Source organism: Pseudomonas violetae, from assembly GCF_023072615.1.
Taxonomy (GTDB): domain Bacteria; phylum Pseudomonadota; class Gammaproteobacteria; order Pseudomonadales; family Pseudomonadaceae; genus Aquipseudomonas; species Aquipseudomonas violetae.
In genome coordinates, this window is the sequence record NZ_JAKNRW010000016.1 from 1 (window position 1) to 57238 (window position 57238).

The 57238-nt window shown below is 59.1% G+C and carries 52 protein-coding genes, 2 tRNA genes and 1 pseudogene (1 of these 55 cut by a window edge); 23 read left to right on the top strand and 32 right to left on the bottom strand.

Annotated features, from left to right (window positions below; all coding sequences use genetic code 11):
* Nucleotides 1-119 precede the first annotated feature (119 nt).
* Genes L9059_RS18110 through L9059_RS18125 form a run of 4 tightly spaced genes read left to right on the top strand, consistent with a single transcriptional unit; the run spans nt 120 to nt 5263 of the window.
* A complete protein-coding gene (locus tag L9059_RS18110; protein ID WP_247292331.1) occupies nt 120-671 on the top strand; it encodes a baseplate complex protein in 552 nt (183 codons plus the stop codon).
* Entirely contained in the window at nt 668-1363 is a 696-nt protein-coding gene (locus tag L9059_RS18115; protein ID WP_247292332.1) for a hypothetical protein, read from the top strand. The genes L9059_RS18110 and L9059_RS18115 overlap by 4 nt, the downstream gene beginning before the upstream one ends.
* Complete coding sequence (locus L9059_RS18120) at nt 1351-2301, top strand: hypothetical protein (RefSeq protein WP_247292333.1); 951 nt, start codon at nt 1351-1353, stop codon at nt 2299-2301. Before L9059_RS18115 ends, L9059_RS18120 begins: the two co-directional genes overlap by 13 nt.
* Nucleotide 2302: 1 nt before the next feature.
* Entirely contained in the window at nt 2303-5263 is a 2961-nt protein-coding gene (locus L9059_RS18125) for a hypothetical protein (protein WP_247292334.1), read from the top strand.
* Nucleotides 5264-5315: 52 nt separating this feature from the next.
* On the opposite strand, the gene L9059_RS18130 is transcribed toward L9059_RS18125, so the two are convergent.
* The 9 genes from L9059_RS18130 to L9059_RS18170 form a co-directional block, all read right to left on the bottom strand.
* A complete protein-coding gene (locus L9059_RS18130; RefSeq protein WP_247292335.1) occupies nt 5316-6044 on the bottom strand; it encodes a hypothetical protein in 729 nt (242 codons plus the stop codon).
* 500 nt (nt 6045-6544) lie between these two features.
* Nucleotides 6545-6904, bottom strand: a complete 360-nt coding sequence (locus L9059_RS18135; RefSeq protein ID WP_247292336.1) for a hypothetical protein — start codon at nt 6902-6904, stop codon at nt 6545-6547.
* Nucleotides 6905-7524: 620 nt separating this feature from the next.
* A tRNA-Thr gene (locus L9059_RS18140) sits at nt 7525-7600 on the bottom strand.
* Nucleotides 7601-7677: 77 nt separating this feature from the next.
* Nucleotides 7678-8502 carry an FkbM family methyltransferase gene (locus L9059_RS18145; protein WP_247292337.1) on the bottom strand — a complete coding sequence of 275 codons (825 nt, stop codon included), beginning with the start codon at nt 8500-8502 and terminating at the stop codon, nt 7678-7680.
* A 343-nt stretch (nt 8503-8845) separates the two neighbouring features.
* Nucleotides 8846-10075 (bottom strand): methyltransferase, encoded by a 1230-nt coding sequence (locus L9059_RS18150; RefSeq protein WP_247292338.1) that lies wholly within the window; start codon nt 10073-10075, stop codon nt 8846-8848.
* Nucleotides 10056-10745, bottom strand: coding sequence for an ABC transporter permease (locus L9059_RS18155; protein WP_247292339.1), 690 nt, complete (start codon nt 10743-10745; stop codon nt 10056-10058). Before L9059_RS18155 ends, L9059_RS18150 begins: the two co-directional genes overlap by 20 nt.
* Nucleotides 10742-11437, bottom strand: a complete 696-nt coding sequence (locus L9059_RS18160) for an ABC transporter permease (RefSeq protein ID WP_247292340.1) — start codon at nt 11435-11437, stop codon at nt 10742-10744. Before L9059_RS18160 ends, L9059_RS18155 begins: the two co-directional genes overlap by 4 nt.
* 77 nt (nt 11438-11514) lie before the next feature.
* A complete protein-coding gene (locus L9059_RS18165; RefSeq protein ID WP_247292341.1) occupies nt 11515-12261 on the bottom strand; it encodes an ABC transporter substrate-binding protein in 747 nt (248 codons plus the stop codon).
* A 13-nt stretch (nt 12262-12274) separates the two neighbouring features.
* Nucleotides 12275-13048: an ABC transporter ATP-binding protein gene (locus tag L9059_RS18170; RefSeq protein WP_247292342.1), complete on the bottom strand. Its 774-nt coding sequence runs from the start codon at nt 13046-13048 to the stop codon at nt 12275-12277.
* Nucleotides 13049-13608: 560 nt separating this feature from the next.
* On the opposite strand from L9059_RS18170, the gene gabP reads away from it, so the two are divergent.
* Nucleotides 13609-15000 carry a GABA permease gene (gene gabP, locus L9059_RS18175; protein WP_247292343.1) on the top strand — a complete coding sequence of 464 codons (1392 nt, stop codon included), beginning with the start codon at nt 13609-13611 and terminating at the stop codon, nt 14998-15000.
* Nucleotides 15001-15073: 73 nt separating this feature from the next.
* Here gabP and L9059_RS18180 read toward each other — a convergent pair whose 3' ends face one another.
* The 4 genes and pseudogenes from L9059_RS18180 to L9059_RS18195 all read right to left on the bottom strand — a co-directional run.
* Nucleotides 15074-15526, bottom strand: a complete 453-nt coding sequence (locus tag L9059_RS18180) for a hypothetical protein (protein WP_247292344.1) — start codon at nt 15524-15526, stop codon at nt 15074-15076.
* 6 nt (nt 15527-15532) lie between these two features.
* Nucleotides 15533-15949, bottom strand: a complete 417-nt coding sequence (locus tag L9059_RS18185; RefSeq protein WP_247292345.1) for a hypothetical protein — start codon at nt 15947-15949, stop codon at nt 15533-15535.
* Nucleotides 15950-15986: 37 nt separating this feature from the next.
* Nucleotides 15987-16949 carry an alpha/beta hydrolase family protein gene (locus L9059_RS18190; RefSeq protein WP_247292346.1) on the bottom strand — a complete coding sequence of 321 codons (963 nt, stop codon included), beginning with the start codon at nt 16947-16949 and terminating at the stop codon, nt 15987-15989.
* Nucleotides 16950-17008: 59 nt separating this feature from the next.
* Nucleotides 17009-17320: pseudogene (locus L9059_RS18195) on the bottom strand (DUF1016 N-terminal domain-containing protein); the annotation flags it as partial.
* Nucleotides 17321-17620: 300 nt separating this feature from the next.
* Between L9059_RS18195 and L9059_RS18200 the strand changes: the two are divergent.
* Nucleotides 17621-18064, top strand: a complete 444-nt coding sequence (locus tag L9059_RS18200; protein WP_247292347.1) for a carboxypeptidase regulatory-like domain-containing protein — start codon at nt 17621-17623, stop codon at nt 18062-18064.
* 124 nt (nt 18065-18188) lie between these two features.
* Here the strand turns inward: L9059_RS18200 and L9059_RS18205 are convergent, their stop codons facing one another.
* The 6 genes from L9059_RS18205 to L9059_RS18230 all read right to left on the bottom strand — a co-directional run bounded on the left by L9059_RS18205 (nt 18189) and on the right by L9059_RS18230 (nt 23073).
* On the bottom strand, nt 18189-18626 hold the full coding sequence (locus L9059_RS18205) for a hypothetical protein (protein WP_282615531.1): 438 nt from the start codon (nt 18624-18626) through the stop codon (nt 18189-18191).
* Nucleotides 18627-18858: 232 nt separating this feature from the next.
* Nucleotides 18859-18934, bottom strand: a tRNA-Phe gene (locus L9059_RS18210).
* Between the two features lie 103 nt (nt 18935-19037).
* A complete protein-coding gene (locus tag L9059_RS18215) occupies nt 19038-19310 on the bottom strand; it encodes an oxidative damage protection protein (protein ID WP_010464608.1) in 273 nt (90 codons plus the stop codon).
* Nucleotides 19307-20374 carry an A/G-specific adenine glycosylase gene (gene mutY / locus L9059_RS18220; protein WP_247292348.1) on the bottom strand — a complete coding sequence of 356 codons (1068 nt, stop codon included), beginning with the start codon at nt 20372-20374 and terminating at the stop codon, nt 19307-19309. Before mutY ends, L9059_RS18215 begins: the two co-directional genes overlap by 4 nt.
* Nucleotides 20371-22590, bottom strand: a complete 2220-nt coding sequence (locus L9059_RS18225; RefSeq protein ID WP_247292349.1) for an AsmA family protein — start codon at nt 22588-22590, stop codon at nt 20371-20373. Before L9059_RS18225 ends, mutY begins: the two co-directional genes overlap by 4 nt.
* A gap of 78 nt (nt 22591-22668) precedes the next feature.
* The gene (locus L9059_RS18230; protein ID WP_247292350.1) at nt 22669-23073 is read right to left on the bottom strand and encodes an acetyl-CoA sensor PanZ family protein; all 405 of its coding nucleotides are present in this window, start codon (nt 23071-23073) and stop codon (nt 22669-22671) included.
* A gap of 223 nt (nt 23074-23296) precedes the next feature.
* Here L9059_RS18230 and L9059_RS18235 point away from each other — a divergent pair, with 223 nt between their 5' ends.
* The 7 genes from L9059_RS18235 (at nt 23297) to L9059_RS18265 (ending at nt 29123) form a co-directional block, all read left to right on the top strand.
* Nucleotides 23297-24958 carry an OFA family MFS transporter gene (locus L9059_RS18235; protein WP_247292351.1) on the top strand — a complete coding sequence of 554 codons (1662 nt, stop codon included), beginning with the start codon at nt 23297-23299 and terminating at the stop codon, nt 24956-24958.
* Nucleotides 24959-25240: 282 nt separating this feature from the next.
* A complete protein-coding gene (gene hisB, locus L9059_RS18240; RefSeq protein ID WP_007897437.1) occupies nt 25241-25834 on the top strand; it encodes an imidazoleglycerol-phosphate dehydratase HisB in 594 nt (197 codons plus the stop codon).
* Entirely contained in the window at nt 25834-26472 is a 639-nt protein-coding gene (gene hisH, locus L9059_RS18245; RefSeq protein WP_247292352.1) for an imidazole glycerol phosphate synthase subunit HisH, read from the top strand. Before hisB ends, hisH begins: the two co-directional genes overlap by 1 nt.
* A complete protein-coding gene (locus L9059_RS18250; protein ID WP_046045558.1) occupies nt 26473-26730 on the top strand; it encodes a DUF2164 domain-containing protein in 258 nt (85 codons plus the stop codon). It begins immediately after the preceding gene.
* A 42-nt stretch (nt 26731-26772) separates the two neighbouring features.
* Nucleotides 26773-27510, top strand: a complete 738-nt coding sequence (hisA, locus tag L9059_RS18255; RefSeq protein ID WP_247292353.1) for a 1-(5-phosphoribosyl)-5-[(5-phosphoribosylamino)methylideneamino]imidazole-4-carboxamide isomerase — start codon at nt 26773-26775, stop codon at nt 27508-27510.
* A 9-nt stretch (nt 27511-27519) separates the two neighbouring features.
* Nucleotides 27520-28290 carry an imidazole glycerol phosphate synthase subunit HisF gene (hisF, locus tag L9059_RS18260; protein ID WP_007972752.1) on the top strand — a complete coding sequence of 257 codons (771 nt, stop codon included), beginning with the start codon at nt 27520-27522 and terminating at the stop codon, nt 28288-28290.
* 77 nt (nt 28291-28367) lie between these two features.
* Nucleotides 28368-29123, top strand: coding sequence for a substrate-binding periplasmic protein (locus L9059_RS18265; RefSeq protein ID WP_247292354.1), 756 nt, complete (start codon nt 28368-28370; stop codon nt 29121-29123).
* A gap of 16 nt (nt 29124-29139) precedes the next feature.
* On the opposite strand, the gene L9059_RS18270 is transcribed toward L9059_RS18265, so the two are convergent.
* The 5 genes from L9059_RS18270 to gpmI form a co-directional block, all read right to left on the bottom strand.
* Nucleotides 29140-30456, bottom strand: coding sequence for a Vps62-related protein (locus tag L9059_RS18270; protein ID WP_247292355.1), 1317 nt, complete (start codon nt 30454-30456; stop codon nt 29140-29142).
* Nucleotides 30457-30562: 106 nt separating this feature from the next.
* Nucleotides 30563-31339, bottom strand: a complete 777-nt coding sequence (locus L9059_RS18275; protein ID WP_247292356.1) for a divergent polysaccharide deacetylase family protein — start codon at nt 31337-31339, stop codon at nt 30563-30565.
* Nucleotide 31340: 1 nt separating this feature from the next.
* Nucleotides 31341-32660 (bottom strand): S41 family peptidase, encoded by a 1320-nt coding sequence (locus L9059_RS18280; RefSeq protein WP_247292357.1) that lies wholly within the window; start codon nt 32658-32660, stop codon nt 31341-31343.
* 31 nt (nt 32661-32691) lie between these two features.
* Nucleotides 32692-33987 (bottom strand): murein hydrolase activator EnvC family protein, encoded by a 1296-nt coding sequence (locus L9059_RS18285; RefSeq protein WP_247292358.1) that lies wholly within the window; start codon nt 33985-33987, stop codon nt 32692-32694.
* Nucleotides 33988-34240: 253 nt separating this feature from the next.
* Nucleotides 34241-35770, bottom strand: a complete 1530-nt coding sequence (gene gpmI / locus L9059_RS18290; RefSeq protein ID WP_247292359.1) for a 2,3-bisphosphoglycerate-independent phosphoglycerate mutase — start codon at nt 35768-35770, stop codon at nt 34241-34243.
* A gap of 153 nt (nt 35771-35923) precedes the next feature.
* Between gpmI and L9059_RS18295 the strand changes: the two genes are divergently transcribed.
* Genes L9059_RS18295 through secB form a run of 3 tightly spaced genes read left to right on the top strand, consistent with a single transcriptional unit; the run spans nt 35924 to nt 37124 of the window.
* Complete coding sequence (locus L9059_RS18295) at nt 35924-36337, top strand: rhodanese-like domain-containing protein (protein WP_247292360.1); 414 nt, start codon at nt 35924-35926, stop codon at nt 36335-36337.
* A gap of 1 nt (nt 36338) precedes the next feature.
* Nucleotides 36339-36593, top strand: coding sequence for a glutaredoxin 3 (gene grxC, locus L9059_RS18300; protein WP_045061998.1), 255 nt, complete (start codon nt 36339-36341; stop codon nt 36591-36593).
* 39 nt (nt 36594-36632) lie between these two features.
* On the top strand, nt 36633-37124 hold the full coding sequence (gene secB / locus L9059_RS18305) for a protein-export chaperone SecB (protein ID WP_027922165.1): 492 nt from the start codon (nt 36633-36635) through the stop codon (nt 37122-37124).
* Between the two features lie 108 nt (nt 37125-37232).
* Here the strand turns inward: secB and L9059_RS18310 are convergent, their stop codons facing one another.
* Entirely contained in the window at nt 37233-37688 is a 456-nt protein-coding gene (locus tag L9059_RS18310; protein ID WP_019691309.1) for a tRNA (cytidine(34)-2'-O)-methyltransferase, read from the bottom strand.
* Between L9059_RS18310 and L9059_RS18315 the strand changes: the two genes are divergently transcribed.
* Nucleotides 37687-38127: a hypothetical protein gene (locus tag L9059_RS18315; RefSeq protein ID WP_247292361.1), complete on the top strand. Its 441-nt coding sequence runs from the start codon at nt 37687-37689 to the stop codon at nt 38125-38127. The genes L9059_RS18310 and L9059_RS18315 overlap by 2 nt on opposite strands.
* 552 nt (nt 38128-38679) lie before the next feature.
* Here L9059_RS18315 and ntrC read toward each other — a convergent pair.
* The 6 genes from ntrC to glnA all read right to left on the bottom strand — a co-directional run bounded on the left by ntrC (nt 38680) and on the right by glnA (nt 44593).
* Nucleotides 38680-40116, bottom strand: coding sequence for a nitrogen regulation protein NR(I) (gene ntrC, locus L9059_RS18320; RefSeq protein ID WP_045061995.1), 1437 nt, complete (start codon nt 40114-40116; stop codon nt 38680-38682).
* Complete coding sequence (gene glnL, locus L9059_RS18325; RefSeq protein WP_247292362.1) at nt 40113-41198, bottom strand: nitrogen regulation protein NR(II); 1086 nt, start codon at nt 41196-41198, stop codon at nt 40113-40115. Before glnL ends, ntrC begins: the two co-directional genes overlap by 4 nt.
* 230 nt (nt 41199-41428) lie before the next feature.
* Nucleotides 41429-42049 (bottom strand): DUF4124 domain-containing protein, encoded by a 621-nt coding sequence (locus L9059_RS18330; protein ID WP_247292363.1) that lies wholly within the window; start codon nt 42047-42049, stop codon nt 41429-41431.
* On the bottom strand, nt 42046-42555 hold the full coding sequence (locus L9059_RS18335) for a DUF4124 domain-containing protein (RefSeq protein ID WP_247292364.1): 510 nt from the start codon (nt 42553-42555) through the stop codon (nt 42046-42048). Before L9059_RS18335 ends, L9059_RS18330 begins: the two co-directional genes overlap by 4 nt.
* Nucleotides 42556-42578: 23 nt before the next feature.
* Nucleotides 42579-43004: a cupin domain-containing protein gene (locus L9059_RS18340; RefSeq protein ID WP_247292365.1), complete on the bottom strand. Its 426-nt coding sequence runs from the start codon at nt 43002-43004 to the stop codon at nt 42579-42581.
* Nucleotides 43005-43186: 182 nt separating this feature from the next.
* Complete coding sequence (gene glnA / locus L9059_RS18345; protein ID WP_247292366.1) at nt 43187-44593, bottom strand: type I glutamate--ammonia ligase; 1407 nt, start codon at nt 44591-44593, stop codon at nt 43187-43189.
* Nucleotides 44594-44925: 332 nt separating this feature from the next.
* Between glnA and thiI the strand changes: the two genes are divergently transcribed.
* The 3 genes from thiI (at nt 44926) to ltrA (ending at nt 50144) form a co-directional block, all read left to right on the top strand.
* Nucleotides 44926-46380 carry a tRNA uracil 4-sulfurtransferase ThiI gene (gene thiI / locus L9059_RS18350; protein ID WP_247292367.1) on the top strand — a complete coding sequence of 485 codons (1455 nt, stop codon included), beginning with the start codon at nt 44926-44928 and terminating at the stop codon, nt 46378-46380.
* Nucleotides 46381-46519: 139 nt separating this feature from the next.
* Nucleotides 46520-48340 (top strand): translational GTPase TypA, encoded by a 1821-nt coding sequence (typA, locus tag L9059_RS18355; RefSeq protein ID WP_122841446.1) that lies wholly within the window; start codon nt 46520-46522, stop codon nt 48338-48340.
* A gap of 511 nt (nt 48341-48851) precedes the next feature.
* Nucleotides 48852-50144: a group II intron reverse transcriptase/maturase gene (ltrA, locus tag L9059_RS18360; RefSeq protein WP_247292368.1), complete on the top strand. Its 1293-nt coding sequence runs from the start codon at nt 48852-48854 to the stop codon at nt 50142-50144.
* Between the two features lie 241 nt (nt 50145-50385).
* Here the strand turns inward: ltrA and L9059_RS18365 are convergent, their stop codons facing one another.
* Entirely contained in the window at nt 50386-50826 is a 441-nt protein-coding gene (locus L9059_RS18365; protein WP_027922155.1) for a YkgJ family cysteine cluster protein, read from the bottom strand.
* A 259-nt stretch (nt 50827-51085) separates the two neighbouring features.
* On the opposite strand from L9059_RS18365, the gene L9059_RS18370 reads away from it, so the two are divergent.
* From L9059_RS18370 to L9059_RS18380, 3 genes are all read left to right on the top strand, one after another.
* Nucleotides 51086-53536 (top strand): glycogen/starch/alpha-glucan phosphorylase, encoded by a 2451-nt coding sequence (locus L9059_RS18370; protein ID WP_247292369.1) that lies wholly within the window; start codon nt 51086-51088, stop codon nt 53534-53536.
* 169 nt (nt 53537-53705) lie between these two features.
* Complete coding sequence (locus L9059_RS18375) at nt 53706-56918, top strand: DUF2339 domain-containing protein (RefSeq protein ID WP_247292370.1); 3213 nt, start codon at nt 53706-53708, stop codon at nt 56916-56918.
* Nucleotides 56915-57238 carry the start of a DUF3999 domain-containing protein gene (locus L9059_RS18380; protein ID WP_247292371.1) on the top strand. 1050 nt of this gene lie beyond the right edge of the window, so 324 of the gene's 1374 nt are visible here — the first part of the coding sequence; it begins with the start codon at nt 56915-56917; its stop codon lies off the right edge, out of view. Before L9059_RS18375 ends, L9059_RS18380 begins: the two co-directional genes overlap by 4 nt.

The following is a 57238-nucleotide window of genomic DNA, read 5'->3' on the forward strand; positions in this document are numbered from 1 at the left end:
GAGCTGCGCCGCGAACTGCTGGCCGGTAGTGCACCTGGTCATGAGTGGCCGCTGTCCGCCGGCGTATTACTGGTGGGCTCGCTCAAGGGCTTGAGTTTCGTCCGGGAGTTGGTCGGCCTATGACGCTACTCCTCGACGGTGAACAGATCCGCGGCATCGGCCTGAAGGTGACGGCCAGCCTGCGCATCGACAGCGGCGACCTGTCTGGCCAAACCAGCAACAGCGACACCGCGCACAACGGGTTCAAGCCGAAGACGCTGACCGTTGCGCTGACGATTCGCTACAAGGAAGCCGAGCAACTGCGCACGCTGATGAGCTTGGCCGAAGCCACGGAAGGTGGTGGCCAGCTCAAGACCTATCGAGTCGTTAACGACACTGCTGCGGCCTTCGGTGTGCGCCAGGTGCAGTTCACGGACGGGGTCAGTGCTCGCGAAGACGACACCCTGGCCGCCTGGCGGATCCAGTTCACCCTGGCAGAAAAGCTCTCGAACCCTGAGCGCGTGGAGAGCCGCCGCGCCGGCAACGCGGTGACCCAACAGTCTGCCCCGGGGCAAGCTGTGGGCGGATCCACCGGATCGGCCGGCACTGACGGCAGCGAGCCAACCCAAGGTCTGACCGGCTTCGAGGCCACCCTAAAGAAAGTCGATCAATGGCTGGGTGGCGGCGCATGAGCATGAAACTGCACAAGGTGCTGAGCATTGACGGCACGACTTACCCGATCGTCCAAGACGATGTGCGCCTGACACTGAGCAGCCCCGGCCGGGCGGCCTTCACCATCCAGGCACCGGCCGCCGTAAAGGGCTTGGTCACCCTGGACCTGGGCTACAACGACAACCCGCTGCAGCGCCATTTTCTCGGGTACGTGGAGCGCTGCACCCAAGCCAACCAGGTGGAGCAGGTGCTGGTCTGTCGCGAGATGGCCGGCATTCTGGCCCGCCCACTGCCGATGAATCTGCGTCATGCCGACCTGCGCACGGTCCTGGGCGAGATCAGCAACCAGACCGGCCTGAAGTTTCGCGTGCCGGACCAACCCTACACCCGGAACAAGGTCCCGTTTTTCTACAACCTGGCCGGCGGATATCAGGCGATGGACACGCTGGCCAAGGTGTTTGCCATCGATGACTACATCTGGCAGCAGCAGGGCGACGGCGAGGTGTTCGTGGGCAGTTGGGCACACAGCTTTTTCGGTGCTCGATCGGCGCTGCAGTTGCCGGTGGGGCTGTTCAATGACTACCAGGGCAACCAGAGCGCCATGATTGCGGCGATTCCCGGGCTACGTCCTGGTGCAACCATCAACCAGGGCGAGCGCATCACGCATGTGACGCTGTCCGGCAACCAAATGGGCATCCGATGGAAGACGTGATCGTTCGCGCCGTGGAGCGCGCATACCCTGAGCTGCCCGGTGGTTACCACCTGCCGCGCTTCGCCCGGGTTGTCGGAGTGGCCGATGCCCCGGCCGGCGCCGGGATCTGCGATGACTTTCGTCCACGCTTCGCCGTGGACCTGCAGGTGCTGGGCGTCGACGGTGAGCCTGATGCAGAGCTACCGACCTTAGCCGGCGTGCCGCTGCCCGTACCTCTGGGCGGAGATGAGATGGGCTTCTTCGGGTTTCCCGAGGAGGGCACCATGGTGGTGGTCGGGTTTGCCTATGGGCTGCCGCACAAGCCATTCATCCAAACGATCCTGCCACACGGATTGAGCCTGCCCAAGGTGCCAAAAGGTGACCAGGTCTGGCAGCACAGCGAAGCGTCTCAGCAGCGCGTGGAAGCCGATGGCAGCTGGTTACGCCAGACCGATGGACGGATCCGCGACGAATCGATCGAGCGCGAAGTCCAGAGCCTGAACAACACCGAACGACACCAGAGCAGCACCCTGCAGATCGATGACCACTCGACCGAGTCGGTGGGCGGCATCAAGACGATCGAGGCGCTGGGCGCGCTCAAGTTGCTGTCGGCCGGATCCGCCAGTTTGGCGGCGGTAGACGACCTGCACCAAGCCACCGGCCGCGACCTCAACCTGGTAGTGGGCCGCAAGTACAACGCGGCGATCGGCGGCGATCTGCTGGAGCGCATTAAGGGCGTCCGCAAAAGCGTGGCACCCATCAACTGGATCGGCTCCGAGAGCGTGAACGTGCTGCAGGTGCTGTGTGACGTGATCGACCTGGTGATCCAGATGAACACCGATATCGCTAGCCACCAGCACGCATCGAGCCCAGTCCCCACCAACGCGGCGAGCTTCGCCGGTCATGCCGGAACCGGCACACAACTTTCTGGGCAGCTCAAGCCCATCACCGGAGCCTAATTTGGAACTCAAGAATTTCTTTGCCCAGGACGACCAGGGCAACAAGCTGCCAGGTGCCACTTGCCATCTGTACCACCGTGGAGCCGAAAGCCTCGCCACAGGCCTGCAGAAAGCCAACGGTGTCGCGCTGTTGAACCCTTTTACTGCCGACCATAACGGCCTGGTTCAACTTGCCGCGCCCAACGGGCTTTATGATCTTCGGGTCACCAGTGGCGGTCGAGACTACCGGCTACCCGTGCAGTACATCGATGTTGCTGAGCACGTTGCTTTGGCACAGGCAGCGTCGACGATGGCCGCGATTGCCCGAGATGCAGCGCTGTTGGCTAAGGGCGTTTTTACCAGCATGGCGAAGGCGCTGCAGGCCACCGTTAACGATGAATATTTCAGTTTGGTTTCGTCCGACCCAAATGAAGCTGTGATTTTGTACAGAAACAATGCGGGCGTTCCGGTAGCGGAAAAACGTTACGCCAGCGCAGAAGCGGTTGAGCGAGCCACGAACATCGCCCGTCGAGCGAATTACTTGCTGTCAGGTCGTGCGACCAAGATTACTAAAGTGGGCAGTACCAAGGATTGGTCGGTGAGCTGGGGCCGGCTGTACATCTTCACTGGGACCGGCAAGGCCCAGGCCTACGTGCAAGCGGTCACCGACCTGGTGGTGCCGGATGGCAAGTGTGCCTATGTCGATCTGGCCGAGCCGTTGGTGGGCGGTGAGTACGTCGTGCACGTCTCCGCGCTATCGCTGTTGACCACGGCGAATCCGCCGGGCTCATACATCGACGACAGCAAGATCATCCTGTTCACCTGCATGAATGACATCATCGGTGGCGAACTGTACCCGCAGTATCAGGCGGTGGCCGATGGCGCGGTGTCTCGTGCGTCCCTGAGTCTTGCCCAGCAGAACGTCGTCGATCGGGCGGGCTGGCATGTGGTGGGTAAGGCCACCAAGCTGCAGCCGCTGGTTAGCACGCCAACCTCTTACACGATCAGTTTCCCTGAGCTGATTGTCACCGGCGGGGCGACCTTCGCGGCCAAGAAGGTCGCGCCGGTGGTTGATACAAACGTAGCGGTGGGTGAAGCCCTGTATGTCGATCTCGACGGTGCGCTGAATGCCAACGGCCAGCTGGTGGCGCAAGTGACCAGTGGAGGCTTTACGGCGGGCATGACGACCACCGGGGCGTTCATCTCGGATCGCAAGGTGTACCTATTTATCAACGGCACGTCGGGGCTGGGCGGGCCATTGGCGCAGCAACAGATCTCGCTGGGCTTCATTGATGACACCCTGAAGAACCGTAGCGCCCGTGCCGCCTATCAAGTCGTCGGTGATCTGAGCGCCTTCGCGATGAATGGCTCGACCGGCGTGCTGTCCTTCAATGACCTGCGTGTGCCGCGTGGCGTGGGCATCACCACATTGGTGGTGGCGGGCATGACCGATGTCTCTGTTCCGCTGGGCCAGGCGTTATTTGTCGACCTCAGCTCGGCGCCGGTGGGGGGCAAGTTGGTGGCCCAGGTTACGACCGGGGGTTACACCTCAAACTCGGGCAACATCAGCACCGGTGCGTTTATCGACGACACCAAGGTCTATCTGTTCATCAACGATCAGCTGGGGCATGCCGGAGTGCTGGCCGGGCGCAAGCCCACCAACGTCAACGTGTACCTGGGTGAGGTGTGGCTGAAGACGACCCCCACCAACATCATTTTTGATCCGGCCACCCGTACCTTGTCCTGGGACAACTACCTGATTCTCCCGATGCTGGGGGGCCAGGGCCGGATCAAACTGGCCGCCGGCTCCTACACCTTTTCCAATACCACGTTCAACGTCGCCTACCTAGACCTGAGCGCCACGGTGACTACCGGCGATACCCCGGCCAGCGCCGTGAAAGGAGGCCAGTACTACGACGCCACCAATGCCGAGCGCTTCCGGGGCTCACCGAGCCAGCTTCCACTGTTCTATTGGAACGGGGCCACCGACTTCGGTTCGCTTGGCGGCTTCCCCCCGGCCTCGGCCCCGGGGGCCGGCGTGCCGTCCGTGCTTGCGGCCGACGACGTAGTGGTCAAAGTCGGCAACAACACCGTCAGCGTGTTCGTCAAAGGGGCTAAGTCGGGGTCCAAGAAGTACCTGGAGCAAACCATTGGCTATGAAAATAAGCCGTTCGATCCAACGGGCGCCGACGCATTCGGCAACTCGGACCTGTGGCGCCTCAAGCACCAATATGAGTGCGACCTGACCGCCTCGACCATGAGCTTTACCCGCACCCGCGCTGGCCAGGCGCTGCTCAATGGCGGCGAGCTGACCTGTGCGATCAAGCAGAAAGGCGCCAACGACTATATCGGCGGTTACCACGGCGATGAAGTCAAAACCTATGCGGTGCTGTTGCTCGATGGTGTGGAGATTCCGTTCAACACCGTGGCCACCTATGTCGGCAAGCAGCTGACCCTGGTGCAGCATTCCAAGCTGTTCAAGTGGAACACTCAGGAGGAAGTGGCGACCCACTCGAAACGCGAGACCCTGAGTCACGCCGATGGCGGCCTGAAAATCGACATGGTTCAGCAAGTGAAGTGGTCGCAGGTTCTGGAGCTGGAGGCGGCAATGCTGACAATGCTGCCGATCAAGCGGCTCATCGCGGATACCACCGGTGAGGTCATTACCAACGCCGCCATGCGCGCGCCGTATGCCTCGAAAGAGGACGTTTCGATCACGGGCTTTGACCAGGTAACCACTTTGGGCTCGTTGCCGGATTGCCAGCTCTGGGGGCCTACCGGCATCTCAGCAAGCATACAGATGCTCAGGCACCCAGGCTTTGACGATTGCGGCTTTTATATCGCCAGTCCGCCGAACTACAACAAGCCCTATTACAGCGTGGCCGGCAGTAAAGTAAGCACTATGGGCGGCGTCACACACCTCACTACAATCGGTGAAACGTGGGATGTGGAAAGTGTTATTAGGATGACTACCGCAAATTAATAGTCAGCCATCCTGAGCCCGCCTTGAGCGGGCTTTTTTTCGCCCAGCCTTTCTAGTGGCCAACTGTTTCTTCCATGCCGTAAATACCCATAAAACGAATCTTTAGAAACTCATTGTTCCTGATAAGAGTTTGGATCTGGTGTTCTCTAAACATGACTGACCTGGCGTTAATAGACCCATCCCAAGTTTGGAATAGAAACTGCTCAGCTGCCTCGTGGCCAATTCCCCACCATTGCTCAACGAAAACGTTGAGGAACGACGTCATCACTATGAGGGCTTCCTTGGCATCCCGGTTAGTGTAGAGCTCAGGGTCGTCACCCAAAAGTTTCGGCTTCTGGCTCCGCCCTTTCTTGGGCTCGGGTTTAATTACGCTGTGTTTGATCTGTTCGCCCGGATTGTTCGAAGTGTTCACCTGCACGATTTTGGGCGTGACCTTGGGATGAACCATGGCATTTCGATTCGAAATGAGGTTGTCGACATTTTGGACGTGGCGGTCACCCAGCATTAGTTGATTGTCTGTATGCCACTGCAGGACAAAGTCGAACTTGTCTAGGGTCGAGAACTTATCGAACTTCTTCTTTAACTTTTCGGTTACTTCGATGGACTCCAGAAAAGAGTTAGCCGCCGCCTCGATCGCATAGTTCACGGAAAGTATTGAAGCCTTCGCCAGGGCGTTCTGGAGCACCTCGTTGCCGCAGTCCACTGCTGCTTCATACAGGACGATAGCGTCCGAGAAGATAGGCAGGAAGTTGTTATGTCTCACGGTCACGTTGCGAATCATCTTGCCTCTCTATCTCTTCTCGCGCTGCGACCCATGGCAGGCGTCGGCACAGCGTATCACTCCGTCCCACATGCCCAGTGGCTCTCTCGTCATGGAAAAATCCTGCGCACAAGAAAAAAACATCCGAAAAAGCACTTATCCCCCTCCCGCCGACGGGCTTTGTGTCCTTTTTTTGTGCAAATCCGGATGTAGTGCAAACGATCCTGCAGCCCAGGCGGGCCGTGGGCCTCTGCAGGGGATCGGCCATTGCACAGAATGCAAAGTTTTGAAAGGAAATGCAGCGCGGTTGCATAACAGTGCGCGGGGCGGTCACGGACGGGGTAATGCTGGAACCCCCGGTTTCATTGGGCGAAAACTTTGAAAACTCGGGTTTCGGTGGGTTTTCAAAAACGCGCACGATCTTTTTCGGGCGGCAATTGCCCGTGCGCGGGGAGAGGCCGATTCCCCTGCATCCCGCGTGGGGCGAGGGGTTCAGCAGATATCCGGCGTTGCAGTGCGTTTCACGCTTGCCCAGCAGCTGCCAATCGAAGGTGAGGCAACTCGGCCATGTTCTGCAGGCGCGTGAATTCTTTGGTCACGATGGGAATCAGCAAGCGTTCAAGGGCGTCGCGCAGCTTCACAGCTTGGTCTTCGCTCAACCTCTTTACAGAACCCGTAAGTCCGCTGGCACAACACACTTTGTCGGGATGGATGCCTATATCGTCCATGGTTCCATCAATGTAGCCGAGCAGGTATTCCCGGCGCTTGAACAGGACCGAACTTTCAGGGGCTTCCTGGTAATCCCAATGCACCTCCCAAGCCGCGCCTTTCTTGATGATTTCGATGATGGGTACTGCTGCTCGGGATGCTGTCTTACGCATGCTTACTCTCCTCGATCAGTGCGCGCCGGGGCATTTTTAAGGATAGCTACGGGATGCCCCATTAAAGTTTTTTTCACCTGACCCCCAAATCCCTGTCAGACCATGGATATCTGTCAGCAAATGCTCTGGAGGCCCCGTGTTTACTGGGTTTGTGGGTCTGACACTGGGGGTGGATGTTTGTGTCAGTTCTGCCATCCGAAATATAAAACCCTTATAAATCAATGACTTGAAAAGTTGGAATCTGACACTGCTGTTTTGTCAGGTTTTGCCAGGTCGCTGACAACTTTCTGACATCAACAAAAACGGCTAAGAGGCTTGAATTAGAAGGGTTAGACAGTAGTTAGAATAGTAATCTGACAAAACTGACAGGCTTTTGAGGGGTCAACCCAAATTTTTATTCGCTTCGCATAGGGGGCGTTTCGTAATACGCGTACACACCGCAACGGCTCTTAAAATTCGGCCTATCACACCGCGACACTGCTACTTCTCACCCCTTCGCTACTGAGCTTTGGGCATGCTCGCTACGTGCCTTTCGGCCGCCACCTGAGCGCTTGTTACGTGGCTTGTTACGTGCGGGACAAAAAACAAAGGCCTGCATCGCTGCAAGCCTTTGATTTATATGGTGCCGGCACCAGGAGTCGAACCCGGGACCTACTGATTACAAGTCAGTTGCTCTACCAACTGAGCTATACCGGCGTGTTGGGCGACGATTATAGCGATTGGAATGGTTCTGTAAACCCCTGAATTCAGACTATTTTTGAGCGAGCCTCGGGTCAGGCTCGGCGCAGTGCTGTTCGGAGTTTGTGCAGGGCTTTCCAGGTGCGGCTGTTTTGGATGGCGTGCAGTTGTGCTTCGGCCTGCTCGGCGCGTTTTATAGCGGCGGCGAGGTGGTGTTCGGCGTCGCCGAGGGGGTGGCTGAATGTGTGGCCGCGGCAGAGCTGGAAGTTGTCCAGGTTGCAGGGCGGGATATCGAAGGCGGGTTTGAGGTTGAGGTGTTCTTCGGCCAGGTAGTAGGTGTTGAGGCCGTCGAACAGGATGGACTGGTAGCCGGCGTCGGTGAGCAGGGTTTCCCAGGTCTGGTTGCGCTCCCACGGGGTCTCGATGAGGATGATCCAGGGTCGCCACTGGCTGAAGTCCATGCCGCGCAGCACGGTTTCCTCGTGGCCTTCGACGTCGATTTTCAGGAAGTGGATGGGTCTGCCTTGGGCGTGTTGTTCGCAGATGGAGGTCAGGGTGTGCGATTGCACGGTGTGGCTGCGTACGTCCATGCCGGCGTCTTTACGCTGTTGGGCGACGGTGGGTTCAAGTGTCGACAGACCGGTGTCGGCGATGCTGTAGAACGTCAGGTCCTGGGCGTTTTCGCCGGCGACGCATTGCAGGTTGGTGTCTTTGGGGCGTTGTTCGCACAGGGCCTGGTGGTAATTGGCGACGGGCTCGACGTTGATGCCGGTCCAGCCATGGTCATAAAAAGCCTTGGTGACCGAGTCGTGGACGGGATCGTTGGCGCCTATATCGATGTAGAAGCCATTTTCGACGTTTCCGAGGGCGCGCCACAGGCGGATGTCTTCGAAGTTCTGTGCGTAGGAAATAAACGTCACGGGTCGCGTCCTTTGATTTGTTCTTCTAGTTGATGGCTGCGGGATCGGCGCTCTGTTTGCCTGTATAGCAAGGGTCGCGGTCGGGGCGCAAATGCCTGCTGGCGTGGTCCCGTATTCGGCGGTTATGTCCTTTTCGCCGATTGCTTATGCACAACGGGCGTGATGGCCGTTAGTGCTCATTACCGAATTTGTGGACCTGTTCTCATTAGTCCGCAAATGCCTGTTTTTAGGGTTTTTTATTCATGTGTACGAAAAATGAACACAGGTGTTTCACGGAGGAAACAGCTGTAAACCTTGGATCCATGATAATTCTATCAACAGAGTTATCCACAGGTTGCGCGCTTCAGCAGCGCTCACCCAGGATCAGCAGATTACGCGGAGTAAGGGGGCTTTCGCAGAAGGTTCCGAGCCGAACGGTGTAACCCTGCTCGGAGAGGAAAATGGCCCTGTCGAGGACCAGCCAGAGCTCCAGCGGCCGTCGGAAAAGTCCGCGCAGCAGCTCCAGGTTGCGCACCTGTGCCAGGCGTTGCCAGCCAGCGGCCTCGAGGGCAGGCCAGTCTTGGGGCCCGATTGTGGATAAGTCCTTTAGCGCGGCCAGGTGATGGCAAAATTCGGCGAAGGGTTTTTCCAGCCAGGCGCTGGGAAGAGACGGGGTGGGCAGGTATTGATCGACTCCGCGCAGCTGTCTTTGCAGCAGGTCGAAGCCCAGGCGGCGGGCCATGGAGGTGTCGCGCTGGTGGCGGACCCTGGCGCCGGCGGTGACGGTTTCGCTCGCGGGCAGCGCCAGGTCGTCCAGGGACAGCTGCAGGGTGGATTGCTGGCCCGGTGAGGAAATCGCCTGATGGGCTGTAAGACTGATCCGGTTGTAGCAGCAGGGCGCGATGGCCAGCTGTTTGCAGCCTGCGGCGCTGGCGAGTTGCATCAGCCTGACGTGCAGGTCTCCGCAAGCATGCAGCGCCACCGCGGTTTGCCCGCCGTTCAGCAGGGTAGCGGCGTCGGCGGCGAGTACATCCTGTTCGACATGCAGTGCGTGCAGGTGATGGCGTTGGCTGAGCGCCTGGCCGCTGGCCACCAGTGCCGGGTCATATTCGACGCAGGTGAGCTGTTGGCCTGCCTGCAAGAGGCGCCGACCCAGGTGTCCTTTCCCGGCACACCAGTCGAGCCAGTGTCTGGGGTGTTGGGTGAATTTTAATCGGCTGGCAAACGCTTCGATTTGCTGCCATTTGCGCCCCGGTACATCGACATTCAGGCGGTGCCCGGCGTTCTCCAGCGTATGAGTCGGCAACTCGCCGATGGCACTTAGCTGCAGTGATTGTGCGGCCAGCGAAGCGAAAGGCTCGGGCGCGTCCAGCAGGGCGGGGTGGTTGTGCGCGAGTTCGGCATCTTCCAATGATCGGCCGCGTAGCCACAGGGCCAGGTCTGGGCAGGACGCTTCCCAGGGAAGTTCGAGATGGGTGAACGGACGCGGCTTCCACAGCGCTTGATGCTCGATCAGAAAAGCATCCAGCGCGGCGAAGCGGGCGAGCAGGGCCTCGCCCGTCAGCGCCGGGCGATCAACGCCCCTGGCAGGCATCGACGCGTAGCCAGCGCTCCAGCAGCTTGAAGCCGCGAACCAGAACGAAGGCCATGAGCAGGTAGAACATGCCCGCAGCGAAGAAGATCTCCACCGGCAGGTAGGTCCGGGCAATGATGGTGCGGGCCATGCCGGTCAGTTCCAGCAAGGTCACGGTGCTGGCCAGGGCACTGGCCTTGAGCATCAGGATCACTTCGTTACTGTAGGCCGGCAGGCCAATGCGCGAGGCGCGGGGCAGGATGATGTAGAACATCGCCTTGGCGCGGGACATGCCGAGCGCCCGGGCAGCCTCGATTTCGCCCTTGGGAATTGCCTGGATTGAACCACGCAGGATTTCGGCGATGTAGGCCGCGGTGTGCAAGGTCATGGTCGCCGTAGCGCACCAGAACGGATCGCGCAGGTAGAGCCACATCGAGCTGTTGCGCACTGCGTCGAACTGCGCGAGGCCGTAATAGACCAGGAACAGTTGAACCAGCAGCGGCGTGCCACGGAAAAAGAAGATATAGGCGTAGGGGAATGCGCGCACGTACCACAGGCGCGATGACCGGGCGATGCCGAGCGGAATCGCCAGCAACAAACCGGCAATCACGGCAATGGCCACCAATTCCAGGGTCAGGGTTGCGCCTTGGGCCAGCTTTGGCAGCCACTTGATGATGACTTCCCAGTTCATTGGGTGCTCCTTGCGAACCCGCGGCTGGCGCGTTTTTCCATGAAGTGCATGCCGGTCATGGCGAGAATCGTCAGGCCCAGGTACATGAACGCGGCCACCATATAGAAGGTGAATGGTTGCTTGGAGACGGTTACGCCGATTTGCGCATGGCGCATGATTTCTTCCAGGCCGATCACGGACACCAGCGCCGTGTCTTTCATCAGGATCATGAAGAGGTTGCCAAGGCCCGGCAGGGCGATGCGCCACATCTGCGGCATGATCAGCTTGGTGAAGATGCGAAATTTCGACAGGCCCAGGGCTACGCCCGCTTCACGGTGGCCTTTGGGGATTGCCAGGATCGCGCCGCGGAACACTTCCGTGGCGTAGGCGCCGAAACACAGCCCAAGGGCAATGACGCCGGCGGCGAAGGCATTGAGTTCCAGGTCGGGGTTGCCGAAGAACTCGCCCAGTGCGCGCATCAGGTTGACCGTGCCGAAGTAGATCAACAGCACCCAGAGCAATTCCGGGATGCCACGCACCAGGGTCGAATAAGTGCCGCCAAGCCACTGCAGCGGCTTGTACGGGGAAGTTTTGGCCAAGGCGCCGAGCAGACCGAGCACCAGCCCCAGGCACAAGGCCGAGAGTGCCAGTTTCACAGTCATCAGCGCGCCAGCGGCGAGCGCCGGGCCGAATCCGTAGAGATCAATAGTCATGGATTTCTTTTCAAATCGCGGCAGGCAATGCCATGGCTGGCGCCGTCAGTGAGCGGCGCCTGCCAGGCAAGTCAGAATCAATAGATGCTGAAAGGGAAGTACTTGTCGTTGATCTTCTTGTAGGTGCCGTCGGCAACGATCTCTTTCAGCGCAACGTTCAGCTTCTCGCGGATCGCGTCGCCTTTACGTACAGCGATACCGATCTTGTCGCTTTCTTCCACGGGGTCACCCTTGAACTCGTAAGGGCGACCGGCTTCGCTTTTCAGCCATTCGTAGTTGACGTACTTGTCCGCCAGGATGCCGTCCAGGCGACCGGAGGTCAGGTCCAGGTAGGCGTTTTCCTGGGTGTCGTAGAGTTTGACTTCAACGTCTTCCATGTTGTCTTCCATCCAGGTGCCAGCGAGGGTCGCACGTTGTGCGCCGATCACTTTGCCTTGCAGGGAAGCCTTGTCGGTCTTGAATTCCTTGTCCTTCGGCGCGATGAATTGCAGTTTGTTGGAGTAGTACGGGTCGGTGAAGTCCACCGCTTGCTTGCGCTCGTCGGTGATCGACATCGAGGAGATGAGGAAATCGAATTTCTTGGCGTTCAGGGCCGGAATGATGCCGTCCCAATCGGAGGTCACCACGGTGCATTGGACTTTCATCTTGGCGCACAGGGCGTCGCCGATTTCCTTGTCGAAGCCGACGACGTTACCGCTGGCATCTTTGTTGTTGAACGGCGGGTAGGCCGCTTCGATGCCCATCTTCAGGGTTTCGGCCATGGCACCGGCGCTGAACGCCAGGGTGACGGCGGCAGCCAGGAAGACCTTCTTGTAGTTCTGCATGCGGGTAGCTCCGTTAGCGGTTGCTGGACATGAATTGTTTGCAGCGCGCCGAAAGCGGGTTTTCAAACACCTGCTGTGGCGATCCTTGCTCTTCTACCAAGCCTTGGTGAAGGAACACCACTTCGCTGGACACTTGGCGGGCAAAGCCCATTTCGTGAGTGACCAGCAGCATGGTACGGCCTTCCTCGGCCAATGCGCGGATGACATTAAGTACTTCCTGGACCATTTCCGGGTCAAGGGCGGAGGTGGGCTCGTCGAACAGAATCACCTTGGGCTGCATGGCCAGCGTGCGGGCGATGGCCGCGCGTTGCTGCTGGCCGCCGGACAGTTCGGCGGGGTAGGCGTGGCGCTTGTCAGCGATGCCGACCTTGGCCAGCAAGGCTTCGGCGACTTCGGTGGCTTCGGCCTTGCTTTGCCCGAGCACGCGGCGCGGCGCTTCGATGATGTTGTCGAGCACGCTCATGTGCGGCCATAGATTAAAGTTTTGAAACACAAAACCAATCTCGCTGCGCAGGCGGTTGATCTGCTTGCCATCGGCAGCGACCAGTTCGCCGTTCTTGGCGGCCTTGAGCTTGAGTTCTTCACCGGCCACCAGGATCTGGCCCTGGTGGGGGTTTTCCAGCAGGTTGATGCAGCGAAGGAACGTGGACTTGCCGGAACCGGAGGAACCCAGGATCGAGATCACATCGCCGTCGCGGGCGGTCAGCGAGATGCCTTTGAGCACCTCCAGCGAACCGTAGCGTTTATGCAAGTTGCGGATTTCAAGCGCGGGCGTGGCCTCAGCCATGTGCGTTCCTCATAGTGTGTTGCTCCTGCTGTTGGCGGCCTTCCTGGCGAGGCGGCCAAGCTAGCATAGCGTCTGAATGGCAGCCAACAGCGCTACGGGCAGTAAACGGATGTCATGTGGCAGGTTGTCGCATCGTCACAGCAGACTGTCGCGCTGCTATCAACCGAACAGGTGTTTGAACCCGCTCTGTCATGGAAAAACGACGCCCTGCCGTAAAAAAAGGCGCGATGTTGCCAGCTTTGCCGGGGGGTTGGAAGCGTTAACCGGACAAACGTTCCTGATCTGCACTTTTATTGTGCGACGAGCATTTGTTGGCGTGTTTCTGGTGCGGGAAATCGCCTTGAAAGTGAGTCGGAGGGTAACGTTCTGGCAAATTGCCATTAATCTCAATGACTTGCGATGACCGTCCGGTCAGCCTGAGAGCCCCGGAGGTCGGGAGTTCGTAACATTTTGGCGCAATTATTGCGTGCAGAATAAGGAACGCCCCGTTGGTTTCTTTTTACGATAGAGAGCAAACGGCGAGCTCAATGCTTTCGCTTTTCCTTACAAAGGTAGTTTCAATGAGCAGTACCCCAACTTCCAATGGCCTCGAACAGGGGCTCAAACCGCGTCATGTGACCATGCTGTCGATCGCCGGGGTTATCGGTGCCGGGCTGTTCGTCGGTTCCGGTCATGCCATCGCTGCAGCGGGCCCAGCTGTGCTGCTGGCCTACGCCGCCGCCGGTACCCTGGTGGTATTGGTGATGCGCATGCTGGGCGAGATGGCAGTTGCTTCGCCGGACACGGGTTCATTTTCGACCTATGCCGATCGGGCGATCGGTCACTGGGCAGGTTTTACGATCGGCTGGCTGTACTGGTGGTTCTGGGTGCTGGTGATACCGCTGGAGGCCAACGCCGCCGCGACCATCCTGCATGCCTGGTTCCCGAACGTGGCGATCTGGGCGTTTACGCTGATCATCACGCTGCTGCTGACGGCGACCAACCTGTTCAGTGTGAAGAATTACGGTGAATTCGAATTCTGGTTCGCGCTGATCAAGGTTATTGCGATCGTCGGCTTCGTGATACTGGGGCTCCTGGCGATTTTCGGCTTCCTGCCGACCAGCCAGGTCAGCGGCGTTTCCCACCTGTTCGATACCCAGGGCTTCATGCCTAACGGTATGGGCGCGGTACTGGCGGCTATCTTGACCACCATGTTCTCGTTCATGGGCACGGAGATCGTGACCATCGCCGCGGCGGAATCGAAGAACCCGGGCCAGCAAATCTCCAAGGCCACCAATTCGGTGATCTGGCGGATCGGCTTGTTCTACCTGGTGTCGATCTTCATCGTGGTGTCCCTGGTGCCATGGAACGATCCGGTTTTGGCCAGCGTGGGTTCCTATCAGACCGTCCTTGAGCGCATGGGCATTCCAAACGCCAAGATGATCGTCGATATCGTGGTCCTGGTTGCGGTCACCAGCTGCCTGAACTCGGCGCTTTACACCGCCTCGCGCATGATGTTCTCCTTGGGCAAGCGCGGCGATGCGCCGGCGGTGTCCAAGCGCACCAACGGCAGCGGCACTCCGTACTGGGCCGTGATGCTGTCGACTGCTGCTGCATTCCTCGCGGTATTCGCCAACTACGTAGCGCCTGCTGCGGTGTTCGAATTCCTGCTGGCCAGCTCCGGTGCAATCGCCTTGCTGGTATACCTGGTCATCGCGGTGTCGCAACTGCGCATGCGCAAGCAGCGCGCAATCGCCGGCGAGAAAATCGCCTTCCGCATGTGGCTGTTCCCGGGCCTGACCTACGCGGTGATCGTGTTCATCGTTGGCGTGCTGACGATTATGCTGTTCCAGGAAGCCCATCGCGTGGAGATTCTCGCGACCGGCTTGCTCAGCATGTTGGTGGTAGCCGCCGGGCTGTTCGTGGCGCGCCGTCGTAAGCAGCAGAAGCTTGGGGCTGCAGTGCTGAACTGATGGGTAGCGGGTAACGCAAAACGGCCGCTGTCAGGGATGACAGGCGGCCGTTTTTGTTTCAGGGGGCAGAGTGTTACTCGCCCTTTTCTTCCTGCGCATCCAGCGCCTGGCGGTATTGGTCCAGTGCATTACCGAAGTCGGTGATGAACTGTGGTTCGGTCAGCCACGCCTGGGCGGATTCGCGGTCCACGCCTTCGGCCCACATGCGGTAGTCGATCAGCATGTCGGCGGCCAGGTGAGTGGCGGCCATGTCTTCGTTGTCCGAGTTTTCCATGTCCAGCAGGTCAGGATGCTCGGTGATGATGGTTGCGAGCTCCGACAGCAGGGTCTGCAGCATGTCGTTGCGGCTGACCGCTTCGGCTTCGCGCATCTTGCTGAACATTGCCAGGGTGTATTCCGGGATCGGCTCGCCTGGATCGCCCAGGTCATCGTCAAGTTCGGCAGGTTTGCGCCCGTGGATATTGATTTGTTTGGCTTTGATTTTTGCGCGCTTGGCGCGTTTCTGCTGCTTGTTCAGGGAGGCCATGGGAACTCAGTTCGGTTGCTGTTGATTTTGGGTTGCTATGGCTTCGGAGGCCGCGACGTAATCCACCTGGAAGGCGGGGGATTCGATCCACGCCAGCGCGCCGGCTTCGTCGGTTTCAGTGGACCACTGGCGGTACTCGATCAGCGCGCCGATGATGAAGTCCGTGGCGGTTTCCTCGCCTTCCTGCTCCAGCACCAGTGCGAGCAGCGGGTGTTCGAGGAAGGCCGTGCACATGGCCTGCTGGCTGATTTTCTGCGCGTCGAGCATTTCCTTGAACAGTTCGGTCAGGTCCACCGAGTCAAAATCGATGCGATCGTCGTTCGGGTCCAGTTCGACCGGTGCAGCCGCCCGTTGGGTGCGGTTTTGCTTGGCCTTGGCTTTGGCGCGGGTGGCGCGTTTTTGCTGCTTGTTGGCGGAGGCCATGGGCGTCGTTCCGTATTCCGTTGAGTGGGCGCATCAGTCAGTTGCGTGGCACTAGCCGCCCCGGAGTGCCGGGGGGCAGTTCGCCGCTTTGCAGCCAGGACAATGCAATGGGCCATAGTGTGGCTTGGTACGCGCTACGAAAAAAGGCGAAATGTCCTACTTCTGTCTGGTCGATGTCTTCAGGCGCGATGCGCAAATGGGTTTTGCGGCTGTGGGTGAAGTAGCCGAGCAGGCGCTCTATGGCGGGAATTGTGCCATAGGGGTCGTCGCTGATGCTGATGGCCAGGATCTGCGCCTTTACTGCCGCAAAGGTTTTCACGTGAAGGTCTTGGCCGCTGGGGCGTTTTTCGTAACGGGCGGTGGACGTGCTCCAGTCACGAACGACGCCGGCAGGGGTGTCTTCCAGCCAGCCCAGGCGCTTGCCAGGAAAATAACCGCACAACAGGGTCAGCACTGGCATTACCAAGTGCCACTTGCCAAACATGCGCCAGCGATGGGCGGGCGCATAGTCGCGCCAGTAGGCGAATTGCGCGCCCACCGTCACCACGCGCCGAATAACCGGCCCCGACGCCCCCAGGCCCGCTGCACAGCCTCCAAAGCTATGAGCCACCACATCGATGGGTTGGCCGGGGAATTCGCGCTGGGCGCGCTTGAGCATCGCCTCGAAGTCCAGGGCGCCCCAGTCGGACCATGACGCCCTCAGGCCTTTCATCGAGGCCGGGCGCGATTCCCCGATGCCGCGGTAGTCGTAAGTGATGATGTCGAAGCCGTTGGCATGCAGATAGTCGGCAAACCGTGTGTAGTGGCGGCAGCGCACGGAAGTGGCGGCGTTGATGATCACAACCGGGCGCGCGCTGTTACGGGAGGCATGGCGCCAGGTGAAGCCGCCGAGGATGAAACCGTCTGCGGCGGGTTCCTTGAACGGTGCGCCAGGCGCGAGGGCGGGTAGCGGCAACTCGAATTGAATGGGTGCCAGTGACGGCCTGTTCTGCAGATTCATTGGCGTCATACCATTGCGCGTAGCTGCCAACGATAGTCTTCGGGCGGCGATTGGACAATCCGAGGACTGGTCTGCATGTTCTGGATGTTGGTGGCGGCTTCCTGTTTCACGATGTGGCGGTCACGGCTCGCCAGCAGTCGTTCGCAGTAGAGAGTGTTGATCTGGCGCTCCAGGGCTCTGGATGACCAGTTTTGTATGGCTGATTCCTTCATGTGCCACTGCCGAGCCTGATCGCTGTCGATCCTCAGCAGTCTGCTGTAATGAGTCCAGCTCGATTCGGGGCGCAGTGCGTTCCAAATTGGGAAGGTCTGATAGAAATCCCGCATGTACCGCAGGTTTCGTACGTCGAATCCTTTGCCAAGACTCCCGGTAGGAAGATTATCTGCGTGTCGGAATTTTCTGCGGCCTGTCGGTCTTTCATTCGGTTTTCCGTGCTGCTTGGGCGATCGGAAAATAATTGCAGGGTCGGGAGAGGTTGCGATGCCGGGCACATCCGATTAATCAGCAGGAAAGCCCTGAGGGTTTTGCGAGAGCGTTCCCTCCATCCTGCTCGGTTCGCGAATACCGCATGTAGTCCAATTCGCAGTGAGCCCAAGGACTAATTGATCTAGAACTCGAGCATTGGCCAGGAAATCTAATTCGTACAACTTGTGGCGAAACTGGAGTTGTTTATGAAATCCACATTTCTGCTTCCCTTCGCAGCGATCTCCCTGCTGATGTGCCCGCTCATGGCGCAATCCACCAGTACCGAGCCGGTGGACACCAAAGGCGTGCAGATCCAGCGCGAACAGCAAAACGGCATTGCGTACCTGTCCGGTGGCATCGGCGAGGATGAAGCGAAAGCCATTCAGCAGGCGACAGGTTACAACCTGCACATGACCTTTTCAGTGGGTGCGGAGGGTAAATACGTTCCCGACGTCGACCTGGTGATACAGAAGGCCGATGGGCAAAACGTATTGACGCTGAATCAGGCGGGTCCGCTGGTTTACGTCCAGCTGCCGGCAGGAAAATACACCGTCATTGCCAGGCGAGGTGGTGAGGAGCGGCGCAATACCACGGATGTCGGCAGTGCGGGTGCGCGCAATCTGGTGTTCAACTGGAGTGGCAGTGAATAGCGATGTCAGTACGGCAAGACCGCAAACAGCGGGTTCAAGGCTGTTTGCGGCCGCAACGCACCAGGATTATTGGTTTGCCCTGGTGCGATGGATGGTTTGCTGAAGAAACACCTGGGGGGATGACTTAGCGGATGCTACGAATGTTACCCTTGTTGCCTTTAACGGTGACCGACACCTTTTTGAAGATAAAGTAGTTCTCTTCATTCACTTCATAGCGAGGAGCAACGATCAGGTCGGCGCCGGAAGATTTCACCGCCTTGTAGGCCGCAGCGGATTTGACCGCGCTGACCGGATCCAGGCCCAGGCCGCTCAGACCACCGCTCTCGCCGCCGTAGGCGACGCCGTCAGCGAACTGTGAGTCGCCGCCGAACTTCAGGAAGCCGAACAGAACGTTAACCGAGGACTGGCCGGAAATGGCGTCTCCAACGGCGATGTCGGCCTTCAGGTCAGCCTTGACGGTGCTGTCGATTGGCGAGGAAGGCTGGCTTTGGTTGTAGCTGACGCAGCCGGTGGCGGTAGCGATGAGGGTCGACAAGGCGATGAACTTCACGATCGTATTCAAGAATGGTTCCCTTATTTTGAAACGTTAAATGCAGGCAGATTTGCTGCTGCAATAGTTTCGCTTTGTAAGGAGAGCCCAAACTATAAGACGCGTCTCTAAACCGCGTCTGAAAACGTGACTAGGAATGGAAGGAAAAGGGCTTGGTGCGTGTAGGATTTTTCATCATGACTGCGCCGGTCAAATCGCAGGCATAAAAAAACCCTGAATCTTGCGATTCAGGGTTTTCGGTATTTGGTGCCCAGAGACGGAATCGAACCGCCGACACGGGGATTTTCAATCCCCTGCTCTACCGACTGAGCTATCTGGGCAACGGGGCGCATTAAACTGTTTTTTCAGGGGGTCGTCAAGCAAGTTTTCAAAAAAAATTTAATTATTACCGTCGCTTACGATTCAACCCCCGGGAAATCGGGATTATTCTGCCGGTGGAACGTAGCCGTCAGCCTTGGCGTATTCCTCGCCTGAGAAGTATTTGTCCATTTCGCCCTGAAGATATTTGCGATCTTCGGCGTTCATCATGTTCAGGCGTTTTTCGTTGATGAGCAGGGTCTGGTGTTTCTGCCAATCTGCCCAGGCCTTGGCCGAGACGTGGTCAAAAATGTCCTGGCCTTTGGCACCCGGGAACGGAGCGCGCTCCAGGGCAGGCAATTCTTCTTTGTACTTGCGGCACATGATAGTGCGGGTCATGACGACTCTCCTGCGTTCAATACGGCGGCCGCGCGTTCGAGCAAGGTCTTTACCGGGGCGGCAAGGCCCAGGCGCGGCGGGGTGGCGAGGTTATACCAGAGCCAGTCGGCCTCGGCCACGTGATGGGCCGCCTCCTGGACCTGGACCAGCCACGGTTCGATGGTTAACTGGAAGTGACTGAAAGTGTGCACCAGGTTCGGCAGGGCTTGCTGTTGACCGAGCTCCAGCGAGTGTTGAGTGGCCAGATGTTGCAGGTCGTCCAGGTCATCGAGCTCCGGAAGGCTCCACAAACCGCCCCACAAGCCCGTTGAAGGACGACGGTAAAGCAAGACCGCGCCTTCGCCATTGGCCAGCATGGGCATCAGCGTGCGCTTCTGTGGCACGGCTTTGCGCGGCTTGGGGATCGGGTAACGGGTTTCCAGGCCGAGCATGTGGGCTTCACAGCCCTTTTTCAGGGGGCACAGCAGGCAACTCGGCTTGCTACGGGTACAGAGCGTGGCGCCCAGGTCCATCATGGCCTGGGTGTAGGCGTTGACGCGGTCATGGGGCGTGAAGCGTTCTGCGTTGGCCCACAGCTGTTTGGCCACCTTCGGCTCGCCTGGATACCCCTCTTGAGCCGTAAAGCGCGCCAGGACGCGTTTGACGTTGCCATCAAGGATCGGCGCGCGCATGCCCATGCTCAGGCTGGCGATGGCACCAGCGGTCGACAGGCCGATGCCTGGTAGCTCGACCAGCTTTTCAACGTCACGCGGGAATTCCCCTGCGTAGTCAGCCACGATGATCTTCGCGGTTTTCTGCAGATTGCGCGCCCGGGTGTAGTAGCCCAGGCCGGTCCACAGGTGCAGTACTTCGTCCTCCGGCGCGCCAGCCAGGGCTTCGACCGTTGGCAACGCCGCCATGAAGCGGTCGAAGTAGTTCAGCACGGTGCTGACCTGAGTTTGCTGCAGCATGATCTCCGAGACCCACACCCGATACGGCGTGATGCCCTGCTGCCAAGGCAGATCGTGGCGACCGTGGCGATCGTACCAATCCAGTACTGCCGCCGAAAACTGCTCGGATCTCATCGCTTGAACAGCCCCTTCAGTGCGTTTCTCAGTTCAGGACTGACTTTGTCGCCGAGTTTTTCGTCGATTTTTTCGCTGATCTTGTCGCCCGCGAGCCGGGTCGCGACCTGGCCCATGCGCTCGTTATCGAGGCGGCAGGCTTTGGCGCCCAGTTCCAGAGGGCCACGGCAGCGCAAAGGCCACTCGATGCCGACGAACTTCTCACCGACCTGGCAGGCCGGGTCGGGCATGTCGCTCTTGTCGCCTTCGACGATGATGCCAATCCGGTAGTCCATGCCCAGCACTCGCAGGTCGACGTCGCCGTCGCCTTTAACGGTCATGCCGGGGATACGCACTATCAAGTCGGGGTTGCTGGCGACGCCGTTACGGAAGGTCAGGTTGCCCTTGAGCTCCTGGAAGGGCGTGTCCTTGCCCCGCGGCTCGCCGCTGAGGGTTTTGCGGTTAAGCGTGGCGATGCCTTTGCACAGCTGCTGTTCCAGGTTGGCATTGAGCAGCACACCGTTGTTGATCGCGAAACTGGCGGTGCCGTTGAGGCTGTCGATCAGGGCTTTTTGGCTGTTGCCGCTGCCGGTCAGGTTGCTGTTGAGGGTGACCAGGCCCTTGACGGGCGGATTTTTACCCTGGCTTTCAAGGATTTTTTCCACCGGCACTTTGCTAACCTGCGTCTGCATGTTCAGTGTCGGCACTTGCTGGCGCACGTCGAGGGTGCCTTTGGTTTCGAAGTTGCCTTCGTACAGCTCGCCGCGCAGGGTTTCCAGGGTCAGCAGGCCATTTTGGCCGGTAGCCTTGAACGCAGCGTTGTGGATTGGCAGCTTGTCGAGGGTGAGTAGGCCAAAGGTCAGGTCGGCGTCGACATCGAGTTTGCTCAGGCGCTCGACTGGCAGCAGACGATCGTTACTCCAGGCGGTCTTGGTCGGCGCATCCGGCAGTGGAGTGGTGCCGGCGCCGGCCATGGCATTGGCTTCGGTGCTGGCCACTTCGGCCTGGCGCACTTGAGTAGCGCTATTGGCCTCGGCAGATTTTGGTTTCAGGTAACGGTCGACGTTGAAGGTGTCAGCCTTGAGCACTGCCCGCAGCGATTGCTTGGCGAAGTCCTCGACGGCGATACGGCCGCTGAAGCTGCTGTCGTCGACTTTCAGGTTGATGTTGTCGAAGGACACGCTGGTGGGCGTACCAGTGACGCGACTGACAAGCTCGACTTTGCTCAGGCTGCCTTCGGCCATGGCCGGCAGCGTCTGGCCGATGCTGTCGACGAACTTTGCCAGGTCGAACTGGGCGATCGACAGCGCGCCGGTGACTTGAGGCGTCTTGTCGAGGTCGTTGACCTTCAGCTCACCGAGTGCACGTAATTGGTTGGCAGAGATCTTGATGCCGGTCCATTCGGCGACGTTCGCCGCTTTATCTAGTAGGAGCTGGCCCTGCGCGGCGAAGGTCATGGTCTTGCCTTGCAATGGTTCGCCGGCGACTTCGCCGGAGAGTTTCATGTCTTCGAACTTGTAGCGTTGCAGGGCGCGTTCGAAGCGAAGTTCGCCATTCAATTCGGTACGAACGCGCAGTACTGGCTGATTGGAGCCAAGGAATGCAGTGAGTTTGACCGGAATATTGGTCGAGTCATGCACTGCGCCGGTGCTGAGCTGGATGCTTTCGGCGCTGAACTGCTTGCCAGTCTTTTCGTCGCTGTATTCGACGCGGGCGTTATTGACGGTCAGGCTGTCGATGTCCAGGCGAATGGGCTGGGCAGGTTTTTCCGCCTTGGCCGTGGTTTCGCCGGCAGGTTCGCCGGGGGTGGCAGCTGACGTGGTCTGCGAGACGGGCACCTTGCCGATGTCTTCCCAGTTGCCGTGGCCTTCCTTGTCGCGGTTCAGGCGCAGGTTCAGACCTTCGACCCGTACGTCGCTCATCTGTACTTCGCGGCGCAGCAGGGGCAGCACACGAACGGACAGGCCGAGCATTTGCAGGTCGGCAAAGGGTTCGGTGGGTTTGGCAAGGGTCGCGACACTGGCTTCGTGCAATTCCAGGCCTAGCCACGGGAATAGGCTCCAGCCGATATCGCCATTGAGCGTCAGCTCGATGTGGGCCTTGTCGCGGGCGATCTGGCGAATCTCGTCTTTATAGTCATTGGGATCAAAGAGGTGGGTCAGGGCAAAACCCAGGGCCACAATGATCAGCAATAGCCCGAGAAGTACCAGACCCAGGATTTTGCCGAACGCTTTCATGGGCGAGTCCTTGTAGTTAGTCAAATTCGAAATTCAGCCGGGGAGTATAGCGCCCCGGGGACGGCGATCGGTCGGCGATCACGTAGTCAGTTCATCCAGTGCCAGTTTCAGCTTGGCGGCGAGCGCTCGGGCTTCAAGATGGCCTGCCGGGGCTAGCAGGTGCAAGGTTGCTCCGGCGTTATTGGCCATTTTCCGCGCCTCGTCCACCAGGCGTTCGGCGACACCGCGTCGACGGGTAATTTTGCGCACGCACAATTGGGACAAGAGCCAGACGTTCTGGTGTCGTTGCAGGCGCGCCGCGCCCAGCAATCGGTCATTGAAGCGTCCGGCGATCAGCGAACCATCACCCAGACAGGCTTCGATCAACTGCACTTGCGAGGCAAAGGGTGCGAAGAGCCACTGCGGCGCATCTCGATAAATTTTCTGCAGGTCTTGCTGATCCTGATAGGTGGCTTCTTTCAGCGACTCGACAACGATCGGCATGGCGGCTCCATCGGGAAAAGGGATCAGATGACTTGCGAAAGGTGATATCAGATTGATTTTTCTGTCACGCGCAAATGGTAACCTCTGTTGGTACGCCCGTCCTTGCGCGACTTGCTGCCGCATCAAAATGGAGCTCCACCTGATAAGACAGTCATGCCTGCGCGCATTGAGGCTGGGGGTGAGGAGTGGCTGGTGAACAATACTAATAATTGGGGGATATACAATGACCACGAGCATCACGGCTGACGGCATTGCCGGCCAGCCTGCGTTCCTGTCCAAGGAACGCATTATCGCCAAGCCCGGTTTCAACCGCTGGCTGGTGCCGCCTGCCGCACTGGCGATCCACCTTTGTATCGGCATGGCCTACGGCTTTTCGGTGTTCTGGCTACCACTGTCCAAGTCGCTGGGTGTGACCGCGCCGGTGGCTTGCGCACCGGACATGAGCTTTATTTCGCAAATCTTCTCCTCCCAGTGCGACTGGCCGATCTCGATGCTCGGCTGGATCTACACCCTGTTCTTCATTTTCCTCGGTTGCTCGGCCGCGATCTGGGGTGGCTGGCTGGAACACGCCGGGCCGCGCAAGGCTGGCGTGGTGTCGGCACTGTGCTGGTGCGGTGGCTTGCTGATATCGGCGTTGGGGATTTATACCCACCAGATCTGGCTGATGTGGGTCGGTTCCGGAGTCATTGGCGGCATCGGCCTTGGCCTGGGCTACATTTCGCCGGTCTCGACCTTGATCAAATGGTTCCCGGACAAGCGCGGCATGGCTACCGGCATGGCGATCATGGGCTTTGGTGGTGGCGCGATGGTGGGTGCTCCGCTCGCTGCCGCGTTGATGAGTCATTTTGCCTCGTCGACCAGCGTCGGGGTGTGGCAGAGCTTCCTGGTGATGGCTGCGATCTATTTCGTGTTCATGATCGGCGGCGCACTGTCCTACCGCGTGCCGCCAACGGGCTGGAAGCCTGAAGGCTGGACTGCACCGGCCAAGAAATCCGCGAATGCGATGATCACTCATCGTCACGTGCACGTGAATGTGGCGTGGAAAACCCCGCAATTCCGCCTGGTATGGCTGGTTCTGTGCCTGAACGTGTCCGCAGGAATCGGCATTCTGGGCATGGCTTCGCCATTGTTGCAGGAAGTGTTTGGCGGCAAATTGATCGGTGTCGATCTGCCTTTTGGCCAACTGGACGCCGGGCAACTGGCTTCAATCGCTGCAATTGCGGCCGGTTTTACCGGGTTGCTGAGTCTGTTCAACATTGGTGGCCGGTTCTTCTGGGCGTCGTTCTCGGATTACCTGGGGCGCAAGAACACCTATTTCGTGTTTTTTGCCCTTGGTTTCGCGCTGTACGCGCTGATCCCGAACCTGGGCCACCTGGGTAATATCGCGCTGTTCGTGGGGGCGTTTTGCATCATCCTGTCGATGTACGGCGGTGGTTTTGCGACTGTGCCGGCTTATCTGGCGGACCTGTTCGGCACCCAAATGGTGGGTGCGATCCATGGTCGCTTGCTGACCGCATGGGCGGCCGCGGGCGTGTTGGGGCCTGTACTGGTGAACTACCTGCGTGAGTATCAGCTGAGCATTGGGGTAGAGCGCGCGGCGGCGTACGACATCACCTTGTATATCCTGGCCGGTCTGCTGGTGCTGGGCTTCCTGTGCAATTTGCTGGTGCGCCCGGTAGCTGACAAGTACTTCATGAGCGACGCCCAACTGGCTGCCGAACAGGCGCTGGGTCACGACAAGGGCGCTGACAGCACTACCGTGCTGGAATGGAAAGCGGACCCAGGTACCAAGCCGCTGGCGATTGCCGCCTGGCTGGTTGTAGGCATTCCGTTGGCGTGGGGTGTCTGGGTGACCCTGCAGAAAACGGTGGTGCTGTTTCACTAAGGGACAGGCCTGAATTTCAGGCCAACACCAAACCCTGTTGGAGCGGGCTTGCCCGCGATTGCGGCCTGACAGTCGGCAGAAATGTTGAATGTGCTGGCCCTATCGCGAGCAGGCTCACTCCCACACTCGATTCGTGGGTGTCCAAAAATGGCTTGTATGGACATGTCTACCCGCCATACCGCTGAATTCACTCCGTCAGTGATATCACCTCTCATGTTTCTGTTTCCCGCCCGCGCCCCTATAATGGCTGCCTTTTTCGCCCAATGATTTGCGGAGCTGGTGATGGCCGAACGTATGGCGTCAGTCGAGCGCGACACTCTGGAAACCCAGATTAAAGCCTCGATCAACCTGGATGGCACCGGAAAGGCCCGATTTGATATCGGTGTACCTTTTCTTGAGCACATGCTGGACCAGATCGCCCGTCACGGGCTGATCGACCTGGATATCGTCAGCAAGGGCGACCTGCATATCGACGACCACCACACAGTGGAAGACGTCGGAATCACCCTGGGCCAGGCCTTTGCCAAAGCTATCGGTGACAAAAAAGGCATCCGTCGCTACGGCCACGCCTATGTCCCGCTGGACGAAGCACTGTCGCGGGTGGTCATCGACTTCTCCGGCCGTCCTGGCTTGCAGATGCATGTTCCCTACACCCGCGCCACCGTCGGCGGTTTTGATGTTGATCTGTTCCAGGAATTCTTCCAGGGCTTCGTCAACCACGCCCTCGTCAGCCTGCACATCGACAACCTGCGTGGCACCAACACCCACCACCAGATCGAAACCGTGTTCAAGGCTTTCGGCCGCGCATTGCGCATGGCTGTAGAACTCGATGACCGCATGGCCGGGCAAATGCCGTCGACCAAGGGCGTTCTGTAATGCAGACGGTCGCGGTTATCGATTACGGCATGGGCAACCTGCACTCGGTGGCCAAGGCCCTCGAGCACGTCGGTGCCGGCAAGGTCCTGATCACCAGCGATGCCAATGTGATTCGCGAAGCCGACCGGGTGGTATTTCCCGGCGTCGGCGCGATTCGCGACTGCATGGCGGAGATTCGGCGCCTGGGCTTCGATTCACTGGTGCGTGAAGTCAGCCAGGACCGTCCGTTCCTCGGCATCTGCGTCGGCATGCAAGCCTTGCTCGACAGCAGTGAAGAGAACGACGGAGTTGACTGCATCGGCCTGTTTCCGGGTGCGGTGAAGTTCTTTGGCAAGGACTTGCATGAAGATGGCGAGCATCTGAAGGTCCCGCACATGGGCTGGAACGAAGTGAAGCAGACGGTCTCGCATCCGCTGTGGCACAACATTTCGGACCTGGCGCGCTTCTACTTCGTGCACAGCTACTATATCGCTGCCGGCAATGCGCGGCAGGTGGTGGGTGGCGGTCACTACGGTGTCGATTTCGCCGCAGCGCTGGCCGATGGCTCGCGTTTCGCCGTGCAGTTCCACCCGGAGAAGAGCCATACCCATGGCCTGCAGTTGTTGCAGAACTTCGCGGCGTGGGATGGTCGCTGGTAAATGGCCGCCAAGAAGAAGCCACCGATCCTGACCCTCACTCCCGAGCAGGAGAACGAGGCCAATCACAAGATCAAGCGCTTCATGGAGGACCGCTTCGAACTGGACCTGGGTTCGTTTGAAGCGGCTGAAATCCTTGAGCTGTTTACCCGCGAAATTGCTCCGCACTATTACAACAGGGCGATTTTCGATGTGCAGACGCACCTTAAAGAAAGGTTCGAGAGCATCGAAAGCGACCTGTGGGCGCTCGAGAAAAACTGATTTTCGAGCGAAGCTGAACAATCGAATTTGAAGGTTTGCCAGATGCTGATTATTCCCGCTATCGATCTTAAAGACGGTGCCTGTGTTCGTCTGCGCCAGGGCCGCATGGAAGATTCCACGGTGTTCTCCGATGACCCGGTGAGCATGGCTGCCAAGTGGGTGGAGGGCGGTTGCCGTCGTCTGCATCTGGTCGACCTGAACGGCGCTTTCGAAGGCCAGCCGGTTAACGGCGAAGTGGTCACCGTCATCGCCAAGCGCTACCCGAACCTGCCGATCCAGATCGGCGGCGGTATCCGTTCCCTGGAAACCATCGAGCACTACGTGAAAGCGGGCGTGAGCTACGTGATCATCGGCACCAAGGCCGTGAAAGATCCGGCTTTCGTGGCTGAAGCCTGTCGCGCGTTCCCAGGCAAAGTGATCGTTGGCCTCGACGCCAAGGACGGTTTCGTCGCCACCGACGGCTGGGCTGAAATCAGCACCGTGAACGTTATTGACCTGGCCAAGCAATTTGAATCCGACGGTGTGTCTGCCATCGTTTATACCGACATCGCCAAAGACGGCATGATGCAGGGTTGCAACGTTTCGTACACCGCTGCGCTGGCGGCTGCTACGCGCATTCCAGTCATCGCTTCCGGTGGCATCCACAATCTGGGTGACATCAAGTCGCTGCTCGACGCCAAGGCACCGGGCATTATCGGAGCGATCACCGGCCGGGCGATCTACGAAGGCACCCTCGACGTCGCTGAAGCGCAAGCTTTCTGCGATTCGTACAAAGGCTGAGGACTGACCATGGCGCTGGCAAAACGCATCATCCCTTGCCTGGACGTGGACAACGGCCGGGTCGTCAAAGGTGTGAAGTTCGAGAACATCCGCGACGCCGGTGATCCGGTGGAAATCGCCCGTCGTTACGACGAGCAGGGTGCCGACGAGATTACCTTTCTCGACATCACTGCCAGCGTCGATGGACGCGACACCACCCTGCATACTGTTGAGCGCATGGCCAGTCAGGTATTCATTCCGCTGACCGTGGGCGGCGGCGTGCGCACCGTGCAGGATATTCGCAACCTGCTCAATGCCGGCGCGGACAAGGTCTCGATCAACACCGCTGCCGTGTTCAACCCGGAGTTCGTCGGCGAGGCTGCCCAGCATTTCGGTTCGCAGTGCATCGTCGTTGCCATTGACGCGAAGAAGGTCTCCGGTCCGGGCGAAACGCCGCGCTGGGAAATCTTCACCCACGGTGGGCGCAAGCCTACCGGTCTCGACGCCGTCGAGTGGGCTAAGAAGATGGAAGGCCTCGGTGCCGGCGAAATCCTCCTGACGAGCATGGACCAGGACGGTATGAAAAACGGCTTCGACCTGGGCGTGACCCGCGCCATTAGCGATGCGTTGGGAATCCCGGTGATTGCTTCAGGGGGAGTCGGCAACCTGCAGCATTTGGCCGATGGCATCATCGAAGGTCACGCCAGTGCCGTGCTGGCCGCGAGCATCTTCCACTTTGGCGAATACACCGTGCAGGAAGCCAAGGCCTATATGGCTCATCGCGGCATTGTGATGCGCTGAACAAACGGTACAGGCCAGTGGACATCATGGCGGGCTCAAGGCACTCTTGGGTACGCCATGGATCTCGGTAGCCAGACATGCTGAAACGCTTTCTTGTTGTCCTCGCCAGCGCAGCAGTCGTGCTCTTCAACAGCGTGCATGCTGCAGAAAGTCCCGCCACCGACCTGGTGCTGCTGACTGAAAACTTCCCGCCCTACAACATGGCGAAGAACGGCAAGAACTTCGCCCAGGACGAAAACATCAATGGCATTGCCACCGACATCGTTCGCGAGATGTTCAAGCGTGCTGATATCACCTACAGCCTGACACTACGTTTCCCCTGGGAGCGAGTGTATAAACTCGCCCTCGAAAAACCGGGTTATGGCGTGTTTGTGATGGCGCGATTGCCAGACCGCGAAAAGCTTTTCAAGTGGGTGGGTCCGATCGGTCCGGACGACTGGATCATGCTGGCCAAGGCTGACAGCAAGATCAGCCTGGATACGCTGGAACAGGCGCGCAAATACCGGATTGGTGCGTACAAGGGCGATGCGATCGCCGAGACTCTGACCAAGCAAGGCCTCAAGCCGATCGTGGTGCTGCGTGATCAAGACAACGCGAAGAAGCTGGTCAATGGCCAGATCGACCTGTGGGCCACCGGTGACCCGGCCGGACGTTACCTGGCGCGTCAGGACGGGGTCAACGGGCTCAAGACCGTGTTGCGCTTCAACAGCGCCGAGCTGTACCTGGCACTGAACAAGGAGGTGCCGGATGCGACTGTCGTCAAATTGCAGGCTGCGCTGGATCAGATGCGCAAGGACGGTATGGTCGATGAGATCATGGGGCGATATCTGTAGTTATCGTCGAGCCTGTTTACGATGCAGGCGGGATGCTCATGTCATCTCCTGAAGCAGTGTTATCCACCGTCTCGGGCGTTTCGCTCTCCGACAATGGGTTTCCTTCAGATGCCGGTTCCAGTGGGTATTCAGTCAAGTGCAGGCTGTTGCCGTCAATGTAATAGAGTTCACACGGCACTTGAGTGCGGTTTTCGCGCCACAGACTGTAGGTGCTCTGCAGCTCATAAGCAGCGACGGCTTTGTTTTTCCCAATGATGCAGGCTACTTCCACATCCGCTGGGCCGGCCCATCCATCGGATTCAGCGTGGGCAAAGCTTTTGTTCAGTCGCGCGGAAAACAGGGTGGGTATCCCGATAGGCCATTGGATGTGGATCACGATGGAGCTGATACGGGCAAATACTCCGAGGTGTCCCGAGCGCTGTGGCCGGCGTGCTGTCCACCTGAAGGTCTGGCTTACTGCACTTTCGTTTTTGCCATATCCGACCAGCACATACTGATCCGTCCTTTCCAGGAAGTAGAACGGCGAGGTGCGTAATTGCTTGAGGGGCGTCAGGTTGGGGTCTCTCACTACGAACCAGGGGAGTTTGGCAATTTGAGTCACTTTGCCAGGTTCAAAAAGCATTGGCTGTTGGTCTGAGAGTACCGGCACTTGTGGAGGGGATTTGATCTCCAGAGGGATCGGTATGCGTAATGAGTAAGCATTGATATGTGCAGCAGGCCTGGCGTGGGTGCCCACACCAATAAAGGTGCCAGGCAGGCAGTTGATTTCCCCGGGCATTGCGACCGGGGGATAGAAATTGTAAGCACTGAAGTACTGTGTGGCACGGCTGCCCTTGTCGTTCCAGATGAGGTCGTCGATGAACGAACGAATCGCCAGGTCCTTGCGCACGCAACGAATGTCGCTGGTTAATGGTTTGTCCTGGCCGTTTGAGCATAACTGCCCCAGCGCCACGTAGCCGCTGGGAGCGATCGGGCGCCAAATTGAACGGGTCGCCGTGGCGCCGGGGCGGGCATCACTCCAGACTTGCTCAAAATCGATGGGGGCCTGCAGGGCGGGTTCTTGGCCGTTCGAAGACTCACCCTCGGAAACGACCGGAACCATGCGTATTTCGTTGATATTGTCGAATCCGGATGCAATGACATCGCCCAGCGGGAAATACCCCGGAAGCAAATCCGGGGCTGGGGTCGGGCGCCAGAAGGCAGCGGGTGTCGTGTTGGTGCCGCTGGTGTCCCATATACGGCGAAAATCCATCGTAAAATTGATGAGTAGATTGTCGTGCTTCATGGGGTCGGTTGGCCTCGCGGCCAGGGGTAAGGTGTCTTGGGTGGTCATAATCAATCCAGATAGTGGTGAAGGCGACATGGAGCCGCGACCTGTAGGAGGTCCTCACTATCCGGAATGGGTGCAGAGGTCTGGCGGTAACTATTTATCGACTTAACTACCGATAAACCCCGTCTTTGCCATGGCCGACCATGGCGCGATTGCCGCGCACGCTGATCATCTGCCTGATATCAATCCATTCGATGCCTTGGGCCTTGAGCTTGGGCAATTCGCGCTCCAGCACCGCCAGTGTCTGCGGGTACGGATGCCCGATCATCACGGCTGAACCCTGCTTGCGAGCCAGGCTGATTGCAGTCTGCAGCTGCGTGAAGATCGCTTCCTCGGTGCGCTCGTCATCCAGGAACACATCCCGGGAAACGCTCGCCAGGGCCATTTTCTGTGCCTGTTGCGCCGCCACGGTCTGGGCACTGGTGCGGCTGTCGACGAAGAATTTGTGGCGGCGCTGCAAGTCTGCCATTAACCAGGCCATGGCGGCCGGTTGAGCGGTCATGCGGCTCCCCATGTGGTTATTGATGCCGGCGGTGTAGGGCACCATTTTGAACGCGGCATTCAGGCGTCTTTCGAGTTCTTCGACGGGCAATTCCGGGTGCCAGGCGAATGGACCGGTGGCCGGATCCATGGGCATGTGCAGGATCACGATCTTGCCGGCGCGGTGGGCTTCACGGGCAAACTCGGTAGCGTGGGGGGTGTCGGGCATGATTGCCGCAGTCACGGGGCCTGGCAGGGCAAGCACGCGGCGATCCCGGGGCAGGTTTTGCCCCAGGTCGTCAATGATCAGGCTCAGGTAAGCCTTTTGCGCAGCGGGCGGTGCGGGCGTCGCGTGGGCAACACCCGCCAGGCAGCACAGCAGGGCGAGAACCCGATCAAGGCGCATCTCAGCGGCCAGAGGTAATGCTCAACCCTTTGAGCAGGCTCAACGCCTGGGCCAGTTGGTAATCATCATCCTGCGGCATCGCCTTGGCTTTGCCGCCTGAGCCGGTCGGTTTGTCTTCACCGCCATTGCCGTTACCCAGGTGACCTTGCAGATCGGCTTCCTTGAAGTAATCGCCGTCCTGCTCGCTGGTGATCTTCGCCTTGCGCACTTCGATGTCCGGGACGATGCCCTGTGCCTGGATCGAGCGGCCGTTCGGCGTGTAGTACAGCGCTGTGGTGATCTTCAGGGCGCGGTCGTTGTTCAGCGGCAGCACGGTTTGCACCGAGCCTTTGCCGAAACTGGTGGTGCCCATGATCACTGCACGTTTTTGATCCTGCAAGGCGCCGGCGACAATCTCCGAGGCCGAGGCGCTGCCGCCGTTGATCAGTACGACCATTGGCACGGCTTCGCTTTCATCCTTGCCAGTGGCCGAGAAGCGCAGCTCGGAGTTGGCGATGCGGCCTTTGGTGTACACGATCAGGCCTTTGGTGATGAAGTGGTCGACCACTTCCACCGCTGCTTGCAGCACGCCGCCCGGGTTGTTGCGCAGGTCGAGAATGACGCCCTTGAGTTTCTTGCCGTTGTCCTTGCGCAGCTTGGCCAGGGCCTTGGAGACCTCTTCGCCGGTCTTGACCTGGAACTGGGTGATGCGGATATAACCGTAACCCGACTCCAGCAGCTGTGCCTTGACGCTCTTCACTTGGATGGTGGCGCGGGCCAGGGTCACGTCGAACGGAGTGCCGCCGTCACGCACGAGCGTCAGGGTGATTTTCTGGCCGATCTTGCCACGCATCTTGTCCACGGCCTCGGTCATGCTCTGGCCGCGGGTCGGCTGGCCATTGATTTTCACGATGAGGTCACCCGCCTGAATGCCGGCCTTGGATGCCGGGGTGTCATCGATCGGTGACACCACCTTGATGAAACCATCCTCGGCACCGACTTCGATACCCAGGCCGCCGAATTCGCCGCTGGTGCTTTCCTGTAGCTCGGCGAAATCTGCCGGGCCCAGGTAGGCAGAGTGCGGATCGAGGTTATTGAGCATGCCCTTGATGGCATTCTCCAGCAGGGTCTTGTCGTCAACGGGTTCGACATAGGCGGCCTTGATCCGGTCCATGACCTCGGCAAAGGTGCGCAACTCTTCCAGCGGCAAAGGCGCCTTGGTGGTCGCAGCAGTGCCCGCAGGCGCGACCGCCGGGGCCGGTTGAGCGGCAAACGCCAGAGGCGCGCCGATCACCAGGGCGATCGTCAGGGCTAGCGAGGTAAGGCGGGACAGATGCAGCATGTCGAACGAACTCCTGAAGTAGATGGCGTGCCTATCCTTGCGCACGGCACCATTGCGCTGGATCACTCGGGTGACCCTGCTGACGAATAGCGAAATACAACGCTGGCGTGTCCTGCCCGCCACTGCTGCCGACAGTGGAGATGGACTCACCGGCTTTAACCACGTCACCTGCAGACTTCAACAGCGTCTGGTTATGACCATAAAGACTCAGGAACCCGTTGCCGTGATCAAGGATAACCAGCAGCCCGGCACCGCGCAGCCAGTCGGCAAACACTACGCGGCCGCCATGCACGGCATGCACTTGGCTGCCTGCGGAAGCGCTGATCATCACGCCGTCCCATTTGGTTCGAGCGTCATCGCCACGGGATTCGCCAAAGCGTGCCAGCAATCGACCATCAACAGGCCATGGAAGTTTTCCCCGAGTGGAAGCAAAAGCACCACCGAAGGTTTCGCCTGAGCTTGAGACCAGTGCGCCGGGTGTTGATTTGACTTGTTTGCGTGGGGCGTCAGAGTTGTCTTCTGCAGCTGCCTGAGCCTCACGTAAACGCTTTTTTTCGGCTTCCTGCTGGGCGATCAGCGCTTTTTGCCGCGCCTCTTCTGCCTCACGAGCCTGACGGGCCAGGGTTTCCTCGATGGTTTTAAGGACTTTAGACAGGTCTGCCTGATCCTGCTCGCGTGCCGCCAGTTTCTGGTCGCGAGCCTTGACGTCGAGATTGAGCTTGGCGAGCACTTGCTGGCGCTCCTGGCGAACCTTTTCCAGCTCGTCTCGCTGGCTGTCCAGGCTGCTTTTCTGCACCAGCAGTTGAGCCTGCTGCATGTCGATGTCCTTTTCGACACTGGCCAGTTGGCGCAGGGTCTCGTTGAAACTTTTCAGCTGCTCCAGGCGGGCCTGGCTCAGGTAGTCGTAATAAGTGAGGGTGCGGGCGAATTTTTCCGGGTTCTGCTGGTTCAGCAGCAGTTTCAGGTATTCCTGACGCCCATTCTGGTAAGCCGCTCGGGCTTGTATGGCGATCAGTCGTTGCTGTTCAATGCGCGCGCTCTGGAGTTTTTTTTTCTCTGCATCGAGTCGCTGCAGCTCGGATTCGCTTTTCTTCAGCTCTTTTTGCAGCGCTTCGACCTGCCTCTCGAGCTTGCCCATTTCAGTCTCGGTGCCTTTGAGGTCCTTCTGCACACCGGATTTTTCTTCCTGGAGCTTGCCCAGCAGTTTCTTCAGCTCGGCAATGTCCTGACGCGTGGCGTCCAACTGCTGTTGGGTTTGCGCGCGCTCGTCAGCGAAGGCCGTTTGGAGCAGGCAAGTCAGGGCAAGGGCTATCAGGACGCGAAGCATAAAGGCGGGCGACACCAGGGAAAGGGACGGCCTAGTATGCCCGCCAAGCGCCGCAAAAAAAACGCCCAATTGGGGCTGTGTGATAACCGGGCTGGCAAGTGGGTGTAATTAATCTTTGAAACCATCAAAAACCACTGTGGGAGCGGGCTTGCCCGCGATGGCGTCTTAACATTCAACACAAAATGTTGGCTATTAGATTGCTATCGCGGGCAAGCCCGCTCCCACAGGGTTTGGTGTCGTCAGATGGTTCTGATTACACCAGAATCGAAGTGCCCGTCATTTCTTCCGGTTTTTCCATGCCCAGCAGCATCAGCATGGTCGGCGCCACATCTGCCAGTACGCCGCCATCACGCACCTTGAAGTCACGCTTGCCGACATAGATGAAGGGTACCGGCTCGGTGGTGTGGGCGGTGTGAGCCTGGCCGGTGGACTCGTCAGCCATTTGCTCGACGTTACCGTGGTCAGCCGTGATCAATGCTTCACCGCCCACTTTTTCCAGCGCGTCGACAATGCGGCCGACACACAGGTCCAGGCATTCAACCGCCTTGACCGCTGCGTCGAACACGCCGCTATGGCCGACCATGTCGCCGTTGGCGTAGTTGACCACGATCACGTCATAACGCTGGTTGTCGATGGCATCGACGATGCGGTCAGTGACTTCTGGTGCGCTCATTTCCGGCTGTAAGTCGTAGGTGGCGACTTTTGGCGACGGGATCAGGATGCGCTCTTCACCCGGGAACGGTTCTTCGCGACCGCCCGAGAAGAAGAAGGTCACGTGGGCATATTTCTCGGTTTCGGCGATGCGCAGTTGGGTCTTGCCATTTTTTGCCAGGTAATCGCCTAGTACGTTGTCCAGGCTGCCTGCGGCGAAGGCTGATGGTGCAGGGATGCTGGCGGCGTATTGGGTCAGCATGACAAAGCCGGCCAGTTTCGGCTGGCGGGCGCGGGCAAATTCCTTGAAATCGTCCTCGACGAACACTCGGGTGAGTTCCCGGGCGCGGTCGGCGCGGAAGTTCATGAACACCACGGCGTCGCCGTCTTCCACTTTAACCGGCTCGCCGATGGAGGTGGCTTTGACGAATTCGTCGCTCTCGCCACGGTCGTAGGCGGCTTGCAGGCCTTCTTGGGCGGTAGCGGAGTTGAACTCGCCGTTGCCGTCGACAATCAGATTGTAGGCCTGGGACACGCGGTCCCAGCGGTTGTCGCGATCCATGGCGAAGTAACGGCCGATGATGCTGGCGATCCGGCCTTTGCCGAGGGCCTGGAGGGTGGCATCGAGCAGTTCGATCGACGACTGGGCACTTTTCGGTGGAGTGTCGCGGCCGTCGAGGAAGGCATGCAGATAGATTTTCTCGGCGCCGCGCTTGTAGGCCAGTTCCGCCATGGCAACCAGGTGATCCTGATGGCTGTGAACGCCGCCATCGGACAGCAGGCCCATGAAGTGCACAGCTTTACCGGCAGCGACGGCTTTATCCACGGCGGCGCAGATGGTCGGGTTCTCGAAGAACTCGCCGTCTCGGATCGATTTGGTCACGCGAGTGAAGTCCTGATACACAACGCGGCCAGCCCCCAGGTTCATGTGACCGACTTCGGAGTTACCCATCTGGCCATCCGGCAGGCCGACGTCCATGCCGCTGCCGGAGATCAGGCCGTTGGGTAAGGAGGCAGTCAAGCGGTCCAGTACAGGCTTCTTCGCGGCGAAAACGGCGTTGGATTCAGGGCTCTCACTGTGACCGAAGCCGTCGAGGATGATCAGGACCAAAGGTTTAGGCGTGGTAGTCATGGATTCCACTCGTGGCTGAGTTAAAAGAGGGCAATGGAAAAGGGAGTGGCAGTTTAAAGGTAAGTTCCTGCTGCGTCACCGCCGGACGGGGTTTGGCCCACCATAGGGGCTGTGTATACTGGCCGACATTTTAACGCCCTGGAACCTCCTTCAATGGTTGATCACCTGATTGCATTTGCCACCACTCACTATCTGCTTGTCGGTATCTTCGCCGTTCTGCTGGCTCTGCTGATCGCCCATGAAATGAAGGGCGGCGGTCGTAGCCTGAGCACCGGTGAGCTGACCGGGCTGGTCAACAAGGACGCAGGCGTGGTGATCGACATTCGTCCGACCAAGGACTTCGCTGCAGGTCATATTGTTGGCGCGCTGAATATTCCTCACGACAAACTGACCGCTCGTGTCGGCGAACTGGAAAAGCACAAGGCCAAGACCATCATCCTGGTCGACGCCATGGGTCAGACCGCTGGCACTCACGCCCGCGAACTGATGAAATCCGGCTTCACCGCCGCCAAGCTGTCCGGCGGGATCTCCAGCTGGAAAGGCGATAACCTGCCGCTGGTGAAGTGATATGAGCAACGTCGTCGTCTATTCCAGCGATTACTGCCCTTACTGCTCGCGAGCCAAGTATCTGCTCGAGAACAAAGGCGTGGCCTTCGAAGAGATCAAAGTCGATGGCAAGCCGCAGGTGCGCGCCGCCATGGCCCAGAAAGCCGGACGGACCTCCGTCCCGCAGATCTGGATCGGCGAGCGCCACATCGGTGGCTGTGATGATTTGTTTGCCCTTGAGCGCGCTGGCAAGCTCGACGCCCTGCTCAAGGCCTGACGCCTTCCCTATAAGACCCAAGATCAGAAAGGATCTGAGATGACTGACCAACAGAACACTGCAGCTAGCGAAGAAGAAACCGCACCGCAATTCTCCTTGCAGCGCATCTACGTACGTGACTTGTCCTTTGAAGCCCCGAAAAGCCCGGCGATCTTCCGCCAGCAGTGGGAGCCGAGCGTCGGTCTGGATCTGAACACTCGTCAGAAGGCCCTGGAAGGTGACTTCCACGAAGTCGTGCTGACCTTGTCGGTGACCGTGAAGAACGGTGAAAACGGCGAAGTGGCGTTCATTGCAGAAGTGCAACAGGCCGGGATCTTCCTGATCAAGAACCTGGACGACGCTTCGATGAGTCACACCCTGGGTGCGTTCTGCCCGAACATCCTGTTCCCGTACGCTCGCGAAACCCTGGACAGCCTGGTGACCCGCGGATCGTTCCCGGCCCTGATGCTGGCCCCAGTGAACTTCGATGCGCTGTACGCGCAAGAACTGCAACGCATGCAGGCGGCTGGCGAGACTCCGACCGTTCAATAAGCGGCGCTGCTGAAAATCGCGGGCAAGCCCGCTCCCACAGGATTGTGCAAAACCTGTGGGAGCGGGCTTGCCCGCGATTGTTTCTGTCAGGCGAAAATAATCTTCGGGTTACTTGAAGCCGAGCTGGCGCCAGCCTTCGTATACGGCCACGGCCACGGTGTTCGACAGGTTGAGGCTGCGGCAGCCTTCACGCATCGGCAGGCGCAGGCGCTGCTCCGCAGGCAGGGCGTCCAGCACTTCTGCTGGCAAGCCCCGGCTTTCCGGGCCGAACAGGAAGGCGTCGCCCTCTGCGAAGCTCGCATCGTGGAACGGCCGCGAGCCCTTGGTGGTGAAGGCGAACAAGCGTGGGTGGCCGAGGCTTTCCAGGCAGCTGGCGAGGTCGGCGTGACGTTGCAGGGTGGCATACTCGTGGTAGTCGAGGCCCGCCCGGCGCAAACGCTTGTCGTCCATCTCGAAGCCCAGCGGCTCGATCAAATGCAGGTGGCAGCCACTGTTGGCGCACAGCCTGATAACGTTGCCGGTATTCGGCGGAATTTCTGGTTGGAAGAGGATGACGTGAAACATGCACGGCTCCGAAGGTAAAGATGACCCGCATTCTACGCCGCCAGAGGATCGGCGTTCGAAACTATTCCCACGCGTAATGGGTTCATTGGCGATAGTCGGTGTCATGGTCGGGCTGATGATTGGCCGCCTGACTACGCCCGACCCCATTGAACTGCAGCAGGTCGAGGTGACGAGCGACGGATTGGTCGTGTGGTTCAGCGACGAACCCAAGACCCATGGCGAGATCGTCGACGGCAGCCTGGCGCTGTTGTTCGCGGCCGAAGGCAGGGCGCAGAAAGGGCAGCTCAAGCTCAATGATAAAAGCGCTAACTGGCGAGTGCGTTTGAGTGATGGGGGATTGTTGCTGACCGTGGTGGCTGCCCGGCCCCTGCTGGGCGAATGGGTCGGTAGCGAGGTCGATGATCGCTGGCGGCTGGAGATCCATCTCCGGGAGCAATAAAAGAGGGAATCCCCGGCCTGCCTGTACCAAGGTTCCCGAAACGGGAGGGCTCACGCATTGCGTCGTGAACCCGGGTGTAAAGAAGGAGCCCCTGACCTGCCTGTATCAAGGGCCCCAAAACTGGGTGGGCTCGTCGCTCGTGCGGTGTGAGCCCGGTGTAAAGAGGGGAATCCCCGGCCTGCCTGTACCAAGGTCCCCGAAACTGGGTAGTGAACTGATTCACTGAATGGACTACTGCAGGGGGCGTGCCAGGTTTTAACAAGTTGATACACTAACCTCCGCTGATACGCTGATAGCCCCGTTATTCGGGGCTTTCGTGTTTTTTAGGTTGGGGTCAGATTGTGAAAGCAGGCAGGATTTGAGGCGCTTTTGCGTGCACGGTTGCGGTTCACGGTGCATTCAGGCGGTGCACGGTGGCGCCAAAAGCATCGCGGGCAAGCCCGCTCCCACAGGGTCCAGTGTTGTTCATGCAATCGTGAAAACACCGGGTTCACTGTGCAAGCGGGCTTGCCCGCGAATGAATCTATGCAGCGACGATGATTTATAGGGTACTCAGCCCTCTTCCCCCTCATCATCATCCCCACCATCGACCTTCATCCCCAATTCCTTGATCTTGCGAGTCAGGGTATTGCGCCCCCAGCCCAGCAACACTGCGGCATCACGCCGACGGCCGGCGGTATGCTTGAGGGCGGTCTCGATCATGATCCGCTCAAACGCCGGCACCGCACTGTCGAGCAGGCTCGACTGGCCCCGGGCCAACGCCTGGTCAGCCCACTGGCGCAGCGCCTGCTCCCAGTTGGTCACCGGTGCCGAATCCTGAGGCAGGTTCAACAGTTCTGGCGGCAGATCGCTGATGTGCACTTCTCGACCGGAAGCCATCACCGTGATCCAGCGGCAGGTGTTCTCCAGCTGACGCACGTTACCGCCCCACGGCAGGTTCTTCAGGTATTCCTCGGTTTCGCTCTTCAACAGCTTCGGTTCCACTGCCAGCTCTTGTGCGGCGCGGGCGAGGAAGTGCTTGGCCAGGGTCGGGATGTCTTCGCGACGGTCCGACAGGCGTGGGATGTGGATACGGATGACGTTAAGGCGGTGAAACAAGTCTTCGCGGAATTTACCCGCGTGCACCAGGGTTTCAAGGTTCTGGTGGGTCGCGGCGATAATTCGTACATCCACCTTGACCGGGGTGTGCCCCCCCACCCGGTAAAACTCGCCGTCAGCCAGCACCCGCAACAGACGAGTCTGGGTGTCCGCTGGCATGTCCCCGATTTCATCGAGGAACAGGGTGCCGCCATCCGCCTGCTCGAAACGCCCGCGGCGCAAGTTAGCAGCGCCGGTGAAGGCGCCTTTCTCATGGCCAAACAACTCGGACTCCATCAGATCCTTGGGGATTGCCGCCATGTTCAGCGCGATGAACGGCGAGGCTGCCCGTGGGCTGTGACGGTGCAAAGCGTGGGCAACCAATTCTTTACCGGTGCCGGACTCGCCATTGATCAGCACGGTGATGTTGGAATGGCTCAAGCGGCCAATGGCGCGAAACACTTCCTGCATCGCTGGCGCTTCGCCGATGATTTCCGGGGTGCGGGTCAGGGTCGGGACGACTTCCAGGCCCTGCTGCTCCTGAGCGTGCTGGTTTGCACGCTTGACCAGCGATACGGCTTCGTCGACGTCGAACGGTTTTGGCAGGTACTCGAACGCGCCGCCCTGGTAGGACGCGACAGCGCTGTCCAGATCGGAGTGAGCCGTCATGATGATCACTGGCAGACGTGGGTGCTGTTCGCGAATCCGCGCCAGAAGGTCCAGGCCGCTGGCGCCGGGCATGCGAATGTCGGAGATGATCACGTCCGGCTGCTGGCGCGCCAGGCGGCTCATCACGCCATCGGCGCTGTCGAAGCTTTGCGTGGTCATGCCTTCCTGCTGCAAGGCTTTTTCCAGGACCCAACGGATAGAACGGTCGTCATCGACGATCCACACGGTTTCACTACGGCTCATGTCGATGTGGCTCCTTGTTCCAGTGGCAGAAAGATCGAGAAGGTGGTGTGGCCTGGGTGGCTGTCACACTCGATCAGGCCCTGGTGCTGGCTGATGATGTTCTGGGTAATGGCCAGGCCCAGCCCGGTACCGTCCGGGCGGCCGCTGACCATCGGAAAGAAGATGGTTTCCTGAAGTTCCGCAGGTATGCCGGGCCCGTTGTCGATGATCTCGATCTTGGTCACCAGGCGATGGCGCACGTGGCCGATGGTGAACTGTCGCATGGCGCGGGTACGCAGGGTGATGCGGCCAAGGCGCAACTCATTCTGGCTGCTGATGGCCTGCATCGCGTTGCGCACGATGTTCAGTACCGCCTGAATCATCTGCTCACGATCAATCAGGACATCGGGAATGCTCGGGTCGTAGTCGCGCACGAGGGTGATGCAACCCTGGCTTTCGGCGTCCACCAGATGGCAGACGCGCTCGAGCACTTCGTGAATGTTGCACATGGCCAACGATGGCAGCTTGTTCGAGCCGAGCATGCGGTCAACAAGGTTTCGCAGGCGATCGGCTTCTTCGATGATCACATTGGTGTAATCGCGCAGGCTTTCTTCGGGCAGTTCGCGGGCCAGCAGTTGCGCTGCGCCACGAATCCCGCCCAGCGGATTCTTGATTTCGTGGGCCAGGCCGCGCACCAGCATCTTGCTGGTTTCCTGTTTCGACAGCTGTGCCTCTTCCTTGGTGATGCGCAACAGACGATCGCGGGGGTGGACTTCGAGCAACAGCATGGTCTCGCCGTTGGCCAGAATCGGCGTCACCGCGTAATCGACTGTCAGGGTCTGGCCGGTGAGGGCGGTGAGCATCGCTTCGCGTTTGGTGAAAGGGTGAGCCTGTTCAACAGCCTGGCGCAGGGAATTCAGCGCCTCTGTGGATTCGGTGAACAATTCACTGATGAATTGCCCGTGACTGCGCTGCCCGCTGATCGCCAGGAGCATTTCCGCCGCCGGGTTCATGTACTCCAGGCGCAACTGGGCGTCGAGCAAGATGGTGGCGGTAGTCAAGTTATCGAGCAGCAAGCGGTGCAGTGCGTCGCTAATGGTCATCAGGACCTCTTTTGGAGCAGGGCGTGCGCAAGAAAAAAGCGTTTGTTACTGGAAAATGCAAAAACCAAACCAAGGCTCTGAAAAGAAGCGCCGATCGCCTGAAACAGGCGTTTGACGCTCTTTTGCGTGGCGTTATGCCAGCTTCCACGGGTATTTTCGAACCAAAATGGGATGAAGAGTGGGTAGTTAGCAACTATGCGCACCAATATAGTGCTCAAGAGGAGGTGGGGTTAAAAGAACTTCAGGAAGGGTTTTTTCTCTTCTTCTGGTTTGTCCTTGAGTGGGCATTCCGGGCGCTGGCCGAAGTCGGTGAGGGCGCAGGGTTTGACCTGGCGTTTCTGGGCGAGGGAAATTCGCAACATATGGAAGGGTTGATTGGCGGTGCGCTCCACGGTACGCCCTTGCTGGTCGAGTATCTCAACCGATAGGTTATGGCTGCCGCGGTCGACGTTGGTCAGGGCAAATACCGGGCTCAGGCCGGGTTCGGCGGTGGGTTTGCCGTCCAGCAGCAGGCGGTAGCGGTGACCCCGTTGCAAACCAGGTTCGCTGGTGATACTGACGATCAACTCCCCAGCACTGCTGCGCAGCGTGGCATCGGGTTCGGGCACCAGCACCCTGAGCATGTCATAGTGAAATGGTGGTGCTGCATCACTTTTTTTGTCGACTATCACCGGTATGGCGTGGGTCGGGTTGGCGGACATGCGATTGCCAGGCGCCAATGGCACGCGCTTCGCGTTGCCCAAGCCTGGCTGATCGGTGAAGACCCGGTTGCCCTGGGCATCGACGTAGGTGAAAACTTCGGCCGACGCGGGCAGTGCAATCAGCAGCCCTATTAACAGCCACCCCCTCACGGCTTGTGCACTCGTTGCACGGTGAAGGTCACGGTCGGGCTTTGTTGCACGACGTTTTCCCCGCTGATCACCTGTACCGCCAGACTGTGAGTGCCGCGATCGATGTTTACCAGCTGCAGGGTCGGTACGTTGCCTGGCTGGCCGTAGGGCTGGTCATCCAGCAACAGCCTGAATAAATGCGGACCTTGCAGGCGCGGTTTGATCAACACGTTGACGGTGAAGGTGCCGTTGTTGGCACGTAACGCTTCGCTGGTGGGCAGGTTGGTCAACTCCAGCACCTCGTATGTGCTGCGCGGCTGTTCGCCAGTCCTGGCTTCGTCAGGCGGTGCAGTGGGCGCTTGGGTCTCAACGCTATTGAGCGGTGGCAACTCCACCGGCTGCGCCACGACACCGTCGGGAGGTTGGTTGCTGTATGCGGTGTTGCCGTTGGCGTCGGTGTACTTGTATATGGCGGCCATCGCTGGAAAAGCCATGGCCAGCAGCAGGATCGTTAACAGTGGCCGCATGCAGGTTTCCTGTGGCAGTTGGGTTACTCCGACAGCGGAATACCTTGGCTGCCAGCATAGAACACTATCAGTTCCACTGGCTTGTCACCGGTTTTGCCGCGGTGAATGATATCGACCATTTCCGCCAGCGCCTCGCCCTGTTTGAAGCTGCGAACCTGGCCACTGTCCCGGCTTTCCACCGTCAGCTCCCCGGAGAGGATGTACGCTGCGTTGGGTGTTGGATGCTTGTGCCAGTTGAGTTCGGTGTTGGCCGGTATCTTGAGTTTGAGCAGAGACAGTTCAGGTACGGCATCGGGATAGCGAGTGTACGACGTGCCGTCCCAGGAAGTGCTGCCCTGCAACAGTACTTTGCGTTCGATTGCGGTCGGTGCGGGCTCCTGGCTGCAACCGGGCAAGATGACAACGGCCAGAGTCGTTACAAGCAGGGAGGTGAGTGCGCGGGTCTTCATCGTTCCATCCTTTGAGGGTCGGTCAGGCGATGTAGGCTACGAGCAAGTTAAAAGCATTGATGCCGGACGGTGCCGGGGGTATCGCAGGAAATTGCGGAGTCTTTCGTCGGAAATCGGCTACAAAAAAGGCCTCCCGTAGGAAGCCTCTTTTTTGTCACGCCGCGGGTGCCGGCGCTACCAGATCAGCAGCTGTAGTACAGCTCGTATTCCAGTGGGTGTACGAAGGTGCGGACCTTGATTTCTTCTTCGCTTTTCAGCGCGATGTAAGCGTCGATGAAGTCGTCGGAGAACACGCCGCCTTTGGTCAGGAACGCACGACCTTTGTCCAGCTCTTCCAGGGCTTCTTTCAGGCTGCCGCAAACTTGTGGGATCTCTTTCGCCTCTTCAGGCGGCAGGTCGTACAGGTTTTTGTCAGCTGCGTCGCCAGGGTGGATCTTGTTCTGGATGCCGTCCAGGCCAGCCATCAGCAGTGCAGCGAAGCCCAGGTACGGGTTGGCTGCTGGATCCGGGAAGCGGGCTTCGATACGGCGAGCGCGTGGGCTCGACACGTAAGGAATACGGATCGAAGCGGAACGGTTGCGAGCCGAGTAGGCCAGCATTACCGGAGCTTCGAAGCCAGGGACCAGGCGCTTGTAGGAGTTGGTCGACGGGTTGGTGAAGCCGTTCAGGGCCTTACCGTGCTTGATGATGCCGCCGATGAAGTACAGGGCGGTGTCGGACAGGCCGGCATAACCTTCGCCAGCGAAGGTGTTCTTGCCATCTTTGGCGATGGACAGGTGAACGTGCATACCCGAGCCGTTATCGCCGTACAGTGGCTTAGGCATGAAGGTCGCGGTGCGGCCGTAAGCGACTGCAACGTTGTGTACGCAGTATTTGAGGGTCTGAACTTCGTCAGCCTTGGCTACCAGGGTGTTGAACTTCACACCGATTTCGTTCTGGCCGGCAGTCGCCACTTCGTGGTGGTGAACTTCGATGACCAGGCCCATTTCTTCCATGGCGTTGCACATGGAGGTACGGATTTCGTGGTCGTGGTCAAACGGTGGAACCGGGAAGTAGCCGCCTTTGATACCTGGGCGGTGGCCATGGTTGCCGCCTTCGATGTCCTGGTCGGACATCCAAGAACCCTGCTCGGAGAAAATCTTGAACATCGAGCCGGAGATGTCGGACTTGAACTTCACTTGATCGAAGATGAAGAACTCTGGTTCCGGGCCAACGAATACGGTATCGCCGATACCGGTCGACTTCAGGTATTCCTCGGCGCGGTGGGCGATGGCGCGTGGGTCGCGGTCATAGCCTTGCATGGTCGAAGGGTCGATCACGTTGCAGACCAGAATCAGCGTTGGGTCTTCGGTGAACGGGTCGAGGACGGCAGTGCTGTCGTCCGGCAGCAGGATCATGTCGGAGGCTTCGATGCCTTTCCAGCCAGCGATGGAGGAACCGTCGAACATTTTGCCTTCTTCGAAGAAAGCTTCATCCAGCGCGTCGCGAGCCGGCATGGTCACGTGATGCTGAGTGCCTTTGGTGTCCGTGAAGCGCAGATCAATCCACTTGACGTCATGATCTTTGATGAGTTGAACCGACTTCGACATAGTGTCCTCCGGGTGGCTTCGGGCTTTGGTAGTGGATGGCCCTTGGAATGTGGGTGATGCCGGCGCGAATACTCTGCCAAGGCAACCTGCCTCACAAGGGAGCAAATTGCATGCCAGTGCCCCAGCATGGGTTTTTCGCCCCAAATTCACGCTTATATAACAGCATAGGGCTCTAAAACGTAAATTCGCGCCCCGTTATGTGGCGCTCCATCACGAAAATGACCTGTTTTGGTGCGAGCGAAACCTTCTGCATATTAACTGGTTAAACCTTGAGCAATTTCCGCTATAATCCGCGCCCCCCTTTTTCGGCTGGCCCAGCACGCGCTGTTTTCATGAAACTAATCGTAAAAGTCTTCCCCGAGATCACCATCAAGAGCCGCCCGGTACGGATGCGTTTCATCCGCCAGTTGGCCAAGAATATCCGCACCGTGCTCCGCGACCTGGATCCGGCCGTGGTGGTGAACGGTGTGTGGGACAATCTCGAGCTGGAAACCCGCGTGAGCGAGCCCAAGGCCCTGAAGGAGATGACTGAACGCCTGAGCTGCATGCCGGGCATCGCGCATTTCCTGCAGGTCGACGAGTACCCTCTGGGTGACTTTGACGACATCGTTGCCAAGTGCAAGCTGCACTTCGGTGAATCCCTGGCCGGGAAGATTTTTTCGGTGCGCTGCAAGCGCGCCGGCAAACATGAATTCAGCTCGATGGATGTCGAGAAATACGTCGGTAGCCAACTGCGTCGTCAGTGCGGCGCTGCCGGAATCTCGCTGAAAGAGCCGCAAATTGAAGTTCGTATCGAAATTCGCGACAGACGGTTGTTCGTCATCCACAACCAGCACAACAGCATCGGCGGTTATCCGCTGGGTGCCCTGGAACAGACGCTTGTGCTGATGTCCGGTGGCTTCGATTCCACTGTCGCCGCTTACCAGATCATGCGCCGCGGGCTGATGAGCCATTTCTGCTTCTTCAACCTGGGCGGGCGGGCCCATGAACTGGGCGTGATGGAAGTCGCGCACTTCATCTGGAAGAAGTACGGCAGCTCCCAACGCGTGTTATTTGTCAGTGTGCCGTTCGAAGAAGTCCTGGGAGAAATTCTCGGGAAAGTCGATAACAGTCATATGGGCGTAGTTTTGAAGCGTATGATGTTGCGCGCTGCTTCCCGTATTGCCGATCGACTGGAGATCGATGCACTGGTCACCGGTGAAGCGATTTCCCAGGTGTCGAGCCAGACGTTGCCGAATCTGTCCGTGATCGACTGCGTGACTGACAAGCTGGTCTTGCGACCGCTGATCGCCAGCCACAAGCAGGACATCATCGATCTGGCCAGCGAAATCGGCACGGCTGATTTCGCCAAGCACATGCCGGAATATTGCGGGGTCATCTCGGTGAACCCCAAGACCCACGCCAAGCGCCCGCGCGTGGAGCACGAAGAGAAAGAATTCGACATGGCGGTTCTCGAGCGTGCGCTTGAGAACGCCAAGCTGGTACCGATCGATCGCGTAATCGACGAATTGGGCCAGGACTTGCAAATCGAAGAAGTCGGCGAAGCTCTGGCGGGTCAGATCGTCATCGACATCCGTCATCCGGATGCCGCTGAAGACGATCCGTTGGAGCTCGCGGGCATTGAGGTACAAACGATGCCGTTTTATGCATTGAACGCTCGTTTCAAGGAACTGGACCCTACTCGCCAGTACCTGCTGTATTGCGACAAAGGCGTGATGAGTCGCCTGCATGCCCACCATTTGCTCAGTGAGGGGCATGCCAATGTGCGCGTTTATCGACCGAGCTAAGAGCCCGGGGCTGTTTGCCTGTGGCCTGCGTCACCGGCCCCCCGACTCTGCCGTCAAGCTGTAACGGCAAGGCCTGACTCTACTGTTAATCGCTGCCAAGACTTGTCAGCACACCGAATCCTCTGATCGAGATACACAAGTGATCGAAAATCTACGCAACATCGCCATCATTGCTCACGTTGACCATGGTAAAACCACCCTGGTAGACAAACTCTTGCGTCAATCCGGCACCCTGGAGCGCAACGAGCTCAACGACGAGCGCGTGATGGACTCCAACGACCAGGAGAAAGAGCGCGGTATTACCATTCTGGCGAAAAACACCGCCATCAACTGGAACGGCTACCACATCAACATCGTGGACACCCCGGGCCACGCCGACTTCGGCGGCGAAGTTGAACGTGTAATGTCGATGGTTGACTCCGTTCTGCTGCTGGTTGACGCTCAAGACGGCCCTATGCCGCAAACCCGTTTCGTGACCAAGAAGGCTTTCGAAGCCGGCCTGCGTCCAATCGTGGTGATCAACAAGGTTGACCGTCCAGGCGCACGTCCGGACTGGGTTCTGGACCAGATCTTCGATCTGTTCGACAACCTCGGTGCTACCGAAGAACAACTGGACTTCAAAGTCGTGTACGCCTCGGCCCTGAACGGCATTGCCGGTCTGGATCACACCGACATGGCTGAAGACATGACCCCGCTGTACCAGTCGATCGTCGACAACGTACCAGCACCGAAAGTTGACCGTGACGGCCCGTTCCAGATGCAAATCTCGGCACTGGACTACAACAGCTTCCTGGGCATTATCGGCGTTGGCCGTATCGCTCGTGGTCGCGTCAAGCCGAACACCCAGGTTGTTGCGATCGACGCTGACGGCAAACGCCGTAACGGCCGTATCCTGAAGCTGATGGGTCACCACGGTCTGCACCGTATTGACGTTGAAGAAGCAGCTGCCGGCGACATCGTCTGCATCAGCGGCTTCGAGTCGCTGTTCATCTCCGACACCCTGTGCGACCCACAGAACGTTGAAGCGATGAAGCCGCTGACCGTTGACGAACCAACCGTTTCGATGACCTTCCAGGTTAACGACTCGCCGTTCTGCGGCCGTGAAGGCAAGTTCGTCACCAGCCGTAACATCAAAGAACGTCTGGACAAAGAACTGCTCTACAACGTTGCCCTGCGCGTTGAAGAAGGCGACACCGCTGACAAGTTCAAAGTCTCCGGTCGTGGCGAGCTGCACTTGTCGGTACTGATCGAAACCATGCGTCGCGAAGGCTTCGAAATGGGTGTTGGTCGTCCGGAAGTGATCATCCGCATGGTTGACGGCGTCAAGCACGAACCGTACGAAAACGTGACCATCGACCTGCCAGAAGAATCGCAAGGTTCGATCATGGAACAGATCGGTATCCGTAAAGGCGACCTGACTAACATGGTTCCGGATGGTAAGGGCCGTGTGCGCCTTGAGTACAACATTCCGGCACGTGGCCTGATCGGTTTCCGTAACGAGTTCCTGACCCTGACCTCCGGTGCAGGCATCCTGACCTCGATCTTCGACCGTTACGACGTGATGAAGTCCGGCGACATGTCCGGCCGTCAGAACGGCGTGCTGGTTTCGGTTGCTACCGGTAAGGCTCTGACTTACTCGCTGGAAACCCTGCAAGCTCGCGGCAAACTGTTCCTGGGCCACGGCGAAGACGTGTACGAAGGTCAAATCGTCGGCATCAACAGCCGCGACAACGACCTGGGCGTGAACCCAACCAAAGGCAAGAAGCTCGACAACATGCGTGCCTCGGGTAAAGACGAAACCATCGCTTTGGTTCCGCCTATCCGTTTCACCCTGGAACAAGCGCTTGAGTTCGTGCAAGAAGACGAACTGTGCGAAGTCACTCCTAAGTCCATCCGTCTTCGTAAGAAGATCTTGGGCGAAAGCGAGCGTACCCGCGCTGCCAAGAAGTCCGGTAACTAAGTCATTTAGTTAGCTGGAAAAAAAACGCCCCCGATCGCGAGATCGGGGGCGTTTTTGTTGTGCGCCCAGCATGGGCGCAATCTTGCGGGTGCAAGTCCCGCCGTAAGCTGACCACAGCGAACGAAGTGAAGCGCAACTGCATGAGGGCGACCGAGTGTGGGGAGGAAGCGTGAATCGAAACCGTGAGCCGATGGACAAGAATCGGATACAAGGCGAAGCCGACCAGGGCGAGCGAGCAGCAATTCGCGAAGCTCTTGTGGTCAAGGGTCAGGCTACGTAAATCCGGCGGTTGTGCGGTGAAGGATTGCGTTCTTACCTGGGGAGATCTCGCCTTATGCCTGAAAGGACGACGGTGCCAGCCGGAGCGAGAAGTCAGCAGAGGCCGTAGTAGTCTTTTTTTTTAGACGAAGGGCCGAACGAGAGAAAGCGTTATAGGCCATGTTGATGCGAAAGATCGGAAGTCAGATGCCTGCCAAACGCGGGGCGGACGGAGACAGCGAGCGGTGAAGCCGTGAGTAATCCCGTCAGCGACGAGGTCAATCGCCCGCAAAATGAATCCGATAACGCAGGGCAAGGGCTGCTGGAACGGTCCTTTGCGAGAGAAAACCTGAAGCGGGCATGGAAGCGGGTCAAGGCCAACAAAGGTGCAGCGGGAGTCGATGGTCTGGATATTGAACAGACCGCCGAACACCTTCTGAGCCAGTGGCCAAAGATTCGTGAACAGCTTCTTTCAGGCACCTACCGGCCCAGTCCGGTAAAGCGCGTAGTCATTCCCAAGCCTGACGGCGGTGAGCGCGAGTTGGGAATTCCGACGGTCACCGACCGCTTGATCCAACAAGCGTTGCTGCAAGTCTTGCAGCCACTACTCGATCCGACTTTCAGTGAGCACAGCTACGGCTTTCGCCCGGGACGCTGCGCACAGGACGCCGTTTTGGCGGCCCAGCGCCATGTGTCTTCAGGGCGCAGAGTGTTGGTGGACGTTGATTTAGAGAAGTTCTTCGACCGGGTCGATCACGATATGTTGATCGATCGGTTACGCAAACGGGTTGCGGATCGGGCGGTTATCCGGCTGATTCGGGCGTATCTGGATGCGGGAACGCTGATCAACGGCGTGGTCGAGAAAAGCCGCTGCGGGGCGCCGCAAGGCGGCCCACTGTCGCCGTTGCTGGCGAATGTGCTGCGGGACGAAGTGGATCGAGAGCTTGAGCGTCGAGGTCATTGCTTCGTGCGCTATGCCGACGATGCGAATGTCTATGTTCGCAGCCGCAGGGCTGGGCAGCGGGTGATGGCTTTGCTGAAGCGTCTGTATGAAAAGCTGCACTTGAGTTTCAACGAGAGCAAGAGTGCGGTGGCGAGTGCATTTGGTCGCAAATTTCTTGGATACGCCTTCTGGGCATCTCCACAAGGTGTCAAAAGAGCCGTAGCGGTCAAGGCGCGCAAGCAGTTCAAGCAACGGATACGCGAACTCACCGGTTGCTCAGGCGGTCGCAGTATGCGACAAGTTGTCGAGAATCTACGCCCTTATCTCTTGGGCTGGAAAACCTACTTTGGGTTGTCACAAACGCCGAAAGTCTGGCGAGGGCTGGACGAGTGGATGCGACACCGATTGCGAGCGATCCAGCTTAAGCAATGGAGGCGTGGTCCGACGATTTACCGCGAACTGAGAGCGTTGGGAGCTAGCAGCCAATCGGCACGAAAAGTGGCGGCCAATTCTTATAGTCGGTGGCGTAACAGCCGCTTTGAGCTCAATCGGGTGCTGGATGTGGCGTGGTTTGACAGACTGGGTCTGGTGCGACTCTCATAACCTCAATCTCTCGAACCGCCCGGTGCGGACCCGCATGCCGGGTGGTGTGGCAGGGGAGCGGCCTATGAAGGCTGCCCCCTATGCCGATTGTCCGGGGTTTCGATGTTGTCAGGGCCGATGCCATCGCTGGCAAGCCAGCTCCCACAGTGCTCAGCGTCGAACACACATTCTATGAACACTGTAATTACTGTGGGAGCCGGCTTGCCAGCGATGAGGCCCGGTCAGGCAGCGAGATTCCGGATCAGAATTTTTCGAGGGTACGGCGCGAGCTGCTGGTCTCGCGCGCCACTTCCTTGGGCTTGTAAGCGCAATACCCCGGCCGCGGCCCGATCTTGGGGTGATTGCGGCAAGTATCCGGGCGCTTTTCATAAATAGTGCACAGACGGCTCTTACGATCCAGGTACAGGCAATCGTTGTTGCTCATGCGTTGGAGGGTAAAGATCTCAGTCTTCTGGCTGTAACGCTCGACGATCCCTTCCTTCTGCAAACGCTTGGCAATGTTCTTCGCCGGCTCGCCGCGCTCGAATTCGTCGACGATTCCGATCCGGATCAGGTCCTTGATCTTGACCTCGACCGGCAGGGTGCAGCAGCTGGACACACAAGAGCCGCACATAGGTGCAGAATACTTGGCCCAGGTATCGAGGCGATCGATCTCCGCAGCGGCGATCAGGTTGGGTTTCATCATGGGTTGTTACCAGCGTGTGCATCAGGGCGCGCGATCATACCGGGACTGGTGGAATTTTGAACAACCTTTCGCCAGATTTTTTCCTGCATGGCTCATCGGCTTTGGTAATCCGGCACGAGCCCTGCATTCTTTGCGGTATACGACAAGGTAATGTCGACCTATCTCGCACTAACGGGAAATACTGCCGAACCAGACTCTCCATGGCCTGTCAGACCGTCTAGGCTCAACTATTCCACGCTCGCTCGAGGTCTTATCGATGACTCAAGAACCACTTGTTCGCGAAGCAGAGGTGGCCGCATTCCGCGATGCCGTCTTGACCAAGCTCACCTACGCGGTGGGCAAGGACCCGGATCACGCCTTCGACCACGACTGGTTCGAAGCCATTGCCCTGGCGGCGCGCGATCACATGGTCGAGCACTGGATGGATCACACCCGGCAGATCTACCGTAAAGGCCAGAAGCGCGTTTATTACCTCTCGCTGGAATTCCTCATCGGCCGGCTGCTCTATGACAGCCTGAGCAATCTCGGCCTGCTCGATGTCGCCCGCGAAGCGCTGACCGAGCTGGGGGTCGACCTTGAGCGCATCCGTCTGCTGGAGCCTGATGCGGCGCTGGGCAACGGCGGCCTCGGGCGCCTGGCGGCGTGCTTCATGGAAAGCATGTCGACCCTCGGCATCGCCGGCCATGGCTACGGTATTCGTTACGAGCACGGCTTGTTCCGCCAAGCCATCGTCGATGGTTGGCAGCAGGAGCAGACCGAACACTGGCTGGACTTCGGTAACCCATGGGAGTTCGAGCGCCCGGAAGTGGTTTACCCGATCGGCTTTGGTGGCAGTGTCGAGACAGTGACTGACGAGTATGGCAAGTCCAAGCAGGTCTGGACCCCGGCGGAAACCGTTCGCGCCATCGCCTACGACACTCCGGTTGTCGGCTGGCGCGGGGCGAGCGTCAACACGCTGCGGCTGTGGCGCGCCCGCGCCATGGAAGATCTACACCTGGAGCGCTTTAATGCGGGTGACCACCTGGGCGCCGTTGCCGAGGTTGCCCGGGCCGAAAGTATTTCACGAGTGCTTTACCCGGCGGACAGCACCGAAGCTGGCCAGGAACTGCGCTTGCGCCAGGAATACTTTTTCGTTGCCGCCTCCTTGCAGGATCTGCTGCGCCGCCACCGCAACATGCACACCTCGGTGTTGACCCTGGGCGACCACGCAGCGATCCAGCTCAACGATACACACCCATCGATCGCTGTAGCCGAGCTGATGCGCCAACTGGTCGACGTCTATGACGTGGCATGGGATGCCGCGTGGCAGGTCACGGTCGATACGCTCTCGTACACCAACCACACGCTGCTGCCCGAGGCGCTGGAAACCTGGCCGGTTGGCCTGATGGAGCGCATGTTGCCGCGGCACATGCAAATCATCTACCAGATCAACGCCCAGCACATCGACTCGCTGCGGGCCAAGGGTATTCACGACTTCGACGTGCTGCGCGCGGTGTCGCTGATCGAGGAAGACAACGGTCGTCGCGTGCGTATGGGCAACCTGGCGTTCCTCGGCTCGCACAGCGTCAACGGGGTGTCCGGGTTGCACACTCAGCTGATGCGCAAAACGGTTTTTTCCGAATTGCATAAACTCTACCCGGACCGGATCAACAACAAGACCAACGGCATCACCTTCCGCCGCTGGCTGTACCAGGCCAACTCCGAGCTGACCTCGATGCTGGTCGATGCGCTCGGTCCGGACCTGCTGGACAACGCCGAGGAGCGGTTGCTGGATCTTGAGCCCTTCGCCGAGAAGCCGGCTTTTCGCAAGGCCTTCGCCGAGCAGCGCCTGCACAGCAAGAAAGCCCTGGCCTACATCATTCACGAGCGCCTGGGTGTAGCAGTCAACCCGGCGGCGATGTTCGACGTGCAGGTCAAGCGGATCCACGAATACAAACGCCAACTGCTCAACTTGCTACACACCGTGGCGCTTTATCAGGCGATTCGCGCCGAGCCGGAAATCGACTGGGTACCTCGGGTGAAAATTTTCGCCGGCAAGGCAGCCGCCAGTTATCACCAGGCCAAGTTGATCATCAAACTGACCAACGACATCGCCCGTGTGGTCAACAACGATCCGACTGTACGCGGTCTGCTCAAGGTGGTGTTCCTGCCCAACTACAACGTCAGCCTGGCGGAAAGCATCATTCCGGCGGCGGACTTGTCGGAGCAGATCTCCACCGCCGGCTTCGAGGCGTCGGGTACCAGCAACATGAAGTTCGGCCTGAACGGCGCGCTGACCATCGGCACCCTCGATGGCGCCAACGTTGAAATGTGCGAGCGCATCGGTGCCGAACACATGTTCATCTTCGGCTTGAGCGCCCAGCAGGTTGAAGCGCGCAAGCAGAATCACGAGTTCAATGCGACACCGGACATCGCTGCATCCCATCGACTCAACGATGTGCTGCAGGCAATTCGGGGTGGGGTGTTCTCGCCGGATGATCCATCCCGTTTTGCGGGTTTTATTGATTCGCTGATCGACTATGACCGCTTCCTGGTCTGCGCCGATTTCGACTCTTATTGGGATGCGCAGATGCGGGTCGAAGCGCATTGGCACGATTCGAACGAATGGTGGCGCTCGGCGGTGTTGAACACCTCGCGGATGGGCTGGTTCTCTTCCGACCGGACGATTCGCGAGTACGCCACGGATATCTGGAAAGCGTTGGAGTAAGTCCCCGCCCGGCTCGATATACTGGCGGCCGGAAAGATCGCAGCCTTCGGCAGCTCCTGCAGGATTGCGCATTATTGCGCTTTTGTAGGCGCTGTCGAAGGCTGCGATCTTTTCATGTCGGGCTGCGCTAATCTTCCCGGATTGGCCACTGCGCTTAGGGATATCGACCATGCAATGGATTTTCATGCTCATAGGGCTGGTGCTCGGCTGGGTGCTCGACGAGTCGTTCGGCGATGCGCTGTTGGGCGCGTTGCTCGGCCTGGGTGTCGGTCAGGCCATTCGCATCAGCCGCCTGGACTCGCAAGCCGCCGCGCAACAGTTGCTGCTACAGAAGGCGCAAGTCGACCTGATGGCGCTGCAGCAACGCCTGGCCTCGCTCGAAACCTCGGGCACCAAGGCACCGCAGGCAGCTGAGCCTGCTCCTGATTTCATTCTTGACGATATCCCTGTTGAAGCACCGGAACTTGTCTGGGAGCTTCCACCCGAACTCGAACCAGTTACCGCCGCCTCGGAAGCCAGTCGCTCGCCGCCTGTCGATGCCTGGAGGGCCGAACCGGTCATCGGCGAACCCCTGGAACCGGCGATTCCACGCGGTCCCAATTTCATCGAACGGGCGATCGATGGCGCCCGTGCCTGGTTATTCGGCGGCAACACCGTGTTGCGAGTCGGCGTGGTGCTGTTGTTCCTCGGGCTGGCGTTCCTGCTGCGGTACGCCACTGAAGGCATGGTGGTGCCTATCGAGCTGCGGTACGCCGGGGTGGCAGCGGCTGCGTTGGGCCTGCTGGGCCTCGGTTGGTGGCTGCGCAACCGCAACAATGACTACGCGCTGATTTTGCAAGGTGCCGGGATCGGGGTGCTGTACCTCACCGTGTTCGCCGCGATGCGTCTGCATCCGCTGCTAGATCCGGCGGCAGCCCTGGGCTTGCTGGTGGCAGTCACGGTTTTTTCCGCCATCCTCGCCATCAAGCAGAATTCCCTGGGCCTGGCCGCCGCTGCGGCACTGGGCGGGTTTGCTGCGCCACTCCTGACCTCGACTGGCGCTGGGAGCCACGTTGCTCTGTTCAGCTATTTCGCGCTGCTCAATGCCGGCATCCTGGCCATCGCCTGGTTCAAGGCCTGGCGGTTACTCAACGTGATCGGCTTCGTTGGCACTTTCGGCATCGGCTTCACCTGGGGCTTGCGTTCCTATACGCCGGAACTGCTGTGGAGTACCGAGCCGTTCCTGATCCTGTTCTTCCTCATGTACCTGGCCATCGGCCTGCTGTTCGCCCGACGCAAATTGCTCGAAATGAGCGACACCCCCGAGGATGACAGTCGGGAGGCACTGCTGCGTTGGTCGGCGCGCAAGGGCGATTACGTCGACGGCTCCCTGCTGTTCGGGCCGCCGCTGGTGGGCTTTGGCCTGCAGTTCGTGCTGGTCCAACATTTGGAATTGGCCGCTGCGTTCAGTGCCCTGGCATTGGGGATGATCTACATGGTCCTGGCGCGCTGGCTGATGGGAGGCCGGGCGCTGCTGTTGGCGGAAACCTGCCTGGCACTTGGCGTGATCTTCGCCAGCCTGGCGATTCCACTGGGGCTGGATGCTCGCTGGACGTCTGCGGCCTGGGCTATTGAGGGTGCTGGCATTCTCTGGCTTGGCCTGCGTCAGCAGCGAACGTTGGCCCGTGCCTTTGCCTTGCTCTTGCAGTTGGGTTCGGTGCTGATATTTTTCAGTGAGCTGCGGTTCGGTGACAGCAGCTTGCTCGAGGGCGCTGCGCTGGGCGCCTTGATGCTTGGCGTCGCGCTGTTGTTCAGCTTTCATCAATTGCGCACAGCCTCTGCTGCGCACACTTCGCCTTGGGAACGCCAGGGACTCCCGGTGCTGGCGTGCCTGGGCCTGATCTGCCTCTATCTGTTGGCGCCGCTGTTTTTCCTCGCCCAAGGCACTGCGATCAGTTGGGCGCTGGCTGGCCTGGCGACCTTGTTTGTTGGCCTGCACCTGCAGTCACGCAGCTTCCTGTACTCGGCATTTGCCGTGCAGTTGCTGGGTGGCGCCGCGTTTGCGTTATCGGGTGCGGGATTTTTCGCTCAGTTCGCCAGCGAGGGCCTGCGGCCACTGGCGCACGGTGGTTTCTGGACGCCGCTGGTTCTGGGCCTGGCGGCGTTCGTCGGGGCCTGGCGCCTGCAGTTCGGCAAACACGCTGCGGCGCTTGATGCGCTCAGCCTGAAGCGCTTGTCCGCCGTACTGCTGGTGTGGGGCGCGGGTTGGTGGGCGATCGCCTGGGGTATGGAAATCCTGCGTTTTGCGTCGGTGGACCTGCAGGCGCCGTTGTTGCTAGCCGTCCTGGCGGTGAGCGTCGCGGTGTGGACTGTGCTTGCTATGCGCCTGCAATGGACAGCGCTGGGGATGCTCTGTCTCTCGCTGATACCGGCTGCCGCCCTGGTTCTGCTGGGCGCTTTGCATGGGCGTTTTCACCCGGCGGCCGATTTTGGCTGGCTGGTGTGGGTCGCGGTGTTCGCCGTGCATTTCATCTCACTGCGGCGACTGGCTGCGCGGGTGCCCGAGCGCGCACTGAGCATCGCCCATGTGCTCGGTTGCTGGCTGCTGATCGGCGTGCTGGCCCTGGAGCTGCGTTACACCTTGCTGCTGTTGTCCGAGCAATACAACGCCTGGCGCTGGCTGGGCTGGGCGATCCTGCCGAGCGTCTACCTGGTGCTGATGGCGGCACCGCGCCGTTGGCCATGGCCGGTGGCCGCCTATCCCCGCGAGTACCGGGTCTATGCGGCCGCGCCCCTGGCGTTGCTGATGCTCGGCTGGTTCTGGCTGGCGAACCTGGTCAGCGACGGTAGCGCCGACCCCTTGCCCTATGTGCCGCTGCTCAATCCGCTGGAGTTGGGCCTGTTGTTTGCGCTGTTCGGCGTATTCATCTGGGCGCGCAGTGCACTGGCGCAAATGGCGATCCGCAAGAATTACTTCGACCAGGCCGCGCAATTGATCACAGGCGTCTCGCTCTTCGCCTTCTTCACCGTGTTGGTGATGCGTACCGCTCATCATTGGGCGGGCGTGCCGTTCCAGCTGGATGCATTGCTCGGGTCGATGCTGGTGCAGGCTGGGCTGTCGATCGTCTGGACCTTGATGGCCTTGAGCTTGATGATTGGTGGTCACCTGCGTCATCGTCGTGAGGTCTGGTTGATCGGCGCAGCGCTGATCGGTGTGGTGGTTGCCAAGCTGTTTTTTGTTGAGCTGAGTAACCGTGGCGGGCTGGCGCGAATTGTGTCGTTCATCGGCGTAGGGGTGTTGCTGCTGGTGGTAGGTTATTTCGCACCGTTGCCGCCTAAGCGCGCAGAAGCTGCCGCGGAGGCAGATAAACCGGCCCCGCAAACCGAAGGAGTGTCGTCTTGAGTCAGAAGTTGAGTCTGGGCTGGTTGGGCACTGTTGCGTTAGGCGTGACGCTGTCGTGCAGCGCCCAGGAAAAACCGGCGGAGTTCAGCAGCCTGGTGCCGTTGTCGATCAGCGGCGAGGGGCCTTGGTATCGCCTTGAATTACCCTTGAACGTGCAATTGAATGCACGGCAGACCGATCTCGCCGATGTGCGGGTGTTCAATGCTGCAGGCGAGCCACAGGCCTATGCCCTGGCTCGGGAATCAGCGCCGACCAGCGAAAAGCGTGTGCTGACCGACGTGAAATGGTTTCCGCTCTACGCCTCCGCCGATTCCACTGAG

Bases quoted from the DNA above. Each gene is read 5' to 3' on its own strand.
- L9059_RS18180 (WP_247292344.1), bottom strand. From the start codon at position 15,526: ATGGCCTCCCTGAACAAGCAGCAGAAACGCGCCAAGCGCGCAAAAATC.
- L9059_RS18170 (WP_247292342.1), bottom strand. From the start codon at position 13,048: ATGGCTGAGGCCACGCCCGCGCTTGAAATCCGCAACTTGCATAAACGC.
- L9059_RS18365 (WP_027922155.1), bottom strand. From the start codon at position 50,826: ATGAAACCCAACCTGATCGCCGCTGCGGAGATCGATCGCCTCGATACC.
- L9059_RS18280 (WP_247292357.1), bottom strand. From the start codon at position 32,660: ATGCTGCATCTGTCCCGCCTTACCTCGCTAGCCCTGACGATCGCCCTG.
- L9059_RS18200 (WP_247292347.1), top strand. From the start codon at position 17,621: ATGAAATCCACATTTCTGCTTCCCTTCGCAGCGATCTCCCTGCTGATG.
- hisB (WP_007897437.1), top strand. From the start codon at position 25,241: ATGGCCGAACGTATGGCGTCAGTCGAGCGCGACACTCTGGAAACCCAG.
- L9059_RS18335 (WP_247292364.1), bottom strand. From the start codon at position 42,555: ATGCGGCCACTGTTAACGATCCTGCTGCTGGCCATGGCTTTTCCAGCG.
- L9059_RS18165 (WP_247292341.1), bottom strand. From the start codon at position 12,261: ATGCAGAACTACAAGAAGGTCTTCCTGGCTGCCGCCGTCACCCTGGCG.
- gpmI (WP_247292359.1), bottom strand. From the start codon at position 35,770: ATGACTACCACGCCTAAACCTTTGGTCCTGATCATCCTCGACGGCTTC.
- L9059_RS18295 (WP_247292360.1), top strand. From the start codon at position 35,924: ATGGTTGATCACCTGATTGCATTTGCCACCACTCACTATCTGCTTGTC.
- L9059_RS18225 (WP_247292349.1), bottom strand. From the start codon at position 22,590: ATGAAAGCGTTCGGCAAAATCCTGGGTCTGGTACTTCTCGGGCTATTG.
- L9059_RS18135 (WP_247292336.1), bottom strand. From the start codon at position 6,904: ATGCGTAAGACAGCATCCCGAGCAGCAGTACCCATCATCGAAATCATC.
- L9059_RS18120 (WP_247292333.1), top strand. From the start codon at position 1,351: ATGGAAGACGTGATCGTTCGCGCCGTGGAGCGCGCATACCCTGAGCTG.
- L9059_RS18270 (WP_247292355.1), bottom strand. From the start codon at position 30,456: ATGACCACCCAAGACACCTTACCCCTGGCCGCGAGGCCAACCGACCCC.
- L9059_RS18190 (WP_247292346.1), bottom strand. From the start codon at position 16,949: ATGAATCTGCAGAACAGGCCGTCACTGGCACCCATTCAATTCGAGTTG.
- L9059_RS18275 (WP_247292356.1), bottom strand. From the start codon at position 31,339: ATGCGCCTTGATCGGGTTCTCGCCCTGCTGTGCTGCCTGGCGGGTGTT.
- L9059_RS18150 (WP_247292338.1), bottom strand. From the start codon at position 10,075: ATGCCTGCCAGGGGCGTTGATCGCCCGGCGCTGACGGGCGAGGCCCTG.
- L9059_RS18110 (WP_247292331.1), top strand. From the start codon at position 120: ATGACGCTACTCCTCGACGGTGAACAGATCCGCGGCATCGGCCTGAAG.
- glnL (WP_247292362.1), bottom strand. From the start codon at position 41,198: ATGACCATTAGCGACGCACTGCACCGCTTGCTGCTCGATAACTTGACT.
- L9059_RS18130 (WP_247292335.1), bottom strand. From the start codon at position 6,044: ATGATTCGCAACGTGACCGTGAGACATAACAACTTCCTGCCTATCTTC.
- L9059_RS18185 (WP_247292345.1), bottom strand. From the start codon at position 15,949: ATGGCCTCCGCCAACAAGCAGCAAAAACGCGCCACCCGCGCCAAAGCC.
- L9059_RS18375 (WP_247292370.1), top strand. From the start codon at position 53,706: ATGCAATGGATTTTCATGCTCATAGGGCTGGTGCTCGGCTGGGTGCTC.
- glnA (WP_247292366.1), bottom strand. From the start codon at position 44,593: ATGTCGAAGTCGGTTCAACTCATCAAAGATCATGACGTCAAGTGGATT.
- L9059_RS18230 (WP_247292350.1), bottom strand. From the start codon at position 23,073: ATGCCGATCGTTGTCGAGTCGCTGAAAGAAGCCACCTATCAGGATCAG.
- L9059_RS18155 (WP_247292339.1), bottom strand. From the start codon at position 10,745: ATGAACTGGGAAGTCATCATCAAGTGGCTGCCAAAGCTGGCCCAAGGC.
- L9059_RS18235 (WP_247292351.1), top strand. From the start codon at position 23,297: ATGACCACGAGCATCACGGCTGACGGCATTGCCGGCCAGCCTGCGTTC.
- thiI (WP_247292367.1), top strand. From the start codon at position 44,926: ATGAAACTAATCGTAAAAGTCTTCCCCGAGATCACCATCAAGAGCCGC.
- L9059_RS18340 (WP_247292365.1), bottom strand. From the start codon at position 43,004: ATGAAGACCCGCGCACTCACCTCCCTGCTTGTAACGACTCTGGCCGTT.
- L9059_RS18250 (WP_046045558.1), top strand. From the start codon at position 26,473: ATGGCCGCCAAGAAGAAGCCACCGATCCTGACCCTCACTCCCGAGCAG.
- L9059_RS18370 (WP_247292369.1), top strand. From the start codon at position 51,086: ATGACTCAAGAACCACTTGTTCGCGAAGCAGAGGTGGCCGCATTCCGC.
- L9059_RS18115 (WP_247292332.1), top strand. From the start codon at position 668: ATGAGCATGAAACTGCACAAGGTGCTGAGCATTGACGGCACGACTTAC.
- grxC (WP_045061998.1), top strand. From the start codon at position 36,339: ATGAGCAACGTCGTCGTCTATTCCAGCGATTACTGCCCTTACTGCTCG.
- ntrC (WP_045061995.1), bottom strand. From the start codon at position 40,116: ATGAGCCGTAGTGAAACCGTGTGGATCGTCGATGACGACCGTTCTATC.
- mutY (WP_247292348.1), bottom strand. From the start codon at position 20,374: ATGAGATCCGAGCAGTTTTCGGCGGCAGTACTGGATTGGTACGATCGC.
- secB (WP_027922165.1), top strand. From the start codon at position 36,633: ATGACTGACCAACAGAACACTGCAGCTAGCGAAGAAGAAACCGCACCG.
- L9059_RS18215 (WP_010464608.1), bottom strand. From the start codon at position 19,310: ATGACCCGCACTATCATGTGCCGCAAGTACAAAGAAGAATTGCCTGCC.
- hisF (WP_007972752.1), top strand. From the start codon at position 27,520: ATGGCGCTGGCAAAACGCATCATCCCTTGCCTGGACGTGGACAACGGC.
- L9059_RS18310 (WP_019691309.1), bottom strand. From the start codon at position 37,688: ATGTTTCACGTCATCCTCTTCCAACCAGAAATTCCGCCGAATACCGGC.
- L9059_RS18285 (WP_247292358.1), bottom strand. From the start codon at position 33,987: ATGCTTCGCGTCCTGATAGCCCTTGCCCTGACTTGCCTGCTCCAAACG.
- L9059_RS18315 (WP_247292361.1), top strand. From the start codon at position 37,687: ATGCACGGCTCCGAAGGTAAAGATGACCCGCATTCTACGCCGCCAGAG.
- hisA (WP_247292353.1), top strand. From the start codon at position 26,773: ATGCTGATTATTCCCGCTATCGATCTTAAAGACGGTGCCTGTGTTCGT.
- L9059_RS18160 (WP_247292340.1), bottom strand. From the start codon at position 11,437: ATGACTATTGATCTCTACGGATTCGGCCCGGCGCTCGCCGCTGGCGCG.
- gabP (WP_247292343.1), top strand. From the start codon at position 13,609: ATGAGCAGTACCCCAACTTCCAATGGCCTCGAACAGGGGCTCAAACCG.
- hisH (WP_247292352.1), top strand. From the start codon at position 25,834: ATGCAGACGGTCGCGGTTATCGATTACGGCATGGGCAACCTGCACTCG.
- L9059_RS18265 (WP_247292354.1), top strand. From the start codon at position 28,368: ATGCTGAAACGCTTTCTTGTTGTCCTCGCCAGCGCAGCAGTCGTGCTC.